At 62.0% G+C, this 56,645-nt stretch carries 52 protein-coding genes and 1 pseudogene (2 of these 53 only partly in view); 44 read left to right on the top strand and 9 right to left on the bottom strand.

What is annotated here, in order from left to right:
- The 3 genes from ACIROW_RS17200 to glpK all read left to right on the top strand — a co-directional run.
- Positions 1-19 carry the final stretch of a DUF2160 domain-containing protein gene (locus tag ACIROW_RS17200; RefSeq protein WP_116436927.1) on the top strand. It extends 263 nt beyond the left edge of the window, so the window shows 19 of its 282 coding nt (coding positions 264-282); the start codon falls outside the window, past its left edge; the stop codon is at positions 17-19.
- Between the two features lie 129 nt (positions 20-148).
- On the top strand, positions 149-1,876 hold the full coding sequence (locus tag ACIROW_RS17195; RefSeq protein WP_402277665.1) for an ABC transporter substrate-binding protein: 1,728 nt from the start codon (positions 149-151) through the stop codon (positions 1,874-1,876).
- 130 nt (positions 1,877-2,006) lie between these two features.
- Entirely contained in the window at positions 2,007-3,488 is a 1,482-nt protein-coding gene (glpK, locus tag ACIROW_RS17190) for a glycerol kinase GlpK (protein ID WP_402277663.1), read from the top strand.
- A gap of 15 nt (positions 3,489-3,503) precedes the next feature.
- On the opposite strand, the gene cyaY is transcribed toward glpK, so the two are convergent.
- Entirely contained in the window at positions 3,504-3,839 is a 336-nt protein-coding gene (gene cyaY, locus ACIROW_RS17185; RefSeq protein ID WP_116436925.1) for an iron donor protein CyaY, read from the bottom strand.
- Positions 3,840-3,879: 40 nt separating this feature from the next.
- Between cyaY and ACIROW_RS17180 the strand changes: the two genes are divergently transcribed.
- The 10 genes and pseudogenes from ACIROW_RS17180 (at position 3,880) to ACIROW_RS17135 (ending at position 14,686) form a co-directional block, all read left to right on the top strand.
- Positions 3,880-4,116 (top strand): lipoprotein, encoded by a 237-nt coding sequence (locus ACIROW_RS17180; protein WP_402277662.1) that lies wholly within the window; start codon positions 3,880-3,882, stop codon positions 4,114-4,116.
- 21 nt (positions 4,117-4,137) lie between these two features.
- Positions 4,138-5,433, top strand: a complete 1,296-nt coding sequence (gene lysA, locus ACIROW_RS17175) for a diaminopimelate decarboxylase (RefSeq protein WP_402277661.1) — start codon at positions 4,138-4,140, stop codon at positions 5,431-5,433.
- Positions 5,434-5,465: 32 nt separating this feature from the next.
- Positions 5,466-6,224 carry a DNA-3-methyladenine glycosylase gene (locus ACIROW_RS17170; RefSeq protein ID WP_402277659.1) on the top strand — a complete coding sequence of 253 codons (759 nt, stop codon included), beginning with the start codon at positions 5,466-5,468 and terminating at the stop codon, positions 6,222-6,224.
- A gap of 226 nt (positions 6,225-6,450) precedes the next feature.
- Positions 6,451-6,612 (top strand): annotated as a pseudogene (locus ACIROW_RS17165) (zinc-ribbon domain-containing protein); the annotation flags it as partial.
- 276 nt (positions 6,613-6,888) lie between these two features.
- Complete coding sequence (locus ACIROW_RS17160; protein WP_402277713.1) at positions 6,889-7,623, top strand: hypothetical protein; 735 nt, start codon at positions 6,889-6,891, stop codon at positions 7,621-7,623.
- Between the two features lie 113 nt (positions 7,624-7,736).
- Entirely contained in the window at positions 7,737-8,915 is a 1,179-nt protein-coding gene (locus ACIROW_RS17155; protein ID WP_402277658.1) for a hypothetical protein, read from the top strand.
- An 11-nt stretch (positions 8,916-8,926) separates the two neighbouring features.
- Positions 8,927-10,084, top strand: a complete 1,158-nt coding sequence (locus tag ACIROW_RS17150) for a zinc-ribbon domain-containing protein (RefSeq protein WP_402277656.1) — start codon at positions 8,927-8,929, stop codon at positions 10,082-10,084.
- Positions 10,085-10,293: 209 nt separating this feature from the next.
- On the top strand, positions 10,294-11,745 hold the full coding sequence (locus tag ACIROW_RS17145) for a sodium:solute symporter family protein (protein ID WP_402277655.1): 1,452 nt from the start codon (positions 10,294-10,296) through the stop codon (positions 11,743-11,745).
- Between the two features lie 222 nt (positions 11,746-11,967).
- Positions 11,968-12,735: a trehalose-phosphatase gene (otsB, locus tag ACIROW_RS17140; RefSeq protein WP_402277654.1), complete on the top strand. Its 768-nt coding sequence runs from the start codon at positions 11,968-11,970 to the stop codon at positions 12,733-12,735.
- Between the two features lie 97 nt (positions 12,736-12,832).
- On the top strand, positions 12,833-14,686 hold the full coding sequence (locus tag ACIROW_RS17135) for a glycoside hydrolase family 15 protein (protein ID WP_402277652.1): 1,854 nt from the start codon (positions 12,833-12,835) through the stop codon (positions 14,684-14,686).
- Positions 14,687-14,695: 9 nt separating this feature from the next.
- Here the strand turns inward: ACIROW_RS17135 and ACIROW_RS17130 are convergent, their stop codons facing one another.
- The gene (locus tag ACIROW_RS17130) at positions 14,696-14,833 is read right to left on the bottom strand and encodes a hypothetical protein (protein ID WP_402277650.1); all 138 of its coding nucleotides are present in this window, start codon (positions 14,831-14,833) and stop codon (positions 14,696-14,698) included.
- Between ACIROW_RS17130 and otsA the strand changes: the two genes are divergently transcribed.
- The 18 genes from otsA to ACIROW_RS17040 all read left to right on the top strand — a co-directional run bounded on the left by otsA (position 14,832) and on the right by ACIROW_RS17040 (position 36,890).
- Positions 14,832-16,208, top strand: coding sequence for an alpha,alpha-trehalose-phosphate synthase (UDP-forming) (gene otsA, locus ACIROW_RS17125; protein WP_402277648.1), 1,377 nt, complete (start codon positions 14,832-14,834; stop codon positions 16,206-16,208). The two genes, ACIROW_RS17130 and otsA, sit on opposite strands and share 2 nt — an antisense overlap.
- Positions 16,209-16,381: 173 nt before the next feature.
- Positions 16,382-16,762 carry an FmdB family zinc ribbon protein gene (locus tag ACIROW_RS17120; protein ID WP_402277647.1) on the top strand — a complete coding sequence of 127 codons (381 nt, stop codon included), beginning with the start codon at positions 16,382-16,384 and terminating at the stop codon, positions 16,760-16,762.
- A 23-nt stretch (positions 16,763-16,785) separates the two neighbouring features.
- Positions 16,786-17,433 carry a DUF502 domain-containing protein gene (locus ACIROW_RS17115; RefSeq protein ID WP_402277646.1) on the top strand — a complete coding sequence of 216 codons (648 nt, stop codon included), beginning with the start codon at positions 16,786-16,788 and terminating at the stop codon, positions 17,431-17,433.
- A gap of 129 nt (positions 17,434-17,562) precedes the next feature.
- Entirely contained in the window at positions 17,563-19,368 is a 1,806-nt protein-coding gene (gene aspS / locus ACIROW_RS17110; protein WP_402277644.1) for an aspartate--tRNA ligase, read from the top strand.
- 257 nt (positions 19,369-19,625) lie between these two features.
- Positions 19,626-20,927 carry an MFS transporter gene (locus tag ACIROW_RS17105; protein ID WP_402277643.1) on the top strand — a complete coding sequence of 434 codons (1,302 nt, stop codon included), beginning with the start codon at positions 19,626-19,628 and terminating at the stop codon, positions 20,925-20,927.
- Positions 20,928-20,967: 40 nt separating this feature from the next.
- Positions 20,968-22,218 carry an amidohydrolase family protein gene (locus tag ACIROW_RS17100; protein ID WP_402277642.1) on the top strand — a complete coding sequence of 417 codons (1,251 nt, stop codon included), beginning with the start codon at positions 20,968-20,970 and terminating at the stop codon, positions 22,216-22,218.
- Between the two features lie 64 nt (positions 22,219-22,282).
- Positions 22,283-23,191, top strand: coding sequence for a LysR substrate-binding domain-containing protein (locus ACIROW_RS17095; RefSeq protein WP_402277640.1), 909 nt, complete (start codon positions 22,283-22,285; stop codon positions 23,189-23,191).
- 60 nt (positions 23,192-23,251) lie between these two features.
- On the top strand, positions 23,252-23,740 hold the full coding sequence (gene nudB, locus ACIROW_RS17090; RefSeq protein ID WP_402277639.1) for a dihydroneopterin triphosphate diphosphatase: 489 nt from the start codon (positions 23,252-23,254) through the stop codon (positions 23,738-23,740).
- Between the two features lie 72 nt (positions 23,741-23,812).
- The gene (locus tag ACIROW_RS17085) at positions 23,813-24,607 is read left to right on the top strand and encodes an endonuclease/exonuclease/phosphatase family protein (protein WP_402277638.1); all 795 of its coding nucleotides are present in this window, start codon (positions 23,813-23,815) and stop codon (positions 24,605-24,607) included.
- 73 nt (positions 24,608-24,680) lie between these two features.
- Positions 24,681-25,841 carry a cardiolipin synthase ClsB gene (gene clsB, locus ACIROW_RS17080; RefSeq protein WP_402277636.1) on the top strand — a complete coding sequence of 387 codons (1,161 nt, stop codon included), beginning with the start codon at positions 24,681-24,683 and terminating at the stop codon, positions 25,839-25,841.
- Positions 25,842-26,071: 230 nt separating this feature from the next.
- On the top strand, positions 26,072-27,520 hold the full coding sequence (locus tag ACIROW_RS17075; protein WP_402277635.1) for a catalase: 1,449 nt from the start codon (positions 26,072-26,074) through the stop codon (positions 27,518-27,520).
- A gap of 231 nt (positions 27,521-27,751) precedes the next feature.
- Entirely contained in the window at positions 27,752-28,927 is a 1,176-nt protein-coding gene (locus ACIROW_RS17070; RefSeq protein ID WP_402277633.1) for an acetyl-CoA C-acetyltransferase, read from the top strand.
- 140 nt (positions 28,928-29,067) lie between these two features.
- Positions 29,068-29,442, top strand: a complete 375-nt coding sequence (locus ACIROW_RS17065; RefSeq protein ID WP_116436906.1) for an RNA-binding S4 domain-containing protein — start codon at positions 29,068-29,070, stop codon at positions 29,440-29,442.
- Positions 29,443-29,683: 241 nt separating this feature from the next.
- Positions 29,684-30,388, top strand: coding sequence for a TetR/AcrR family transcriptional regulator (locus tag ACIROW_RS17060; protein ID WP_402277631.1), 705 nt, complete (start codon positions 29,684-29,686; stop codon positions 30,386-30,388).
- A 52-nt stretch (positions 30,389-30,440) separates the two neighbouring features.
- The gene (locus ACIROW_RS17055) at positions 30,441-32,231 is read left to right on the top strand and encodes an acyl-CoA dehydrogenase C-terminal domain-containing protein (RefSeq protein WP_402277630.1); all 1,791 of its coding nucleotides are present in this window, start codon (positions 30,441-30,443) and stop codon (positions 32,229-32,231) included.
- Between the two features lie 189 nt (positions 32,232-32,420).
- Positions 32,421-34,808, top strand: a complete 2,388-nt coding sequence (locus ACIROW_RS17050; protein ID WP_402277628.1) for a 3-hydroxyacyl-CoA dehydrogenase/enoyl-CoA hydratase family protein — start codon at positions 32,421-32,423, stop codon at positions 34,806-34,808.
- 44 nt (positions 34,809-34,852) lie between these two features.
- Positions 34,853-36,049: an acetyl-CoA C-acyltransferase gene (locus ACIROW_RS17045; RefSeq protein WP_402277626.1), complete on the top strand. Its 1,197-nt coding sequence runs from the start codon at positions 34,853-34,855 to the stop codon at positions 36,047-36,049.
- A gap of 76 nt (positions 36,050-36,125) precedes the next feature.
- Entirely contained in the window at positions 36,126-36,890 is a 765-nt protein-coding gene (locus ACIROW_RS17040; protein WP_402277624.1) for an enoyl-CoA hydratase, read from the top strand.
- A 39-nt stretch (positions 36,891-36,929) separates the two neighbouring features.
- Here the strand turns inward: ACIROW_RS17040 and ACIROW_RS17035 are convergent, their stop codons facing one another.
- Entirely contained in the window at positions 36,930-37,616 is a 687-nt protein-coding gene (locus ACIROW_RS17035; protein WP_402277710.1) for a DJ-1/PfpI family protein, read from the bottom strand.
- Between the two features lie 194 nt (positions 37,617-37,810).
- On the opposite strand from ACIROW_RS17035, the gene ACIROW_RS17030 reads away from it, so the two are divergent.
- The 4 genes from ACIROW_RS17030 (at position 37,811) to ACIROW_RS17015 (ending at position 42,125) form a co-directional block, all read left to right on the top strand.
- Positions 37,811-38,761, top strand: coding sequence for a GlxA family transcriptional regulator (locus ACIROW_RS17030; RefSeq protein ID WP_402277622.1), 951 nt, complete (start codon positions 37,811-37,813; stop codon positions 38,759-38,761).
- Positions 38,762-39,000: 239 nt separating this feature from the next.
- On the top strand, positions 39,001-39,810 hold the full coding sequence (locus tag ACIROW_RS17025) for an IclR family transcriptional regulator (protein ID WP_116434608.1): 810 nt from the start codon (positions 39,001-39,003) through the stop codon (positions 39,808-39,810).
- 244 nt (positions 39,811-40,054) lie between these two features.
- Positions 40,055-41,419 (top strand): MFS transporter, encoded by a 1,365-nt coding sequence (locus ACIROW_RS17020; protein ID WP_402277619.1) that lies wholly within the window; start codon positions 40,055-40,057, stop codon positions 41,417-41,419.
- Positions 41,420-41,450: 31 nt separating this feature from the next.
- Entirely contained in the window at positions 41,451-42,125 is a 675-nt protein-coding gene (locus ACIROW_RS17015; RefSeq protein WP_402277617.1) for a hypothetical protein, read from the top strand.
- Between the two features lie 60 nt (positions 42,126-42,185).
- Here ACIROW_RS17015 and ACIROW_RS17010 read toward each other — a convergent pair whose 3' ends face one another.
- Positions 42,186-43,046, bottom strand: coding sequence for an IclR family transcriptional regulator C-terminal domain-containing protein (locus tag ACIROW_RS17010; protein ID WP_402277615.1), 861 nt, complete (start codon positions 43,044-43,046; stop codon positions 42,186-42,188).
- Positions 43,047-43,224: 178 nt separating this feature from the next.
- On the opposite strand from ACIROW_RS17010, the gene ACIROW_RS17005 reads away from it, so the two are divergent.
- Genes ACIROW_RS17005 through pcaF form a run of 3 tightly spaced genes read left to right on the top strand, consistent with a single transcriptional unit; the run spans position 43,225 to position 45,795 of the window.
- Positions 43,225-43,929, top strand: coding sequence for a 3-oxoacid CoA-transferase subunit A (locus tag ACIROW_RS17005; protein ID WP_402277613.1), 705 nt, complete (start codon positions 43,225-43,227; stop codon positions 43,927-43,929).
- Positions 43,926-44,567, top strand: a complete 642-nt coding sequence (locus tag ACIROW_RS17000; protein ID WP_402277611.1) for a CoA transferase subunit B — start codon at positions 43,926-43,928, stop codon at positions 44,565-44,567. The genes ACIROW_RS17005 and ACIROW_RS17000 overlap by 4 nt, the downstream gene beginning before the upstream one ends.
- 25 nt (positions 44,568-44,592) lie before the next feature.
- Entirely contained in the window at positions 44,593-45,795 is a 1,203-nt protein-coding gene (gene pcaF / locus ACIROW_RS16995; RefSeq protein WP_402277609.1) for a 3-oxoadipyl-CoA thiolase, read from the top strand.
- Between the two features lie 27 nt (positions 45,796-45,822).
- Here pcaF and ACIROW_RS16990 read toward each other — a convergent pair whose 3' ends face one another.
- The gene (locus ACIROW_RS16990) at positions 45,823-46,608 is read right to left on the bottom strand and encodes an IclR family transcriptional regulator (RefSeq protein ID WP_402277607.1); all 786 of its coding nucleotides are present in this window, start codon (positions 46,606-46,608) and stop codon (positions 45,823-45,825) included.
- Between the two features lie 261 nt (positions 46,609-46,869).
- Between ACIROW_RS16990 and ACIROW_RS16985 the strand changes: the two genes are divergently transcribed.
- Together ACIROW_RS16985 and ACIROW_RS16980 are read left to right on the top strand one after the other, a co-directional pair.
- The gene (locus tag ACIROW_RS16985) at positions 46,870-48,255 is read left to right on the top strand and encodes an MFS transporter (RefSeq protein WP_402277605.1); all 1,386 of its coding nucleotides are present in this window, start codon (positions 46,870-46,872) and stop codon (positions 48,253-48,255) included.
- Positions 48,256-48,281: 26 nt separating this feature from the next.
- Positions 48,282-48,722, top strand: a complete 441-nt coding sequence (locus ACIROW_RS16980) for a type II 3-dehydroquinate dehydratase (RefSeq protein WP_402277604.1) — start codon at positions 48,282-48,284, stop codon at positions 48,720-48,722.
- 79 nt (positions 48,723-48,801) lie between these two features.
- Here the strand turns inward: ACIROW_RS16980 and pcaD are convergent, their stop codons facing one another.
- The 4 genes from pcaD to pcaH are packed head-to-tail and all read right to left on the bottom strand — an operon-like array spanning position 48,802 to position 52,716.
- The gene (gene pcaD, locus ACIROW_RS16975; protein ID WP_402277602.1) at positions 48,802-50,070 is read right to left on the bottom strand and encodes a 3-oxoadipate enol-lactonase; all 1,269 of its coding nucleotides are present in this window, start codon (positions 50,068-50,070) and stop codon (positions 48,802-48,804) included.
- 20 nt (positions 50,071-50,090) lie between these two features.
- Complete coding sequence (locus tag ACIROW_RS16970) at positions 50,091-51,470, bottom strand: lyase family protein (protein WP_402277600.1); 1,380 nt, start codon at positions 51,468-51,470, stop codon at positions 50,091-50,093.
- A gap of 18 nt (positions 51,471-51,488) precedes the next feature.
- On the bottom strand, positions 51,489-52,007 hold the full coding sequence (locus ACIROW_RS16965; RefSeq protein ID WP_402277598.1) for a protocatechuate 3,4-dioxygenase: 519 nt from the start codon (positions 52,005-52,007) through the stop codon (positions 51,489-51,491).
- A 16-nt stretch (positions 52,008-52,023) separates the two neighbouring features.
- Positions 52,024-52,716 (bottom strand): protocatechuate 3,4-dioxygenase subunit beta, encoded by a 693-nt coding sequence (gene pcaH, locus ACIROW_RS16960; protein WP_402277596.1) that lies wholly within the window; start codon positions 52,714-52,716, stop codon positions 52,024-52,026.
- Between the two features lie 203 nt (positions 52,717-52,919).
- Here pcaH and ACIROW_RS16955 point away from each other — a divergent pair, with 203 nt between their 5' ends.
- From ACIROW_RS16955 to ACIROW_RS16940, 4 genes are all read left to right on the top strand, one after another.
- Positions 52,920-53,738 carry an IclR family transcriptional regulator C-terminal domain-containing protein gene (locus ACIROW_RS16955; RefSeq protein WP_402277594.1) on the top strand — a complete coding sequence of 273 codons (819 nt, stop codon included), beginning with the start codon at positions 52,920-52,922 and terminating at the stop codon, positions 53,736-53,738.
- 251 nt (positions 53,739-53,989) lie between these two features.
- Positions 53,990-54,781: a MetQ/NlpA family ABC transporter substrate-binding protein gene (locus tag ACIROW_RS16950; RefSeq protein ID WP_402277592.1), complete on the top strand. Its 792-nt coding sequence runs from the start codon at positions 53,990-53,992 to the stop codon at positions 54,779-54,781.
- Positions 54,782-54,814: 33 nt separating this feature from the next.
- Positions 54,815-56,116 carry an LLM class flavin-dependent oxidoreductase gene (locus ACIROW_RS16945; protein WP_402277590.1) on the top strand — a complete coding sequence of 434 codons (1,302 nt, stop codon included), beginning with the start codon at positions 54,815-54,817 and terminating at the stop codon, positions 56,114-56,116.
- Between the two features lie 356 nt (positions 56,117-56,472).
- Positions 56,473-56,645, top strand: partial view of a PDZ domain-containing protein gene (locus ACIROW_RS16940; RefSeq protein ID WP_402277588.1) — the start only. It continues 1,306 nt past the right edge of the window; only the first 173 of its 1,479 coding nucleotides appear in the window; the start codon lies at positions 56,473-56,475; its stop codon lies off the right edge, out of view.

Below are 56,645 nucleotides of genomic sequence, written 5' to 3'. Positions count from 1 at the left end.
CGTCATGCGCAAGGGCTGATTTTATGCATGGCCAGGATTCAATTTCCGGTTTGCTCAGAATAAAAAAAACTGGAATGAAATGACGCGTTCGGGGAATGTCCTTCCCTCTCCGGCGCGACCATCTTTGGGAAGGTGACGAGGAGACGTGATGCAAAAATTCAAACTTACCGTGCTGGCCGCTGCGATTGCAGTGGCTGGCAATGTCTGGGCCGACACCAAGTCGGCCGAGAAGTGGATCGACAGCGAATTCAAGCCGAGCACGCTGTCGCGCCAGCAACAGCTGAGCGAAATGCAATGGTTCATCGATGCCGCCGCCAAACTGAAAGCCAAGGGCGTCAAGGAAATCCACGTGGTGTCGGAAACCCTGGACACCCACGCCTATGAATCGAAAACCCTGGCCAAGGCCTTCGAGGAAATCACCGGCATCAAGGTCAAGCACGACGTGATCCAGGAAGGCGACGTGGTCGAAAAGATGCAGACTTCGCTGCAATCGGGCAAGTCGATCTATGACGGCTGGGTCAATGACTCCGACCTGATCGGCACCCATTACCGCAACGGCCAGACCGTGGTGCTGTCCGACTACATGGTCGGCCCCGGCAAGGAATACACCAATCCCGGTCTCGACCTGAAGGACTTCATCGGCACCAGCTTCACGACCGCGCCGGACGGCAAGCTGTACCAGCTCCCCGACCAGCAGTTCGCCAACCTGTACTGGTTCCGCGCCGACTGGTTCGCACGCAAGGATCTGCAGGACAAGTTCAAGGCCAAGTACGGCTATGAGCTGGGCGTGCCGCAAAACTGGTCGGCCTACGAAGACATCGCCGCCTTCTTCACCAACGACGTCAAGGAACTGGATGGCAAGAAGATCTTCGGACACATGGACTATGGCAAGAAGGATCCGTCGCTGGGCTGGCGCTTCACCGATGCCTGGCTGTCGATGGCCGGCGCCGCCGACAAGGGTCTGCCGAACGGCTTGCCGGTCGACGAGTGGGGCATCCGCGTGGCGGCCGACAAGTGCACGCCGGTAGGCGCGTCAATGTCGCGCGGCGGCGCCACCAACTCGCCGGCGGCGGTCTATGCGCTGACCAAGTACCTCGACTGGATGAAGAAATACGCACCGCCGGAAGCGCTCGGCATGACCTTCTCCGAAGCCGGTCCGGTTCCCGCCCAAGGCCATATCGCGCAGCAGGTGTTCTGGTACAGCGCCTTTACCGCAGGCATGACCAAGCAGGGTCTGCCGGTGGTCAACACCGACGGCTCGCCGAAGTGGCGCATGGCGCCGGGACCGCACGGCCCGTACTGGAAGGAAGGCATGCAGAACGGTTATCAGGACGTCGGTTCCTGGACCTTCCTCAAGAGCACGCCGCCTGACCAGATGGCCGCCGCCTGGCTGTACGGCCAGTTCGTGACCTCCAAGACCGTGTCGCTCAAGAAATCGATCGTCGGCCTGACCTTCATCCGCGATTCCGACATCCGTTCGGAATACTTCACCAAGAACGCGGCCAAGTACGGCGGCCTGATCGAGTTCTACCGCAGCCCGGCACGTGTGGCGTGGACACCGACCGGCAACAACGTGCCCGACTATCCGAAGATGGCGCAACTGTGGTGGAAGAATATCTCCACCGCCATTTCCGGCGAAAAGACACCGCAAGGCGCGATGGACAACCTGGCCGAAGAAATGGACGGCATCATGGCCCGGCTGCAGCGCGCCGGCATGAAGAACTGCGCCCCCAAGCTCAACGACAAGAAGGATCCTGCGAGCTGGATGTCCGACAAGGGCGCGCCATGGACCAAGCTGGCCAACGAAAAGCCGAAGGGTGAAACCATCCCTTACGACAAACTGCTGCAAGCATGGAAAGATGGAAAAGTCCGTTAGGATGATTTGAAGGTCTCGCAATCCTGAACGTCATTCCGGCAACTGCCGGGATGACGTTTTTCCTTCCGGCCCGGCGCAATCATTGTTACGCTGTGATCTTCACAGCGACGTATTTTGTAAGGCAAATGTCATGGCATATCTGCTCGCCCTCGACCAGGGCACCTCCAGCTCACGCAGCATCATCTTCGACGAGACCGGCGCCATCGTCGCCACCGCGCAGCAAGAGTTTCGTCAGATCTTTCCGCAGCCCGGCTGGGTTGAACACGATCCCCTGGATCTCTGGAACAGTCAGCTGCAGACTTGCCGCCAGGTGCTGGCGCAGGCCGGCATCAAGGCCGCCGACCTGGCCGGGCTGGGCATCACCAACCAGCGCGAGACCACCGTCGTGTGGGACCGCGCCACCGGCAAGCCGGTGCACAACGCCATTGTCTGGCAAGACCGCCGCACCGAATCCATCTGCGCCGACTTGCGCGAGCGCGGCCTGACCGATCCCATCCAGGCCAAGACCGGCCTGGTGCTCGATCCGTATTTCTCCGGCACCAAGCTGCACTGGATACTCGATACCGTGCCCGGCCTGCGCGAGCGCGCACGGCGCGGCGAGCTGGCGTTCGGCACCGTCGACGCCTGGCTGATCTGGAACCTGACGGCCGGGCGCCTGCACATGACCGACGTGTCCAACGCCTCGCGCACGATGCTGTGGAACATCCATACCGGCAGCTGGGACGATGAACTATTGGAATGGCTGGACGTGCCGCGTTCGATGCTGCCGGAAGTGCATCCCTCGTCACATCTGTACGGCCGCACCGACGCCGGGCACCTGGGTGCGACGGTGATGATCGGCGGCATCGCCGGCGACCAGCAGTCGGCCTTGTTCGGCCAGGCCTGCTTCCAGCCGGGCATGGCCAAGAATACCTACGGCACCGGCTGCTTCATGCTGCTGCATACCGGCGACCAGTGCGCGCAGTCGCGTAACGGCCTGATCAGCACTGCGGCGTGCCAGGTCGGCGAGCGCAAGCAATACGCGCTGGAAGGCAGCGTCTTCATCGGCGGCGCGGTGGTGCAGTGGCTGCGCGACGGCCTCAAGGCGATCAAGAATTCAACGGATGTGGAAGAACTGGCGGCCTCGGCGCCGGACTCCGGCGGGGTGGTATTCGTGCCGTCGTTTACCGGCCTCGGCGCGCCGTACTGGAACCCTTCGGCCAAGGGCGCGATTGTCGGCCTCAGCCGCGGCAGCACGGTGGCGCACATTGCGCGTGCCGCGCTGGAATCGATTGCCTTCCAGAGCACCGCCTTGCTGACGGCGATGGTGCGCGACGCAGTCTCGCCGATCACTGAACTGCGCGTTGACGGCGGCGCCTCGGCCAATAATCTGCTGCTGCAATTCCAGGCCGACTTGCTCGGCATTCCGGTGATCCGTCCGCAGGTCACGGAGACCACCGCGCTGGGCGCCGCCAGCCTGGCGGGCCTGGCCACCGGTGTCTATCGCGACATGGCGGAGTTGTCGCAGCATTGGCGCATGGAACGCACCTTCCTGCCGACCATGAGTCGCGACGAAGCGCTGACCAAAATCCAGACCTGGGAGCGCGCCATCAAACAGGTGAGTGCGGGTTGACGCTGTTGCGTCTGATCAGGGCGCGCTCAGTGTCACGGCCACGCCGGCCTGTTCGGTGACCGATGCCGACAGCGTTGCGTACAGCTCGTTGCCGTCGCGTGCGCTCAGCCATTGTTTGCCGTCGTATTTGAAGTGATAGCCACCCGATTTGGAGGCAAGCCACAACTCCTGCATCGGCGCCTGGCTGTTGACGATGATTTTGGAGCCGTTATCGATGCATTCGATTTCAAGGACATTGCCGCTGCGGCTGCATTCGACGTCGAGGTCGGTGTCGTCGGTAGCCTGCTCCAGCGCGGCTTCGATCGCGTTCAGCGCGGAATCCGCGAGGGCCAGGAATTCTGATTCTGTCATGCTACACTCCGAGACATTGATGTAAACCCGTGATTCTATCGTGAAGTCTCCATTTCATTTTTCTCCCGTCCGTCCGCTGCTCGGCGCCGCCATGTTTGCCCTGCTGTTGGCAGGTTGCGGCCAGAAGGGCCCGCTCTACATCGGCAAACCGCCGGCGGAGCGCGTGCGCACTGCGCCCGCCGACAACATGAGCAAACCGGCCGTGCCCGATGATGCCGGCGTGCCGGCGATTTCCTTGCCTGCACCGGCCGCAGCACCCTCCAGCAGTTCCAAATAATTTCTCGCCGTACCTTATCTCATGTCCCATTTTTCTTACCGCGACGGCGTGCTGCATGCCGAAAATCTGCCTCTGAACGCGCTGGTCAAGCAGTTCGGCTCGCCGCTGTACGTCTATTCCAAGGCAGCGCTGACCGCCAATTATTCCGCTTACGCCGACGCCTGCAAGAAAGCCGGCCGCACTGAAAATGCGGATAATGGCGGCGCGCTGGTCTGCTATTCGGTCAAGTCCAACTCCAACCTTGCCGTCCTCAACGTGCTGGGCAAGCTTGGTTCCGGCTTCGACATCGTCTCGGGCGGCGAGCTGCTGCGCGTGATTGCCGCCGGCGGTGATCCGCGCAAGGTGATCTTCTCGGGCGTGGGCAAGGGCCGCGACGAAATGCGCCTGGCGTTGCAACACGACATCCTGTGCTTCAACGTCGAATCGATTCCCGAAGTGCATCGTCTCAACGAAGTCGCGGGCGAAGCCGGCAAGCGCGCGCGCATTTCGCTGCGCGTCAATCCGAATGTCGACGCCAAGACCCATCCGTACATCTCCACCGGCCTCAAGGAAAACAAGTTCGGCGTCGCCTACGAAGACGCGCTGGCCTGCTATCGCGACGCCGCTGCACTGCCGAACATTGAAGTGGTCGGCATCGACTGCCACATCGGTTCGCAATTGCTCGACGACGCGCCGCTGCTGGAAGCGCTCGACAAGGTGATCGAACTGATCGACCAGCTCGAATCCGAAGGCATCGCCATCCACCACCTCGACATCGGCGGCGGCATCGGCATTACTTACGACGACGAACAACCGGTCCCGGTCGGCGACTACCTGGGCCGTCTGTTCGCCCGCGTCGACGCCTGGCGCAAGGAAAAATACGCCGGTCGCGCAATCAAGGTCATGTTCGAACCGGGCCGTTCCATCGTCGGCAACGCCGGCGTGCTGGTGACCGAAGTGCAATACCTGAAGCACGGCGAGAGCAAGAATTTCGCCGTGGTCGACGCCGCCATGAACGACCTGATGCGTCCGGCCCTGTACGAAGCCTGGCACGGCGTGCAAGTGGTGCAACAGCGCCAGGACGCCGCCAAGACCTATGATGTCGTCGGTCCGGTGTGCGAATCCGGCGATTGGCTGGCGCGCAACCGCGAACTGGCGATCGCGCCCGGCGACTTGCTGGCGCTGATGTCGGCCGGCGCCTACGGCATGACCATGGCCTCCAACTACAACACGCGCGGCCGCGCCGCCGAAGTATTGGTCGATGGCGACCAGGTGCACCTGATCCGCAAGCGTGAAAACCCGGCCGACCTGTTCGCGCTGGAATCCATCGCTGGCTGATAGCGGCATCGCCGGGCAAGCGCATGGGTCGCATGACTACGACTGACGCGGCCCGGTTCACCATGCTGGATGCGGCGTTCTTCGACCAGGATAGTCCCGCCCTGGCGCGCGCCCTGATCGGCAAGGTCTTGCGGCGCCGCTGGAAAAACCAGTGGCTGTCCGCCCGCATCATCGAGACCGAAGCCTATTGTCTGGACGAGCGCGGCAGCCATGCCTCGCTGGGTTACACCCACAAACGCCGCGCCCTGTTCATGGAGGGCGGCACCATCTACATGTACTACGCGCGCGGCGGCGATTCGCTCAATGTCAGCGCCGCCGGTCCGGGCAATGCTGTCTTGATCAAATCGGCCTATCCCTGGATCGACCCGATCGCCGGTCCCGCCGCGCTGGCGGTGATGCAGGCGGAAAATCCCGACGCGCAGGGCGGCGCGCGTCCCCTGAGCCGGCTCTGTGCCGGCCAGACCCTGTTGTGCAAATCGCTGGCCTTGCGCGTGCCCGACTGGGACGCCGGCGCGTTTGATCCTGCTGAATTTTTTGTCGACGATGTCGGCGAAGCGCCGCAGACGCTGATCGAAACCACGCGGCTGGGCATCCCGGCCGGGCGCGACGAGCACCTCCCTTACCGTTTCGTCGATCCTGCTTACGCCCGCCATTGCACGCGCAATCCTCTGCGCAAGGGGCAGAGTGCGCCGGCGGACTATCGCTGGGTTGATCGCGACGGCAAGCCGGCGGCCGTGCAGGAATTCCCCCGTGGCGTCATTCCTGTCACCAGCGACCCACGCTCTTCCTGACGCGGATACCCCCGCCGAACTGTTGGCGTGACGATCGAGCTTCAGCCAGGTTTTATTACGGCAGCGTGACAGCCATCGGCTGTTTTACATCCTGCTGCGTATTCTTGGCGCAAGAAGGGTGGTTTTTGTTTTCTTTTGAGAAACGATACGTCAGAATGGCGGCGGCAAGAAGAATAGCTTCACATCACATCATTGCCGTCATCAATAAAAACAAGGGGAAAGCAATATGCAGTGTCTGCACTGTGGCGCCGAAAACAGGGATTCGGCGAAATTCTGTCTGTCTTGCGGGACCTCGTTCGCCGCATCTTCCGCACCACCGCCACCGCCGGTCGATACCATCGCTTGCCCGACCTGCCTGCACGCCAACAAACCGTCTGCCAAGTTTTGCGCCAAGTGCGGCACACAGATGCATGCCGCCAAAGTTGCTGTCGCAGCTGCCGTGCCTCCCGTGGCGTCGCCCCCGCCGGCAATTGCTTCGGCGCCGCTACCTGAATCTTTGCCGGATGCATTGCCGGAATCGTCCCCGCTTCCTGCCGCACCTGAACCCGTGCAAGTGATCGCGGCTCCCGAAGTCCGCTCTGAACCGTTGATTGAACCTGCTTCCAAAGCGACTCCTGAGCCTGTGCCGTCACCTGCCCCGAAGCCTGAGTTCACGCCGGCTCCGTTGTCAACGCCAACGCCTCCAGCATCGATCGCCGCGCCGCACGAGCAGGCGCCCACTACCGCAGCAACAACGCCTGATCCGATCCGCAGCGCCAAGCCCGGCTCGCGCCGGCCGTTGATCGCCGCGATCGGCGTTATGGCGATTGCGATTGCAGCGGGCGGTGTGTGGTGGTATTCCCATGTCGGCACTGCCGGTACTGCCAGTTCCGCAGCGGTAGCGGCCGCAGCTACACCAGCTGCCATCGCCCCCGTGGAGCCGGTCGTCGCAGTGGAAACCAAACCGGCTACGGAACTGGCTGCAGCCCCGTCTGCAGCTCCGGCCGCAGAACCCCAAGTACCCGTCGCCGCAGCGGTAGCGACCCCAGCTGCCATCGCTGCGACACCGGAAATCAAGCAGCCTTCGCCTGAAGAACTTGCCGCCCAGAAGGCGCAGTTGCAAGCCAAAAAACTTGCCGCAGAAGAAGCGCGCAAGAAAAAGGCGGAGGCGTTGCAGGCTGAACGGGATCAACGCAGTGCCCGTCTGGCCGAAGCGCAAGCGCAGGCGCGCGCCAATGCAGCGCAGGCGGCCAATGCCGCACCTGGTCCGACCAAGGTATTTACGCCAGGTGCATCGCCGACCGCAGAACGGGTCGCCGAATGCCAGCGCCAGTCTTTCTTCGTGCGCGAAAAATGCATGTGGGAAGTCTGCAACGGCAAATGGGGCAAAGACGGCTGCCCGTCCTACGACCGCAACTGAGCGTCACCCGGAAGTCCGGCCATCGGCCGGACATTCTCTCTGCAAGTCATCGGAAAGTCGGTTCGACCAGGCTTCCCGTTGCGCATCGAATCAAATAACCAAGGGGAAATTGCATGACCGACACGACCACTGCCGCACCGGCATCCGCGCCGCTGAAGTCCACATTCGATTCACTGCTTCAGGCGGCGACTGCGTTCAAGAATTTTCGCGCGCTCAGCCTGCTCGGACTGACCTTTCTGGCGGTTGTTCTGACCGGCGGGCTGCTTTCTTATCTGGCCAGCGTGACCGGCATCTACTTTCTGTTTTTCCTCGCGACCCTGCTGAGCATCGTGGTGCTGTTCTATGGCAGTAACGCCGTCGGCATCCTGCTGATGAACGACGCCCAGGGTCATCCCGACAGCCACGGTATCGTGGATGCCGTCCTGCTGTCGCTGTACACCAGCCATCGGCTGCTGGGCGTCATTTTCCTGCAGTTGCTGATCGTGCTGGCGGTGGTCATCGTCGTGGCGATCGCTTTGGCGATCTGCAAGATTCCGGTGCTGGGGCCGTTTCTCTACACGTTTGTTTTCCCGATCTCTGCGGTGGTGCTGGGCACACTGGTGTTCGCGCTGTACTTCGTGATGCTGCCGCTGGCGGCGCCTGCAGTCTGGAACGGCAGCAGCGTTTTCCAGGTCATCGCCCAACTCAACACGGTCGTGCGCAAGCAGCTGATCATGGTGTTGTTGTCGGAGTTCATCCTGTTGCTCATCACCGGCTTTGTCGCGTTCATCATTTCCATGGTGATCATTTCGGGATCGGCGATCACGTCGAGCATGTCGCTGGGCATCATCGGTTTCGGCAGCAGCGGCGGCTTGCTGGGGCTGGCCTCGGGCTTCGGCTTCGGCGGCATGGGCAGCAGCAACGGCCACGTGGTGGCCGGCATGATCGGCGGCGGCTTGCTATTCGCGGTCGGTGCGCTGATTCCCAGCCTGATCTGGACCAAGGGCATTTGCCTGGTTTATCTCAACAGCACGCGCGACCTGGATTTCTCCAAGGCGGAAGAACAGCTCAACAGCAAGCTGGACACGGTGCGCAAGAAAGCCGAAGAAGCGCGTGAACGCGCCCGCGATCTCGCTGCCCAGCAAAAGCAGAAGTCAGCAACGGAGTTTGCCGCGCCCGCTCCTGTGATCGTCGCCGGCGCAGTCGCCGATGTAGCTGCTCCGGCAGCAGTAGCACCGGCTTGCCCGGCCTGCCACGCAAGCATTGCCCCCGATGACGTCTTCTGCGGCAATTGCGGAAACAAACTGAAATAAGAGGAAACGACATGGCACGCTTTTGTACGCAATGCGGCGTTTCCAATGTGGACGCTGCGCGTTTTTGCGAAGAGTGCGGCACGCCTCTCAAGCAGACGGTGTCCGCCGCTTCTCCTGTGTTCGTCGCGCAGGAAGCCGGCGCAGCGGTCAACGCAAGCGCTGCTGCGCCCGGCGTCGGCATCAGCAAGCGCAAGCTGGCAATCGTCGCCGGCATCGCCGCTACGCTGCTCATCGCGGGCGGCGGCCTGGCCGTCTGGCTGGCGCCGGAAAGTCCTTCGGAAGCCAGTTTCAAGCGGGCGATGGAACGCTATCTGGCCGACAATGCCGACGCGCGCGACAAGCTGCTCTGTGTCGCCAACATGCGCTATCAGGGCGATGCGATCCGTGTCGCCGAATATGATGCGTTCACTCGCAACTGGATGGACGCGCTGGCACAGAGCGGCGTCTACGCGCCGGCGCAAGTGGTGCGCAGCAATTCCGGATTTCTGACGCAGACGCAATATGTCTACGCCTTGACCGAAGCGGGCAAGCCATGGATCAGGAACAACCGCCTCTGCCTTGGCGACGACGTGCGTGTGACGACCGTGTCGGGATTCGACCAGGTGCAAAAAAACGGTGAACAGAGTCTGGCTCTGGCCCGCGCGCAGCTGGAGATCAGCGGGGAAGCGCCTTGGCTGAAGCAATCGCCGCAGCGCGACAACATCCTGCAGAAGACCGGCAAGACCAGCATCCAGCTGAACATGCCGGTGACGCTGGTCGATGGGAAATGGAAGGTCGTTCAGGATGCGGCATTGCTGAGGCGGGCAGGATCCGAAAGTCCGTTCAACCTGTTCGGCCGCGACAACGCGCGCGCCGGCAGGGACGCAGCGGTGGCGTCCGGTGACGGTTTCTTGACCAAAATCAAACGCTGGTTCTCGTTCGGCGGCCATCCGCTGGTCGGCAAATGGCGTGAGCAAAGCGGTTTGCTCAACTTCGAGTTCACCAACGATCAGATGATTGAAGGCGGAAGCGCCGTCAAGGCGCGTTTCGAAACCGACGGAGACACCGTCAAAATATGGCCGGAGCAGGGCAGCGGCCTGGCGCAGGGGCTGGTTGTCACGATGCAGGGACAAGATACGGCGATCATCGACATGGGGCTCATCAAGGTCAGGTTGCTGCGCGTCAAGTGATGCATGGGTGACGCATGAGGGCGGCGCCGGGCTGGGCGCTGGGGATCATTGAGAAAACAGGCGCGGAATTTGCATCAGGCCGGGAGGTGCCTCCGCGTGGCTTCCAGCCGCGCTTTTACGGCGTGTATGCGGCTATAATGCGCGTTTTCGCACTTTAGCCCGCTCGCTTTTTAAGCCTTTTCCAGCCCCCCTTTGCGTAAGGAACATGCATGAATGCCCTGATCTGGTTCGTCATACTTTATTGGGTGATTTCAGTCGGTATCGGTCTTTACGCAACCAAGTTCGTCAAGAGCGGCAAGGACTTTGCGATTGCCGGCCGGGCCTTGCCGATGTCGGTGGTGACGGCGACGGTGTTCGCCACCTGGTTCGGCTCGGAGGCGGTGCTGGGCGTGTCATCGACTTTCCTCAAGGAAGGTTTGGGCGGCATCGTGGCCGATCCCTTCGGTTCGTCGCTGTGCCTGATCCTGGTGGGCGTGTTCTTCGCCCGGCCGCTGTATCGCATGAACCTGCTGACCATCGGCGACTACTACAAAAAACGTTTTGGCCGCGCCGCTGAGATGCTGGTGACGATCTGCATCGTGATCTCTTATCTCGGCTGGGTGGCGGCGCAGATCAAGGCGCTCGGCCTGGTCTTCAACGTCGTCTCGGGCGGCTACATCACGATGCAGGCGGGCATGATCATCGGCGCCGCCAGCGTGCTGGTCTATACGCTGATGGGCGGCATGTGGGCGGTGGCGATCACCGACTTCCTGCAAATGATCATCGTGGTGGTCGGCATGCTGTACATCGGCTGGGAAGTGTCCGGCATGGTGGGCGGCCCCGGCGTGGTGATCCAGCATGCGGCCGATGCCGGCAAATTCAATTTCTGGCCCTCGCCCTCGCTCAGGGAGGTGATGTGGTTCTTTGCCGCGTGGATCACCATGATGCTGGGCTCGATCCCGCAGCAGGACGTGTTCCAGCGCGTGATGTCGTCCAAGAGCGAGAAGATCGCGCGCAACGCCTCCATCCTCGGCGGCGTGATCTATTTCGGTTTTGTGTTCATCCCGATCTTCCTGGCGTACTCGGCCACGCTGATTGATCCGGCCATGGTGGCGCGCTTGCTGGAGACCGATTCGCAACTGGTGCTGCCGACGCTGATCATGGAAAAAATGCCGGTGTTCGCCCAGGTGATGTTCTTCGGCGCGCTGCTGTCGGCGATCAAGAGCTGCGCCAGCGCGACGCTGCTGGCGCCGTCGGTGACCTTCACCGAAAACGTCATCAAGGAAATCCGTCCGTGGAAGAGCGACAAGGAGTTCCTGTTCTCGATGCGCGTGGTGGTGCTGTTGTTCACCGTCGCGGTGACCTCGCTGGCCTTGAACAGCCAGTCGAGCATTTACCAGATGGTCGAAAACGCCTACAAGGTGACACTGGTCGCCGCCTTCGTGCCGCTGGCCTTCGGCGTGTACTGGAAGCGCGCCACCCGTCAGGGTGCGCTGGCTGCCATGATCCTCGGCCTGACGACCTGGATCACGCTCGAATACGTCGCGCCGGAAGGTCTGTGGCCGCCGCAGCTGGCCGGCCTGCTGATGAGCGTGGGCGGCATGGTGTTCGGTTCGCTGCTGCCGCAACTGGTGGCGCCGATTCCGCAGGCGCCGGCTGCGGGCGCATTGAGCGCCGACTGATCTCTTCCTGATTTTCTTCCCTGCGCGATTCGCATTTTCTGCGAATCGCGCAGGCGACGCAGTTCCTTCCTGGTTGTCTTGCCCTCCTGTTTTGCAATGGTCATCACGACCGTTCACCTCGCATTTCTTCCTTGCTGAATTTGGCCGTTTTCTTGTGCCCGCGGAAAGTTGTTGTCGAAAAACCAATTGGAACTAATCAGTATTAAATCGACCTCATTGAGCATGTCTCTGCAAACTCATGAATACGATTTTTCTGCTGATGCACTGTTTCTCGACTTCGACGGCACCTTGGTGAATCTGGCTCCTGAGCCTGAAAGTGTTGTACCCGCGCCGGACCTGATCGAGATGCTGCAGCAGCTGCAAACACGCGCGAACGGCGCGCTGGCGGTTGTCAGCGGCCGTCCGGTGGCGCAGCTCGACCATTACCTGGCGCCGCTGCGCTTGCCTGCCGCCGGCGTGCACGGCCTTGAACGCCGCGATGCCTCCGGGCGGCTGGTGCAACTTGCCGCGCCCTCCACCGATGAACTGATGGAGCGGCTCGCGCCGTTCGTCGCACGTCATCCCGGCTTGCTGCTGGAGCCCAAGCGCGGCGCGCTGGCGCTGCATTACCGCAAGGCGCCGCATCTGGAACAGGCCTGTATCGAAGCGATGAATTACGCGGTCTCCAAAGCGGATTCGAACGCGAATTCGCATGCACCGGGCTTCAACGTCCTGCGCGGCAAGATGGTGGTCGAAGCCAAGGCGGCGCTGGCCGACAAGGGCGACGCCATCGCCTCGTTCATGCGCGAAGCGCCATTTGCCGGACGCCGGCCGGTGTTCGTCGGCGACGACGTCACCGATGAAGCCGGTTTCAACTGGGTGCAGACCCTGGGCGGCGGACTCGGCGTCAAGATCGGCGAAGGCGAGAGCCGGGCGCAGATGCGCCTGGACAATCCGGCGGCCTTGCATCAATGGCTGGAGCAGGCGCTGCGGGTCGCACCGCGCATCTGACATCCGCGAAATTTTTCAGACGGACGTCCCTACGTAAAACAGCAGGCAAGTTCACCGCTCCGGCGACAACAAAAAAAGTAAAGAGAGGAAAGGCAGCATGAGCACGTCATCCATCGATACCCCCAGCAACGACACCTCCACCGGCGTCAGCAACGACGGCGACCGGCCTTCCACTTCTTCCCTCGATCTCGGCGTGATCGGCAACTGTTCCTACAGCGCGCTGATCGACAAGCTCGGCCGCGTGGTGTGGTGTTGCCTGCCACGCTTCGACGGCGATCCGGTATTCAACGCCTTGCTTGATCCGGGCGAGAGCGGCAGCCTCTGGAGTTTCGAGCTTGAGAATTTTTCGCACAGCGAGCAGTGGTACGAACCGAACACAGCGGTGCTGAAAACGCGCCTTTACGACACGCTTGGACAGGGTGTTGAGATCACCGACTTCGCACCGCGCTTCCCGAGTCGCGGCCGCTTCTTCCGGCCGCAGACGCTGGTGCGCCGCGTGTTGCCGCTTCATGGCGCGCCGCGCTTGCGCGTGCTGTTGCGACCGCGTTTCGACTGGGGCCGCGAAGTGCCCGAGATCACGCGCGGCAGCAATCACGTGCGCTACGTCGGCTCCGAGATGACGCTGCGCCTGAACACCGATGCGCCGATCAGCTACCTGCTCGACGAGACTGCCTTCGTGATCAGCCGGCCCTTCAACTTCCTGCTCGGTCCCGACGAAACGCTGACCGGCGGCATCGGCGACACCGCACGCAGCTTCGAACAGGAAACCGTCACCTACTGGCGCAACTGGAGCCGCAGCCTGGCCACGCCGCTGGAGTGGCAGGCCGCCGTGATCCGCGCCGCCATCACGCTCAAGATGTCGGTGTATGAAGACACCGGCGCCATCATCGCCGCCATGACCACCAGCGTGCCGGAAGCGCCGGGCAGCGCGCGCAACTGGGACTATCGCTACTGCTGGCTGCGCGACGCCTTCTTCGTAGTGCGTGCGTTGAACAGCATTTCCGAACTCGGCACCATGGAAGACTACCTGCGCTGGCTTACCAACGTGGTGGTGCGTTCGGCCGGCGGCCACGTCCAGCCGCTGTACGGCATCGGCCTCGAAGAGGCGCTGCCGGAGCAGATCCTCGACCACCTGCCGGGCTATCGCCATCACGCACCGGTGCGCGTCGGCAACCAGGCCTACGAGCATTTCCAGCACGACGTCTACGGCAACATCATCCTCGGTGCGGCGCAGGCTTTCCACGATGCGCGCCTGCATCATCGTGCCGGCGCCGAGCAGTTCAAGCATCTGGAAGCAGTGGGCGAACGCGCCTTTGAAATGTACGACCGCCCTGATGCCGGCATGTGGGAGCTGCGCACGCGTTCGCGCATCCATACCTCGTCGGCGCTGATGAGCTGGGCCGCCTGCGACCGCCTCGGCAAGATCGCCTCGCGGCTTGAACTCGATGAACGCGCACGCTACTGGCACGAGCGCGCCGAGATGATCGGCAAGCGCATCCTGACCGAAGCCTGGAACGAGGAGCGCCAGACCTACGCCGAAAGTTTCGGCGGCCGCGACCTCGACGCCAGCGTCTTGCTGATGGTCGAAGTCGGCCTGATCGCGCCGACCGACAAGCGCTTCATCGCCACCGTCGACGCGCTGGAAAAATACCTGTGCGACGGCCCCTACATGCGTCGCTACGAAGCGCCGGACGATTTCGGCCGGCCCGAAACCGCCTTCAACATCTGCACCTTCTGGCGCATCGACGCGCTCGCGCGCATCGGCCGCAAGGAGCAGGCGCGCGAGATTTTCGAAGCCATGCTGGCGGCGCGCAACCACGTCGGCCTGCTGTCGGAAGACACGCATCCGGTCACCGGCCAGATGTGGGGAAACTTCCCGCAGACCTATTCGATGGTCGGGATCATCAACTGCGCGATGCGACTGTCCGCATCATGGGAGAGCGTCATTTAAACGCTCGCTTCAGCCACGCTCAGCAACATCAGCAACATTAGCAACATCAGCAACATCAGCAACATCAGCAACATCAGCAACATCAGCAACATCAGCAACATCAGAACTGCAATTTTCACTTACACAACAACAAAGGAGTTTCACCATGTCCCGCCTCGTCGTAGTTTCCAATCGTCTCGCAGATCCGCGCAAGCCGGCGGCCGGGGGACTGGCGGTGGCGCTGGGCGAAACCCTCAAACGCACCGGCGGCCTGTGGTTCGGCTGGAGCGGCAAGGTCGTCGAAGACGGCACTCCCGGCGAGGGTGCACTGCACGTCAATCAGGCCGGGCCGGTGACGCTGGCCGAGCTCGATCTGTGCGCCGAAGACCATGACGCTTACTATCGCGGCTACGCCAACGGCGTGCTGTGGCCGGTGTTCCATTATCGCCTCGACCTGGCGCATTTCGAATCGGGGCATCTGGGCGGCTATCGCCGCGTCAACCAACTGTTCGCGCGCAAGCTGATGCCGCTGCTCAAGCCGGACGACCTGATCTGGATCCACGACTACCACCTGATTCCGCTGGCCGCCGAATTGCGCGCCATGGGCTGCGGCAACCGCATCGGTTTCTTCCTGCACATCCCGCTGCCGCCCCCGCAAATCCTGGCGGCGATTCCTTCGCATGAATGGCTGATGCGCGCCTTGTTTGCCTATGACCTGGTGGGCTTTCAGACGGAAGCGGATCTGCAGCATTTTTCGAACTACGTCAAAGCGGAGGCCACCGCCGAGACTGTGGGTGCGAGCCAGTTCCGTGCCTTCAACAGCACGGTGCAGGCCAAGGCCTTCCCGATCGGCATTGACGTCGACGATTTCCAGCGCCTCGGCCGGGCACGGGAGGCGCGCGAGACCTTCGAGAACACGCGCAAGGAATATTCGCGGCGACGCCTGCTGATCGGCGTCGACCGGCTCGATTACTCCAAGGGCTTGCCACATCGCATCCGCGCCTTCCGCGAGCTGTTGCAGCACTATCCGGAAAACCGCCACAGCGCCACGCTGTTGCAGGTGGCCTCGCCGAGCCGTGAAGACGTTGATGCCTACGCCGACATCCAGCGCGAGCTGGAAAGCCTGTGCGGCGCGATCAACGGCGACTATGGCGACTTCGAATGGATGCCGATCCGCTACATGCATCGCACAGTCGCGCGCAAACGCTTGCCGGGTTTGTATCGCGCCTGCGCGGTGGCGCTGGTGACGCCGCTACGCGACGGCATGAACCTGGTGGCCAAGGAATTCGTCGCGGCGCAGGACGAGGAGGATCCCGGTGTGCTGGTGCTGTCGCGTTTCGCCGGTGCCGCCGAGCAGATGAAGGAAGCCTTGCTGGTCAACCCCTATGACACGCATGGCACCGCCGAGGCCATCCAGCACGCCTTGCAGATGCCGCTGGAAGAACGCAAGCAACGTCACGCCGCCTTGCTGGCGACGATACGCAAGTACGACGTGCACTGGTGGTGCAACAGTTTCCTCGACACATTGGAACAATCCCGTTGAAAATTCTTCTTTGTAGCGAATACGGCAAATAATCGAGCGGTTTTGTTGCTCCCCGGCAGTCCGCCGCGGGCTTGTGAGGTCTGCGTTGCACCGCCCGCACGCAGCGGACTCGTAAAAACGGCTGAAAAACCTTTATAATTCAGGGTTTTGGACGATTTTTGCTGGAGTAATTCATGCCGATTTACGCGTATCGCTGCGAAGCGTGTGGTTTTGCCAAAGATGTGCTGCAGAAGATGTCTGACGACGCGTTGACCGTCTGTCCGTCCTGCGGCAAGGACAGCTTCCGCAAACAACTGACCGCCGCCGGATTCCAGCTCAAGGGCTCGGGCTGGTATGTGACCGATTTCCGCGGCAATAGCGGAAGCGTCGCCAACAGCTCAGGCGCCACCGGCACGGCGCTGCCTGCGACCGAAGCGCCGGCGTCCGGCGACGCCGGTGCCGCTTCTGCTGCTTCTGCTGCTCCTGCTGCATCGGCTCCTGCCGCCCCGGCGGCGGCACCAGCTGCCGCAGCCCCGAGTGCTCCCAAGCCACCCAGCACCCCAAGCGCTTCCTGAGCGCCACCGCGAAAAGCCATCCCATGCGCAAATACTTCATCACCGGCCTGCTGATTCTGGTCCCCCTGGCAATCACGCTGTGGGTGCTCAACCTGATCATCGGCACCATGGATCAGTCGCTGCTGCTGCTGCCTGTCAGCTGGCGGCCGGAAGCGCTGGTCGGCTTCCGCATTCCCGGCCTGGGCACCATCCTCACGCTGCTGATCATCTTCCTCACCGGCCTGGCCACGCGCAATTTCATCGGTCGCCAGGTGGTGTCGCTGTGGGAAGGTTTGCTGACCCGCATCCCGGTGGTCAAGTCGATCTACTCCAGCGTCAAGCAAGTGTCCGACACGCTGTTCTCGTCGTCCGGCAACGCCTTCCGCAAGGCGGTGCTGGTGCAGTATCCGCGCCAAGGCTCGTGGACCATCGCGTTCCTGACCGGCATCCCCGGCGGCGAAGTGAAGAACCACCTGCAAGGCGCCGACTACGTCAGCCTGTACGTGCCGACCACGCCGAATCCGACCTCGGGATTTTTCCTGATGGTGCCGCGCGCCGACACCATCGAGCTGGACATGAGCGTGGACGAAGCGCTCAAGTACATCGTCTCGATGGGCGTGGTGGCGCCGGAAATGCAGGCCGACAAGAAGATCATCACCGACATCGCCGCCGACGCGGCCAATCATAATTGAAGGGGCGTTCAGCGCTCTTCAAGATCGACCGCGCTGTTCTGCCCCGCCTTCGCCCTGCCAGCAGCACCGAACACAAGAAGCAAAAAACTGAATTAAACGAAACTGAAAACGGAATAACGGAACCTGAATATGTCCATGCGAACTCAATACTGCGGCCTCACCACTGAGGCACTGCTCGGCCAAACCGTCAGCCTGTGCGGCTGGGTGCATCGTCGTCGCGACCACGGCGGCGTGATCTTCATCGACCTGCGCGACCGCGAAGGCCTGGTGCAAGTCGTCTGCGATCCTGATCGCGTCGACGTGTTCAAGAATGCCGAAGCCGTGCGCAATGAATTCTGCCTGCGCATCACCGGCATCGTGCGCAACCGTCCTGACGGCACCGGTAACGCCAACCTGAAGTCGGGCAAGATCGAAGTGCTGGCGCACCAACTGGAAGTGCTGAACCCATCGGTCACGCCGCCGTTCCAGCTGGACGACGACAACCTGTCGGAAACCACCCGCCTGACGCACCGCGTTCTGGACCTGCGCCGTCCGCAAATGCAAAACAACTTGCGCCTGCGTTACAAGGTGGCGATGGAAGTGCGCAAGTTCCTCGATGCGCAAGGCTTCATCGACATCGAAACGCCGATGCTGACCAAGTCGACCCCGGAAGGCGCACGCGACTACCTGGTGCCGTCGCGCGTGAACGCCGGTGAATTCTTCGCGTTGCCGCAATCGCCGCAACTGTTCAAGCAGCTGCTGATGGTCGCCAACTTCGACCGTTACTACCAGATCACCAAGTGCTTCCGCGATGAAGACCTGCGCGCCGATCGCCAGCCTGAATTCACCCAGATCGACTGCGAAACCTCGTTCATGAACGAACAGGAAATCCGCGACCTGTTCGAAGGCATGATCCGCCTGGTCTTCAAGAACGTGCTCGATATCGACCTGCCTGATCCGTTCCCGGTCATGGACTTCGCCACCGCGATGGGCATGTACGGTTCGGACAAGCCGGACATGCGCGTCAAGCTGGAATTCACCGAACTGACCGACGTCATGAAGGATGTCGACTTCAAGGTCTTCGCCGGTGCAGCCAACAGCGAAGGCGGCCGCGTGGTCGGCCTGCGCGTGCCGGGCGGCGCCGAAATGCCGCGTTCGGAAATCGACGCCTACACCCAGTTCGTCGCCATCTACGGCGCCAAGGGCCTGGCTTACATCAAGGTCAATGAAAAGGCCAAGGGCCGCGACGGCCTGCAATCGCCGATCGTCAAGAACCTGCATGACGCCGCCCTGGCCGCCATCGTCGAGAAGACCGGTGCGCAAGACGGCGACCTGATTTTCTTCGGCGCCGACAAGGCCAAGGTCGTCAACGACGCCATCGGCGCGCTGCGCGTGAAGATCGGTCACAGCGATTTCGGCAAGAAGAACGGTCTGTTCGACGACGTTTGGCGTCCGCTGTGGGTGGTTGACTTCCCGATGTTCGAATACGACGAAGACAACCAGCGCTGGGTCGCCCTGCATCACCCGTTCACCTCGCCGAAAGATGGTCACGAAGATTTCATCTCGACCAATCCGGCAGCCGCCATTGCCAAGGCCTATGACCTGGTGTTGAACGGTTGGGAAATGGGCGGCGGTTCGGTCCGTATCCACCGCGCCGACGTGCAGAGCAAGGTGTTCCGCGCGCTGAAGATCAACGACGACGAAGCACGCCTGAAGTTCGGCTTCCTGCTGGATGCGCTGCAATACGGCGCGCCTCCGCACGGCGGCATCGCCTTTGGCCTGGATCGTCTGGTCACCATGATGGCCGGCGCCGAGTCGATCCGCGACGTCATCGCTTTCCCGAAGACCCAGCGCGCGCAAGATTTGTTGACGCAAGCACCGTCGGCGGTCGACGAGAAGCAACTGCGCGAGCTGCACATCCGTCTGCGCAATGCGGAGCCGGCGATCAAGGCGTAAGCGTAGCAAGCAACATGGCCATACCGTCCGCGCCTGATCCGCGCGGACGGGCAAGTCGAAAGAAGGCGCGTGCAGCAATGCATTGCGCCTTTTTTCATGGGCGCGCGGTTTTCCTCCATTCCTTGTTGCGGCGTGCCTCCGGTATAAATCTTTTCCGCATGCATGCGCTGCAAGCATGGCGACATGCGCAGATATCATTTCCGGCTTGCTTCTTGCTCGTCCTATCATCGGATGCATATCCATCAAGGGGAGAGACCATGCAAACCAACACCGCCTACGCCGCGCCGCCGGTTGTCGTCAGCAACGACCAGCGCCGCCGCGCCATCATCGCCACCGTGATCGGCAACGGCCTTGAATGGTTCGACTTCACCGTCTACAGTTTTTTCGCCGTCATCATCGCCAAATTGTTTTTCCCCACCGGTAACGAACTGACCTCGCTGCTGCTGGCGGTAGCCACCTTTGGCGTCGGCTTCTTCATGCGCCCGGTCGGTGGCATTTTGCTCGGCATCTACGCCGACCGCGTCGGCCGCAAGGCGGCGCTGTCGCTGACCATCCTGCTGATGGCGGCCGGCACCACGCTGATCGGCATCGCACCGACGTATGAACAGATCGGCCTGTTCGCGCCGCTGATCATCGTGGTGGCGCGCCTGCTGCAAGGCTTCTCGGCCGGCGGCGAAATGGGCAGCGCCACCGCCTTCCTGACCGAATATGCACCGGTCAAGGAACGCGCTTTCTATTCCAGCTGGATCCAGGCCAGCATCGGTGTGGCCGTGTTGCTGGGCGCTGCGGTCGGCACCTACGTCACCAGCAGCCTGAGTCCGGAAGCGTTGGCGAGCTGGGGCTGGCGCCTGCCGTTCCTGCTGGGCATCATCATCGGCCCGGTCGGCTACTACATCCGCCATCACCTTGATGAAACACCTGCCTTCCTCGAGGCCAAGGACAAGACCGATTCGCCGCTCAAGGAAATCATTCGCAACTATCCGCGTGAAACCACCGCGAGTTTTTCCATGGTGATCCTGTGGACGGTCTGTACTTACGTGCTGCTGTTCTACATGCCGACGTATTCGATCAAGGTGCTCAAGCTGCCGCAATCGACCGGCTTCATCGCCGGCATGGTGGGTGGTCTGTGCATCATGGTGTTCGCACCGGTGGTTGGCCGCATCGCCGATCGCTATGGTCGCCGCGGCTTGCTGTCGGGCGCCGCGCTGCTGATCCTGCTGCTGGCGTATCCGATGTTTGCTTACATCAACCATGCGCCCGGCCTCGGCTCGCTGCTGGTGTTCCAGCTGGTGTTCGGCATCCTGATCGCGACTTATACCGGTCCGATTCTGGCGGCGTTCTCCGAGCTGTTCCCGGCCAAGGTGTTGTCGACCGGTTTGTCGGTGGCCTACAACCTGGCGGTGACGATTTTCGGCGGCTTCGCTTCGTTCATCATCACCGGCCTGATCGCCGCCACCGGCAGCACCATGGCGCCGGCGTTCTACGTGATGATCGCCGCCGCCATCAGCCTGGTTGGCACCCGCTTCGTGCGCGAACCTGCGTATCTGCAACGCGCTTAGTTTCAGTTTTTGCTTTCAATTTTCAAGATTCGATTTTTCCATGACCAAGATTCTCCTGCAGGGCGGCAACGTCCTCGACCCGGCGCACGGCAGCCTGCTGCTTCGCCACGATGTCCTGATTGAAGACGACCGCATCATCGACGTCTCTGCGACGCCTATCGATGCGCCGAATGCCTCCGATATGCAACGTATCGACGTGACCGGCAAGACCGTCATGCCCGGCCTGATCGATTGTCACGTGCACGTGCTGGCCTCGCTGGCGAACCTGGGTGCGAACGCCTTGCAACCCGGTTCGCTGACGTCGATCCGCGCGTTGCCGATTGTCGAAGCCATGCTCAACCGCGGCTTCACCACCGTGCGCGACGCCGGCGGCGCCGACTGGGGGCTGGCGCAAGCCATCGCCATCGGGCTGGTGCCGGGGCCGCGGATCTTCCCGTCCGGCAAGGCCTTGTCGCAGACTGGCGGACATGGAGACTTCCGCCCGCGTTCGGATGTGCTGGAGCCATGCTCCTGCGCCTTCCGCGCCGGCGCGATTGCGCGTGTGGCCGACGGCGTCGACGCCGTGCGGCTGGCTGCCCGCGAAGAAATTCAGAAGGGTGCGACGCAGATCAAGATCATGGCCTCCGGCGGTGTCGCCTCGCCGACCGATCCGATCGGCAACACGCAGTACAGCGAAGACGAAATCCGCGCCATCGTGGCCGAAGCGGAAGCGGCGCAGACTTACGTCATGGCGCATGCCTACACCGGCCGTGCCATTTCACGCGCCGTGCGTTGCGGCGTGCGCACCATCGAGCACGGCAACCTGGTGGATGCCGATGCTGCGCGCGTGATGCGCGAATATGGCGCTTTCGTGGTGCCGACGCTGGTGACTTACGACTCGCTGGCGCGGGATGGGGCACGCCTCGGCTTGCCGGCCGATTCGGTCGCCAAGATCGAATCGGTGCGCCAGGCCGGCCGCGACTCGCTGAAAATTTACGCAGAGCATGGCGTGCAGATGGGCTTCGGCTCCGACCTGCTGGGCGAGATGCACCAGGACCAGTCGCAGGAATTCGTCATCCGCGCCGAGATCCTCGGCAACCTGGAAGCGATCCGCTCGGCTACCTCGATTGCCGCCGCCATCCTGCAGCGCGACGGCGAACTCGGCACTGTGCGCGCCGGCGCGCGCGCCGACCTGATCGTGGTCGACGGCAATCCGCTCGATGACATCCAGTTGCTGGCGGGGCAGGGCGAGCACCTGTCGCTGGTGATGCAGGGTGGTTTCGTGCATCGCAATACTTGCAGCACGCGTTGAATCCGGGCGGGCATGTTTTTCGCTCTATGATGGAGCTCTGAGTTGTTCAACACGGGCTGCCATCATGCGTATTTCTCCACTTCCTCCTCTGCCGTCGCTGATCGCGTTTGAAGCTGCCATGCGGCACAGCAGCTTCACGCGCGCTGCGGCGGAACTCCATCTGACGCAAAGCGCCATCAGCCGCCAGATCGCGCAGCTGGAGCGTTTCCTCGGCAAGAAGCTGTTCATCCGCGAGCCGCGCGCGCTGCGCCTGACCGTCAGCGGGCAACGCTACGCCGAAGAGGTGCAGCGCCTGCTGGTCGGCTGCGCCGAAGTCACCGAAGACATCATGAAGCGCAAGGGCCACAGCGAACTGACGGTGGCCTGTTCGTCCGGCGTCGCGGTGCTGTGGCTGACGCCGCGGCTGGCGCGGTTCCGCGCGCTGCAGCCGGAATGCCATCTGCGCCTGATCGTCAACGACAGCCTCGCCGCCTTGTCGGAAACCGATTTCGACATGGGCATCTACTTCCTGCGCGACGGTCCGCCGTCCGGGCTGGCGGCACGCCGCTTGTATGACGAAGAAGTGTTCCCGGTGTGCTCGCCGGCCTATCTTGCCGGGCGCACACTGGCGCCACGCGACTTGTTGCAGGAAACCCTGCTGATGCAGGAAGACGGCCAGCGCCAGTGGATGTCCTGGCAGAACTGGATGGCGCAGAACGGCCTCGGTGACGCCCGCATCGAACATCAGATCCTGTCCAATCAATATCCGATCCTGCTGCAACTGGCGATGGAAGGCCACGGCATCGTGCTGGCCTGGCGTCACATGATCGACGCCTGCATGCGCGCAGGCTTGCTGGTGCGCGCCTGCGAGGCCAGCGCCAGCCTGGGCGGCGGCTATTATGCGGTGTGGCCGCGCGACCGCATCGAGCACGCGGCGGCGCGCAGTTTCCGCAACTGGCTGGTCGAGGAGAGCGCCGTCGCCGTTGCGGACTGATCGTGCGACGGGCGATGCGGATACAATGGGCGTTGGCAACTTGTCACATGCTCAAGAGAAATGAACCGTCCCTTTAAAATCCCCGAGTCCGTCCTGGTCGTCATCTACACCGCAGCGCTGGACGTGCTGCTGATCGAACGCACCGACAAGGCCGGTTACTGGCAATCGGTCACCGGCTCCAAGGACACGCCCGACGAACCCCTGGTGCTGACCGCACAACGCGAGGTCGAGGAGGAAACCGGGATTGTGATTAGTGACGAAATCAGTGTTTCGCCGACAGCCGCCAATCGCGTTCCGTGCGATCATCTCAGCGACTGGAAGTTGTCGAACGACTACGAAATCTACCCGGTCTGGCGTCACCGTTATGCACCCGGCGTCACGCGCAACCTCGAGCACGTGTTCGGCTTGCTGGTGCCGCAAGGGATTCCGGTGACCCTGGCGCCGCGCGAGCATACGCGCTACCAGTGGTTGCCGTACCGCGCTGCGGCCGACCTGTGTTTCTCGCCGTCGAACGCCGAAGCGATCCTGCAGTTGCCACAGTACATTTAGGTTGTTGACATACATTCGTAACGTCGACGACCGCAGTCTTATTTGAATTTACCAAGAGGTTTTGCCGATCGTATGAAGTTACGCATAGCCACTTACAACATCCACAAGGGGGTCACCTCCTTCAGTGGGCGCCCGCGCATCCATGCGCTCAAGCAGGCGCTGGCGCAACTCGACGCCGACCTGGTGTTCCTGCAGGAAGTGCAGGGTCGCCACGATCGCATCGCCCTGCGCCACGCGGCGCTGTGGCCGCAACAGGCACAGCATGAATACCTGGCCGGCGAATCACATCACGCCGCTTACGGCGTCAACGCGGTGTACGACCACGGCCATCACGGCAACGCCTTGCTGTCGCGCTTCGCGATCGCTTCCGCGCGCAACCAGGACGTGTCGGATCACGCCTATGAGTCGCGCGGCATCCTGCATTGCGTGGTGGAGATCGAAGGCGTGCCGGTGCATTGCTATGTGATCCATCTCGGCTTGTTCGCTGGCGGCCGCCGCCGTCAGACCGCGGCGCTGATCGAAGCAGTGCGCGCGTCGTCGCCGCCGGACGCGCCCATCATCATCGCCGGTGACTTCAATGACTGGGGCAACAAGCTCAGCGAATTCCTGCGCATCCGCCTGGGCGTGAGCGAAGTGTTCGAACAGCATGGCTCCGCGCACGGCCTCATGAGCTACCTGCGCAAGCTCGGCGGCATGCGGCCGGCGATCCAGCCGGCGCGCACCTTTCCGGCGTCGATGCCGATGTTGCGGCTGGACCGCATCTACTTGCGCGGCTTCGAAGTCGAATCGGCGGAAGTCATGCGCGGCGGCCTGTGGGCGAACCTGTCGGATCACGCCCCCATAGTCAGCACCTTGCGCTTAAAATGACGGCAGTCCAACTTCCGTCCTCCCTTTCCTTGCCAGCTCTCTTTCTTGACTATCGCCATCGCGCGGGCCTGCCATGCGCGTAATCAGCTATAGCGGCGACAACAATGTGGTGCTGCTGCGCAGCGGCGCCGAATTCTTTCCAGCGCTGATCGCCGCCATCGACGACGCCCACGTCGAGATCTATCTCGAGACCTACATTTTCCGCATTGACGATACCGGCATCCTGGTGCGCGAGGCCCTGGCGCGCGCGGCCAAGCGCGGTGTCATCGTCAGCGTCATCACCGACTGGGTCGGCACGGGCCGCGTCCACAGCAAGCAGGTCAAGGCGACGCTGACCGCCGCCGGCATCCAGCACCGCTCTTTCAATCCCTGGTTCCGGCGCGGCGTTGCGCGCAGCCATCGGAAACTATGCGTGGTGGATCGCAAATGGGCGTTTGTCGGCGGGCTCAATATCAATGACGATTTTATCGACGACGCCAGCCACGAAATATTGCCGGCGCCCCGCTGGGATTTCGCGGTGCAGATCAACGGGCCGCTGGTCGAGGCGATCCATGAGGAAATGCAAAACCAGTGGATACGCACCGGCAAGATGAAGCTGCGCGCGCGCTGGGATAAATTCAAAATGGCGCGCTATACCCAACATGGCACCGAGCCGGGACAAGCGTTGGCCGGGCTGGTGGTGCGCGACAACCTGCGCAATCGCCGCACCATCCAGCGCGCTTATCTGCAAGCGCTCGGCCGTGCCCGCGAAACGGCGTTCCTCGCCAATCCCTATTTTGCGCCCGGCCGCAAGCTGCGCCGCGCGCTGGAAGAAGCCGCCATGCGCGGCGTCAAGGTGACTTTGCTGCTCGGCGTGGGACAGTTTTATATGCAGGATGCGGTGGCGCATTCCTTCTATCCGAAACTGCTCAAGGCCGGCGTGCGCATCGTCGAATACACCAAGACCCAGCTGCACGCCAAGGTCGCGGTGATCGACGACGAATGGGCCACGGTCGGCTCCAGCAACTACGACGGCCTCAGCCTGTTCGTGAACCAGGAGGCCAACGTCGTCGTCAGCGACGTCGACTTTGCCGCCACCCTGCGCAACGAAATCGAAGTCGGCCTGCGCGAGGGCAGGTTGGTGCAGTTGCAGGATTTCCTCCATTCGCCTTGGTACAAGCGCCTCTGGTACGGCACCGCCTTCCTCATGTATCGGGGAATCATCCGCATCATTACCTTGGGACAGGACGCTTAGCGCTCCTGCATGTCATTGCCTTTACACAAGGCTGGGTCATAATGCACTTTCATTTTTGCAGGCGCATGCGAGCAGATGCGCGATGTTGCCGGCCTGAATGGAATGCCTATCCCATCAATAAAGACAATCAATTTCTCAATATCAATAAATTTAATTAAAGTTCATGCAGCACCGCCATCATGCAGGCACAGATGCGGGTCTTCTAACCTAGTTTTTTAAAGGGATGTGACATGAGCAACAAGTTAACCACCTCCGCCGGCGCCCCGGTTGCCGACAACAACAACATCCAAACTGCAGGCCCGCGCGGTCCGGCTCTGCTGCAAGACGTCTGGTTCCTCGAAAAGCTGGCGCATTTCGACCGCGAAGTCATTCCCGAGCGACGCATGCACGCCAAGGGTTCGGCCGCCTACGGTACCTTTACCGTGACGCACGACATCACCAAATACACCAAGGCCAGGATCTTCTCCGAAGTCGGCAAGAAAACCGACCTGTTCCTGCGCTTCTCGACCGTTGCGGGCGAACGCGGCGCGGCCGATGCCGAGCGCGACATCCGCGGCTTCGCCATCAAGTTCTATACCGAGCAAGGCAACTGGGACCTGGTGGGCAACAATACGCCGGTGTTCTTCATGCGCGATCCGCACAAATTCCCGGACCTGAACCGCGCCGTCAAGCGCGACCCCAAAACCAACTTGCGCAGCGCCAACAACAACTGGGATTACTGGACGCTGCTGCCGGAAGCGCTGCACCAGGTCACCATCGTCATGAGCGACCGCGGCCTGCCGCGCTCGTATCGCCACATGCACGGTTTCGGCAGCCACACTTTCAGCTTCATCAACGCCGCCAATGAGCGCTTCTGGGTCAAGTTCGCCTTCAAGACCCAGCAGGGCATCCAAAACCTGACCGACGCCGAAGCCACCGAGCTGGTCGGCCGCGACCGCGAAAGCTCGCAGCGCGACCTGTTCGACGCGATTGAGAACAAGGACTTCCCGCGCTGGAAACTGTTCGTGCAGATCATGCCCGAGAAGGAAGCCGGTTCTTATCACCTCAATCCGTTCGACCTGACCAAGGTGTGGCCGCACAAGGACTATCCTGAAATCGAAGTCGGCGTGCTGGAACTCAACCGCAATCCGGAAAACTACTTCGCCGAAGTCGAGCAGGCTGCTTTCTCGCCGGCCAACGTGGTCCCGGGCGTGGGCTTCTCGCCGGACAAGATGCTGCAAGGCCGCCTGTTCTCGTACGGCGACGCGCACCGTTACCGTCTCGGCGTGAACCATTACCAGATCCCGGTCAATGCGGCGCGTTGCCCGGTCCATACGTCGCACCGCGACGGCGCCATGCGCGTCGACGGCAACCACGGCGCGACCCTGGGCTACGAGCCGAACAGCTACGGCCAATGGCAGGAGCAGCCGGATTTCCGCGAGCCGCCGCTGGCCCTCGAAGGCGCCGCCGATCACTGGAACCATCGCGTCGACGAGGACTACTACTCACAGCCGCGCGCCTTGTTCCAGCTGATGACGCCGGCCCAGCAGCAGGTCCTGTTCGAGAACACCGCACGCGCCATCAACGGCGCCTCGGAGCCGGTCGTGCAACGCCATATCGACAACTGCACCAAGGCCGATCCTGCCTACGGTGCCGGTGTAGCGAAGGCAATTGCGGCGCTCAAGGCCGGCAGCAAGTAAGGCAGGGCATACTCGCCGGAAGGTAGTTCCGGCATCGAAAAACGCCGCTGTTCCGCAAGGACGGCGGCGTTTTTTATAGACAAATAAATTTGAATATTTGCGACGTTCATACCGAAAATCCACCGTATCGCCATTGCCCCTGAAATGGACTAAGATGGACATCCCGGATTTCAACAAGCAAGTCAGTCCACCCCCGGAAAGACTTCGGTAATTCAACAAAAGGAGTGAAACATGGATGACGTCGTTATTGTTGCAGCACAGAGAACAGCGGTCGGTAAATTCGGCGGTTCCTTGTCGAAAATCGCCGCCTCGGATCTCGGCGCGCAAGTCATCAAGGCCTTGCTGGCAAAGACCGGCATCAAGCCGGAAAGCATCAGCGAAGTCATCCTCGGCCAGGTGCTGACAGCCGGCGTCGGCCAAAACCCGGCGCGCCAGGCGGTGATCCGCTCGGGCTTGCCCGACATGGTCCCGGCCTTCGTGGTCGGCAAGGTCTGCGGCAGCGGCCTCAAGGCCGTGCAGCTGGCGGCCCAGGCGATCAAGTGCGGCGACGCGCAGATCGTGATTGCCGGCGGCCAGGAAAACATGAGCGCCTCGCCGCACGTGCTGAACAACTCGCGCGACGGTTTCCGCATGGGCGACGCCAAGCTGACCGACACCATGATCGTCGACGGCCTGTGGGACGTCTACAACCAGTACCACATGGGCATCACCGCTGAAAACGTCGCCAAGAAATACGACATTTCGCGCAAGGAGCAGGACGAGTTCGCCGCCGCTTCGCAGAACAAGGCCGAAGCCGCGCAAAAGGCCGGCAAGTTCAAGGATGAAATCGTCCCGATCGAAATCAAGAACAAGAAGGAAACCATCGTTTTCGACACCGACGAATTCGTCAAGTCGGGCGTCACCGCCGAAGCGCTGGGCGCGCTGCGTCCTGCGTTCGACAAGGAAGGCACCGTCACCGCCGGCAACGCGTCGGGCATCAATGACGGCGCTGCCGCCGTAGTCCTGATGTCGGCCAAACTGGCGGCTGAACTCGGCCTGCCGGTGCTGGCCAAGATCAAGTCGTATTCCTCGGCCGGCCTCGATCCAAGCATCATGGGCATGGGCCCGGTGCCGGCGTCGCAACTGACGCTGAAGAAAGCCGGCTGGAGCCCGCAAGACCTCGACCTGATGGAAATCAACGAAGCCTTCGCGGCACAGGCGATCGCGGTCAACAAGCAAATGGGTTGGGACACCAGCAAGATCAACGTCAACGGCGGCGCGATTGCGATCGGTCACCCGATCGGCGCCTCAGGCTGCCGCGTGCTGGTCACGCTGCTGCACGAAATGATTCGCCGCGACGCCAAGCGCGGCCTGGCCAGCTTGTGTATCGGCGGCGGCATGGGCGTGGCGTTGGCGGTTGAGCGTTGAGGTTGTCTTGCCGGGCTACGACCCGGCGCGCTGAGCAATAACGCAGCAAAAATGCCGGCCTTGCGGAAACTCCCAAGGCCGGCATTTTCATTTTGACCCGAATTGAATCTACATTGAATCTGAGCTGAGTCTGAACCGACATGGACACCACCCGCATCGACAAATGGCTCTGGGCGGCGCGCTTCTTCAAGACGCGTTCGCTGGCCACCGACGCCGTCGAGCGCGGCAAGGTGAAGCTGCGCGGCGAACGCACCAAGCCTTCGCATAACCTCAAGACCGGCGACATGCTGCAGATCGACAATGGCGCCACCGAATGGGAAGTGCAGGTCTGCGGCATCTCCGACAAGCGCGGTTCGGCCGCCGTGGCGCAGGGCCTGTACGGCGAAACCGCCGCCAGCGTCGAAAAGCGCCGACTGCTTGCCGAGCAGCACCATTTCTTCAAGGAACCGACGGCCACGCTCAAAGGCCGCCCGACCAAGCGCGACCGGCGTTTGCTCGATCAGTCCTCGTCCTGAATCCCCTTTTTCTACGCGACGAATCGCGATCTTTCCCTCCCGCAAGCGCTACCGGCGGTGTGGCTTCAATGCCTCCCTCGCCGCAATTTGATGACGCCCTCACTTTTCGTTTGACATTTGTCATGCAATGAATAATAGTACGACCGTTCGCATAAAAAATTCTGCGCTGCCCAGGTAGGCCGAAGACAACAATAAACACCGGTGCAGCAGACCCACACGTGGCGTTTTTCGAGATACAGCAATGATTGAGACATCATCATCCGTGACACGGCCGAAGTTCATGCGCAAGGGCGAGCTCACGCGCGCCGCAATTCTTGACATGGCCTTGGAGTTGTCCAGCCGCGACGGCCTGGAAGGCCTCACCATCGGTTTGCTCGCCGAAAAAATGAAGATGAGCAAATCCGGCGTGTTCGCCCATTTCGGCTCGCGGGAAGACCTGCAGATCGAAGTCGTGCGCCTGTACCACCATCGCTTCGAACAGGAAGTTTTCTATCCCAGCATCAAGGAGCCGCGCGGCCTGCAGCGCCTGCAAGGCATGTTCGCGCGCTGGGTCAAGCTGGTCAGCGTGGAAATCGCGCTCGGTTGCATCTACATCAGCGGCGCGGTCGAATATGACGACCGTCCCGGCGCCATCCGCGACCACCTGGTGGCAATGGTGCAGGCATGGCGCGACGCGCTGCACCGCTGCATCAACCAATCGATGGAAATGGGCCACCTGCGCGACGACATCAACGTCGAGCAAATGGTCTACGAAATCTACGGCCTGATCCTGGCGCTGCATCACGACGCGCGCTTCCTCAAGATCCCGGGCAGCGTCGAACGCGCGCAGGCTGGTTTCGATCGCCTCATCGACAGCTATCGCAACCCGCAAGTGCCGCAGATTTCGGCGTCTGCCAAGACCGCCAGCAGCAAAACCACAAAACCGGCTGCTAAAAAAGCAGCTTGAAGCAGCTTCAATTCAATCAGAATTATTCCAATCAGTTCCGCCGGAGACCACCATGCCCCAATACAACGCCCCCCTTCGTGACATGCAATTCGTTCTGCACGAGTTGCTCAAGGTGGAAGACGTCCTCAAGACCTTGCCGGCGCACGCCGACACCAACCGCGAACTGATCGACCAGGTGCTGGAAGAGGGCGGCAAGTTCACCTCGCAGGTGCTGTTCCCGTTGAACCATTCGGGCGACCGTGAAGGCTGCACCTACAACAAGGACACCAAGACCGTCACCCCGCCCAAGGGTTACAAGGAAGCCTACAAGCAATACGTCGAAGCCGGCTGGGCGGCATTGTCCTGTGATCCCGATTTTGGCGGCCAGGGCCTGCCGCTGGTGATGAACAACTCGTTCTACGAAATGCTGAACTCGTCCAACCAGGCCTGGACCATGTATCCCGGGCTGTCGCACGGCGCGTATGAGTGCATCCACGCGCACGGTTCCGACGAACAAAAAGCGCTGTACCTGCCCAAGCTGATCTCCGGCGAATGGACCGGCACCATGTGCCTGACCGAAGCGCACTGCGGCACCGACCTTGGCATGCTGCGCTCGAAGGCCGAGCCGCAAGCCGACGGTTCCTACAAGATCACCGGCAGCAAAATCTTTATTTCTGCCGGCGAGCACGACATGTCCGACAACATCGTCCATCTGGTGCTGGCTCGCCTGCCGGATGCGCCGCAAGGCTCCAAGGGCATCTCGCTGTTCATCGTGCCGAAATTCATGCCCAACGCCGACGGTTCGCTGGGTTCGCGCAACCCGATCACCTGCGGCGCCATTGAAGAAAAGATGGGCATCCACGGTAATGCCACCTGCCAGATGAACCTGGACGGCGCAGTCGGCTGGCTGATCGGCGGCCCGCACAAGGGTTTGAACGCGATGTTCGTATTCATGAACGCAGCCCGTCTGGGCGTCGGCATGCAAGGCCTCGGCCTGACCGAAGTCGCGTATCAGAACGCGCTGGTCTACGCCAAGGACCGCATCCAGATGCGCAGCCTGTCGGGCGTCAAGGCGCCGGACAAGGCCGCCGATCCGATCATCGTGCACCCCGACGTGCGCCGCATGCTGCTGACCGCCAAGGCCTATGCCGAAGGCGGCCGCGCATTCTGCTCCTATGTCGCGCTGCAACTGGACAAAGAGTTGAATCACCCGGATGAAGAAGTGCGCAAGGAAGCCGCCGACCAGGTCGCGCTGCTGACGCCGATCGTCAAGGCCTTCATCACCGACAACGCCTGGATCGCCACTTCCGAGTGTCTGCAAGTCTACGGCGGCCACGGCTACATCTCCGAATGGGGCATGGAGCAATACGTGCGCGACGCCCGCATCAACATGATCTATGAAGGCACCAACACCATCCAGTCGCTGGATTTGCTGGGCCGCAAGATCCTGATGGACAACGGCGCAAAACTGAAAAAATTCGGCGCGCAAGTGCAGGCTTTCATCGAAGACAACGGCACCGACGAAGCGATGTCCGAGTTCATTTCGCCGCTGGCCGACATCGGCGACAAGGTGTCCAAGCTGACCATGGAAATCGGCATGAAGGCTTTCCAGAATCCGGACGAAGTCGGCGCCGCCGCCGTGCCTTACCTGCGCGTCGTGGGCCACATGGTCTACGCCTACTTCTTCGCGCAAATGGCCAAGATCGCGCTGGAAAAGCAGGATTCCGGCGACAACTTCTACAAGTCCAAACTGGCCACGGCACGCTTCTACTTCGCCCGCCTGCTGCCTGAAACCGCGACCCTGATCCGTCAGGCGCGTTCGGGTTCGTCCAACCTGATGGCGCTGGACGCCGATCTGTTCTAAGCATCTTCATCAGGCTGCAAGCGTGACGGCCGGCAAGTTTTCGAACCTCGCCGTCACGCCAGTGTCATCACAGCACAGCATGCTGTAAAAAATTGCGGGAAGGCGTAGAGTGTCGCAGACCGTCCGGTTTTTGTGACCTGCTTCCTGATCAGCCAGACCTCATTTCTGCATCATTAAAAGGAGACACGCGTGTCCAACTTCATCGTCAAAAAAGTAGCCGTTCTCGGCGCGGGTGTGATGGGCGCCCAGATCGCAGCGCACTGCATCAACGCCAAAGTGCCGGTCGTGCTGTTCGACCTGCCGGCCAAGGAAGGTCCAAAGAACGGCATCGTCCAGCGCGCCATTGAAAACCTGAAGAAACTCAGCCCCGCGCCCTTGGGCAACAAGGAAGACGCATCGCTGATCCAGGTCGCCAACTACGAAGACGACATCGAGCTGCTCAAGGGTTGCGACCTGATCATCGAAGCCATCGCCGAGCGCATGGACTGGAAGCACGACCTGTACAAGAAGGTCGCGCCGCACATCGCGCCGAACGCCATCTTCGCCTCCAACACGTCCGGCCTGTCGATTACTGCGCTGTCGGACGGCTTCGACGCTGAACTGAAAGCGCGCTTCTGCGGCGTGCACTTCTTCAACCCGCCGCGCTACATGCATCTGGTCGAACTGATCCCGACCGCGACCACCAATCCGGAAATCCTCAACCAGCTCGAAGCCTTCCTGACCACCACGCTGGGCAAGGGCGTCGTGCGCGCATTCGATACGCCCAACTTCGTGGCGAACCGCGTCGGCGTGTTCGGCATCCTGGCCACCGCCATCGAAGCGGAAAAATACGGCCTGTCGGTCGACGTCGTCGATGACCTGACCGGCGCCAAGCTGGGCCGCGCCAAGTCGGGCACCTTCCGCACGGCGGACGTGGTCGGTCTGGACACCATGGGTCACGTCATCAAGACCATGCAGGACAATCTGAAGGACGATCCATTCTTCAGCAGCTACGCCACGCCGCCGTTGCTGGCCAAGCTGGTCGAGCAGGGCGCGCTGGGCCAGAAGAGCGGCGCCGGTTTCTACAAGAAGGTCGGCAAGGACATCCTGCGCATCGATCCGGCCAAGGGCGACTACGTCCCGGGCGGCGGCAAGGCCGACGACATCATCGCGCGCATCCTGAAAGAAAAGGATCCGGTCAAGCGCATGAAGGCGCTGCACGATTCGACCAATCCGCAAGGCCAGTTCCTGTGGGCGATCTTCCGCGACGCCTTCCATTACATTGCCGTGCATCTGGAAACCGTCGCCGACAACGCGCGCGACCTCGACTTCGCCATGCGCTGGGGCTTCGGCTGGAGCGTCGGGCCGTTCGAGACATGGCAGGCGTCCGGCTGGCAGCAAGTCGCCACCTGGATCAAGGAAGACATCGAGGCCGGCAAGGCGCTGTCGACAGCACCGCTGCCGGCCTGGGTATTCGACGGCCGTGACGGCGTGCACAGCGCGCAAGGTTCGTACTCGCCATCGAAGAAAGCCAACGTCGCCCGTTCCGAACTGCCGGTGTACCAGCGCCAGGCGTTCCGTGCGCCGCTGGTCGGCGAAGGCGCAGCCGACGGCAAGACCGCCGGCACCACCTTCTTCGAAGACGAATCGGTACGCATCTGGCATCAGAACGACGACGTCCTGATCCTGTCCTTCAAGACCAAGATGCACGTCATCGGCCAGGGCGTCATCGACGGCATGAACAAAGCCATCGACGAAGCCGAGAAAAACTTCAAGGGCCTGGTGATCTGGCACGCGGACGCAGCCGAAGGCGGCGCGTTCTCGGCCGGCGCCGACCTGCAATCGATGCTGCCGCTGTTCATGTCGGGCGGCGTCAAGGCCATCGAGCCGGTCGTGCATCATCTGCAACAGGCACACCAGCGCCTCAAGTACGCCAACGTCCCGGTCATTGCCGCGGTTGCCGGCCTGGCGCTGGGCGGCGGTTGCGAACTGCTGCTGCACACCGCCAAGCGCGTGGCCTCGATCGAGTCCTACATCGGCCTGGTGGAAGTCGGCGTCGGGCTGATCCCGGCCGGCGGTGGTCTGAAAGAAGCGGCCGTGCGCGCCGCCAAGGAAGCCAAGGGCAACGACATCCTGCAATTCCTCAAGGACTACATGCTGGCCGCGGCCACTGCCAACGTCTCCAAGTCGGCGCTGGAAGCACGCAAGCTCGGCTACCTCAAGGCGGATGACGTGATCGTCTTCAACCCTTACGAATTGCTGCACGTCGCCAAGGTCGAAGCGCGCGCGATGTTCGACTCCGGCTATCGTCCGGCGCTGGCGCCGCAAGTGCCGGTGGTCGGTCGCTACGGCGTCGGCACCATCATGGCGCAACTGGTCAACATGCGCGACGGCGGCTTCATCTCCGCCCATGACTTCAAGCTGGGCCAGATGATCGCCGAGATCGTCAGCGGCGGCGAAGTCGAAGAGGGCAGCGTGGTCAACGAGCAATGGTTGCTGGACCTGGAACGCAAGGCGTTCATGGAACTGCTGAACCATCCGAAGACGCAAGAGCGAATCATGGGAATGATGCAAACAGGCAAACCTGTTCGGAATTAATTTTCGTCAATGCATCGAGCCACGTAAAAAATCAGGAGCCATAAATGACCAAACAACTTCAAGACGCCTACATCGTCGCTGCGACGCGCACCCCGATCGGCAAAGCGCCGCGCGGCATGTTCAAGAACGTGCGCCCGGACGACCTGCTGGTGCGCGTGATCCAATCCGCGATCGCGCAAGTCCCGGGCCTGGACCCGAAACTGATCGAAGACGCCATCATCGGCTGTTCCTTCCCTGAAGGCGCGCAAGGCCTCAACATGGCGCGCAACGCCGTGCTGCTGGCCGGCTTGCCGAACACCATCGGCGGCGTCACCATCAACCGTTATTGCGCATCCGGCGTGACCGCGATTGCCATGGCCGCTGACCGCATCCGCGTCGGCCAGGCCGACGTCATGATCGCCGGCGGTGCCGAGTCGATGTCGATGGTGCCGATGATGGGTTTCCATCCCTCGGTCAACATGGGCGCATTCAAGGACGAAAACATCGGCATGGCCTACGGCATGGGCCTGACCGCGGAAAAAGTCGCCCAGCAATGGAAGGTCTCGCGCGAAGCGCAGGACGCCTTCTCGCTGGCTTCGCACCAGAAAGCGATTGCGGCGCAGCTGGCAGGCGAATTCAATGATGAGACCACGTCGGTCGATATCATCGAGCGCTTCCCCAACCTGGCGACCGGTCAAATCGACATCAAGACCCGCACCGTCAACAAGGACGAAGGCGCGCGCGCCGACAGCAGCATCGAAGCGCTGGCAAAACTGAAGCCGGTGTTCGCCGCCAAGGGCAGCGTCACCGCCGGCAACAGCTCGCAGACGTCGGACGGCGCCGGCGCCCTGATCCTGGTCAGCGAAAAGATCCTCAAGCAATTCAACCTGACCCCGCTGGCGCGTTTCGCCTCGTTCGCCGTGCGCGGCGTACCGCCGGAAATCATGGGCATCGGTCCGAAGGAAGCCATCCCCGTCGCCCTGCGTGCGGCCGGCATCACCCAGGACCAGCTGGACTGGATCGAACTGAACGAAGCTTTCGCAGCGCAAGCACTCGCAGTCATTCAGGATCTGGGCCTGGATCCGTCCAAGGTCAACCCGATGGGCGGCGCGATTGCACTCGGCCATCCGCTCGGCGCGACCGGTGCGATCCGTGCGGCGACGACCATCCACGCGATGCGTCGCAAGAACCTGAAGTACGGCATGGTCACCATGTGTGTCGGTACGGGCATGGGTGCCGCCGGCATTTTCGAACGCATGTAAGCCAGAACCAAAACGACAAAGCTTAGGAATCAAGCCGCACAGTCATTGGCCGTGCGGCTTTTTTTATCGGAGACATATGGAAATCGAACTCACCAAAAGCAACGGCGTCCTGACCATCGCCTTCAACCGCGAAGAAAAGAAGAACGCCATTACCGCCGCGATGTACCAGCAGCTGGCCGACGCTCTCAAGGACGCCGAAACCGACAACGCGGTGCGCGCCATCCTGTTCACCGGCAAGCCGCAGATCTTCACCGCCGGCAACGACCTCGAAGACTTCCTCAAGAATCCGCCCAGCAGCAAGGACGCGCCGGTGTTCCAGTTCCTGTGGGAGATCAGCCACGTCGGCAAGCCCATCGTCGCCGCCGTGTCCGGCGCCGCGGTCGGCATCGGCACTACCTTGCTGCTGCATTGCGATCTGGTCTACGCCGCCGACAACGCCAAGTTCTCGATGCCGTTCACGCAACTGGGGTTGTGCCCGGAAGCCGCTTCGTCGCTGCTGCTGCCGCATATCGCCGGCTACCAGCGCGCCGCCGAAAAGCTGCTGCTGGGAGAAGCCTTCGACGCTGCCGAGGCGCACGCCATGGGCATCGTCAATCGCGTGCTGACGGCGGAAGAGTTGCTGCCGTTCGCCCAAAAGCAGGCGGCCAAGCTGGCCGCATTGCCTGCCAGCTCGGTGCGAGTCACCAAACAACTGATGAAGAAGAATCGCGTCGCCGCCACCGAGGCGCAGATGGCGGCGGAGATTGAACACTTCGCAAAAATGCTGACGGCGCCGGAAGCCAAGGAAGCCTTCACGGCATTCTTCGAGAAGCGTCGGCCGGATTTCAGCAAGTTCGCCTGAGTCCGGTCAATGCATGCGGTGAAGGCAAGAACGCCGGCATCAACCACCGGCGCGATTGAGCCTTTGAGCAGCTTCTGCCACCATGGATTCCCGCAGCGCCCGACGTTTGCCCGAGTCCTTGAGCACCGCTGCCACAATCTCCGGCGGCGATGTGTAGGGCGTACCGCCGGCAAACGGCGGCGCCGGATCGTATTCCATCGCCAGCTGGATTTTTTGCGCGGTCTCGAGGCCGGCAATATCGGCCACGACGCGCAGCGCCATGTCGATGCCGGAGGTCACACCGCCGGAGGTGTAAATATTTCCATCGCGCGTCATCCGGTCATTTGAAACTGTGGCGCCGAACTGCGTCAACATGTCGCGTGCTTGCCAGTGGCCGCCGGCGCGTTTTCCTTTCAAAACCCCCGCCGCGCCAAGCAATAAAGAGCCGGTGCAGACGCCGAATACATAGTCGCATCTGGCGCTTTCCCTGCGCACATACGCTACCCATTCCGGGTCCAGCATCGCTGTATCGATGCCGGTGCCACCGGGTATGACCAGGATGTTCGACGGCTTGGCGGTCGCTCGCGTGACGTTGGGCAACAGTCGCAATCCGCGATCCGTGCGTACCGCCTCCGGCGTAGCGGCCACCAGGTCGACGGTCCATCCGGGTGTGCGCGCCAGCACCTCATAGGGGCCGGTGATGTCCAACTGCACCATGTCGGGAACGGCGATGATATTGACGTGCATGGGCCTGTCTTTTGAAGCGCCCTGGGCCAGTGACCTGGTCGCCGCCGATGCCAGCAATACACTGGCTACACCGCTTGCCTGCAAGATCGTTCTGCGTTTTTGATCCATGTTGACCTCCCCGAAATTTGTCGTATACCCTGAGATGGATTATGCGCAATGGAGCAGGGGAATTTATGCCAAATAGCAGTCCAAAAATGCCAGCGCGACAAGTCGTCATTCTCGTTTTCGACGGTGTGCAGCCGATTGATTTTTCCGGCCCGGCGCAGGCGTTGATCACCGCGAATGAAGAGGGCGCATCACCGCAATACCTGGTCAGCGTGCGGTCATTCACTGCCGGAAAAATCCAGACGGCTTCGGGATTCTCGATCAACGCGGAATCGGTCGATCTCGTTGAGAATATCGACACCCTGCTGATCCCCGGCGGCCCGGGCGTGCATGATGCAGTCCAGAAAAATCCGGAATTCAAGAATGCCTTGCGTCGATTGTGCGAGCGCTCCAGGCGGATATGTTCCATTTGCACCGGCGCCTTCTTGTTGGCGCAGACAGGCATGCTGACGAACCGACGTGCTGTCACGCATTGGCGTTCCTGCGATCGTCTGTCCAGCGAGTTTCCCGAGGTGCAGGTGCAGCCCGATTCACTTTTTCTGAAAGACGGGCAAGTCTGGACTTCGGCCGGCGTGACTGCGGGAATCGATCTGACCCTGGCGTTGATCCAGGAAGACCATGACGCCACTCTCGCTGCGAAAGTCGCGCGGCGACTGGTGGTGTATCTGCGCAGGCCGGGCGGGCAGAATCAGTACAGCGAACCCTTGTCTCTGCAGGAAGCATCGGGAACTCCGTATGCCGACTTGCTTCAGCAGATGATCAGCAAGCCGGAATTGGCGTGGACGGTTGAACACATGGCCTCAATCGCAGGTCAGTCTCTGCGTTCGTTTCATCGGCAATTCAAGGAAGGCACAGGAACGACCCCCTCCAAGGCCTTGGAAAAGATCCGTACCGAACTGGCGCGAACTTACCTGCTTACCACCGATATGCGCATGAAGCAGATTGCCGCCAAAGCAGGCTTCGACTCGGAAGATGCGATGCGCGACGCCATTGTTCGCCAGTTCGGACTCTCGCCGAAAGAAATGCGCGAACGATTTTAGCCATGCAGGTGGTGCCGCTGGATAGGCTCATCTTCTTTTCCCCCTGGCGTCTTGACGACTGACCCGGCGCCATGCCGCGGACGTTGTCGCGCATGCCGCTCCTGTTCTCGTCGGACAAATACCACCCAGTTTTAGCAAAATTGGAAAGTGTTTGCAAAATGGAAGAAGTTTCCATAAAATGATTTCCATCCAATAGGCCTCGAATTTTTTGAGGTCGCCATCTTGGTATGGAGACGTCCATGACAGCAGTATTGCAACGCAGTTTCCGGGTCCTTGAGGAACTCGCCATCGCCCCTGAAGGCAGGACCCTTTCCGAACTGGTCAACGAACTGGGATTGCCCCTGAGCGCGACCCATCGCCTGCTCGCGGATCTGATCGAGCAGGGCTATGTGCGCAAGGACGAACGGCGCGGCGAATTCCTGCTGACGATGAAGATGCCTGCGCTCGGCCTGCGCTTTCTGAGTGCGGCCGGCATCGCCGATATCGCCCAGCCCATCCTCGAACGCCTGGCCGGACAATGCGGCGAGCTGGTCCGGCTGGCGCTGGTGGAAGACGATCAGCTGATCTACGTCGCCAAGGCGCAAGGCGCCCGCCAAGGCATCGTGTATGACCCGGAGATGGGGCGTCCGGTGACCTTGTCGGTCAGCGCCGCCGGCATCGTCTGGATGTCGACCAAGACCGAGGAAGAAGCCATGGCGCTGGTGTCGCGGCAGGGCTTCGGTACGCCGGCGGAATTCGGGCCGCGTGCGCCGACCACCTTCAAGGCATTGATGCCGATGGTCGAACTGGCCCGTAGCCGCAAGTTCGCCACCACGCAGGACATGTTCCTGCCCGCGATGAGCTCGATGGCGACGCCGGTCTACGGGCCTGCGCAGGAAGTGCGCGCCGTGCTGATCATTGCCGGACCGATGTCGAGATTGTCGGAAGAAAAGATGGAAGAACTTGCTCCCGTTCTGCAGTCCACTGCACAGGAGTTGTCGGAAGCCAGCAGCGTGTCGCCGATGTTCCGGCGCGCACTGAATTCACGGCAGACCGAGCCTGCCTCATAAGAATTAACACCATCGCCGGCAGGCGAAACTGAACAACTGATTCAACGCCAACCGGCTCGTTGCTGCGCGCCGGCGGGGAAGTGTTTGCGCGCAAAAAAAGCAGCTATCTAAAACCACCAAGAGCGACTAACAAAACGTCGATGGCAGGCGCGCCGACGAAGACAGTACGAAAGTACGGCTAGGAGAAGCAACGCCGCCGGCGGCGTTTTGTTAGTCGCTCATAATAATCAACAAGGAGACTGAGATGAGCAGTTCATCGCATCAACATGACGGCAATGCCATGGCCAATCGGGCGGTAACGGCCGCCACCATGGGCACCGCCCTGGAATGGTTCGACTTCACGCTGTACGGTGCGGTCGCGGCCACCATACTTCCCAAGCTGTTCTTCCCTGCGCTGGAACCGACCTCGGCGTTGCTGGCATCGCTGGCGACCTTCAGCGTCGGCCTCGCGGCGCGTCCCCTGGGCGCGATCATCTGCGGCTACTTCGGCGACAAGATCGGCCGTCGCAATCTGATGCTGGGAACGGTGTCGGCGATGGGCATTACCTCGGTGCTGATGGGCTTGCTGCCGACCTACGCGCAAATCGGCGTCTGGGCGCCGATCCTGCTGGTGATCCTGCGCATCCTGCAAGGCTTCGCGCTCGGTGGCGAATCGACCGGCGGCCAGTTGATGGCGCTGGAACATGCACCGGCCGCACTGCGCGGACGCTACTCGGGCCTGATCGGCATGTGTGCGCCGCTCAGCCAGATATTGGCGAACGGGGTGTTGCTGGGGCTGGCGGGACTGATGAGTGCGGAGGCTTTCGAAAGCTACGGCTGGCGCATTCCGTTTGTCGCCAGCTTTGTCCTGGTGATCGTCGGACTCTACATCCGCCTCAAGGTGAACGAAACGCCGGCCTTCGTCGAGCTGAAGAAATCCGGCGTCTCCACCCAGGGCCGGCCGCTGCGCGACGCCTTCCGCCTGCACTGGAAAACCATCCTGCGCATGATGCTGTTCTTCTGCGGCCCGACCGCGCTGTTCTACCTGGCCGTAGTGTTCACGCTGAGCTACCTGACCAACAACCTGGGCGTGCCCAAGCAGACCGGCTTCAAGCTGCTGATGATCGCCAATGCCTGCGCCATCGTCGGCTCCATCGTGGGCGGCCGCGTCAGCGACAGGATCGGCCGCAAGCGCGCACTGATGATCGCTTCCGCCGCAACCTTCGTCATCATGCTGGCCTATTTCCCGGCGATGGAGACGCGCAACTTCGCCGTGATGGCGATCGCCATGGGTTTGTTCATGTGCTTTACCCAGGTGCAGACAGGCATCCAGCCGGTCGCCTTCGCTGAAGCATTCCCGACCAATGTGCGCTACACCGGTTCGGCGCTGGCCTTCACCGGCGCCAGCCTGTTCGCCGGCGGCCCTGCGCCGGTGGTGGCGACCTGGCTGGTCAAGCTGGGCAACGGTTCGCCGTGGGGCCTGGTGGCGCTGGTGGCGGTGCTCAATATCGTGTCCTTCATCATGATCGCCATCGGTCCCGAGACCGCCGGCAACGACATGAACCGCATCGACTCCGATCTCGGCGGCGTGCAGGCCTATCCCGATGGCGCCAAGCGGGCAACGGTGTAAGGCATTCATCAGCAAGCAACAAGGAATCAGCATGACAATCAAGGGAACCGGCCTGTTGGCCATCTGGAGCACCGTGAATGCGGACTTCGAGACCGACTACCTGCACTGGCTGACGCGTGAGCATGTGTTCGAACGCGTCGCGGTGGCGGGCTTCCGATCCGGCCGGGTGTTTCGCCGCCGCGGCAGCGCGCCTTCGGAGTACATGATCCTGTACGAGCAGGACAACGCGCAGGTCATGAGCAGCGACGCCTATCAGGCGCGCCTGAACCAGCCGACGCCGTGGACCCAGCGAGTGATGCCGAACCTGCAGAAGTTCAGGCGCGGCGGCGGTACGATCGTCAAACAGAGTGGCCACGCCTGTGCGTTTGGCGCGCGCCTGGCGGTGGCGCGCTTTGAAGACGGCTTGCCGGACGCCTTGCTTGGCGACGACTCGACCGCCACGTGGAAGCGCATCTCGGACATCGATCGCGTGGTGAACCTGTATGCGATGGAAGTGGCGGCCGACGGCACGCAGATCGCCACCAAGGAAAAGTCGATGCGGCGCGGCGGCGAGGGAATATTCAAGGGCGTCTTCTTGTTGGAAGCCCTGGATGACGACGCGCTGGAGCGCTCCCTCGATGCTGCGGTTGCGGACCTGGCGATTCCGGCCACGCAATTTGAAACCTACGATCTGGTGTTTGCGTACGCGGATCGACCGGCCGGCTGATCTGTCTGCTGATGGCGGTTGAGAAGAAAAGGGCCGCATCCATGATGCGGCCCTTCTGCATCAAGGCAACAAAATCGACAGTTCTTCCGCGCCTTTTTTCAGCACCGGCAGGAACTGCTCTTCCATCTGTCTGCGACTGACGCGGGTCGCCTGCACGCCCACATTGAGCGCCGCCACCACGTTGCCGCCGGCGCCGCGTACGGGCACGGCGATCGAACGCAAACCGACCTCCAGCTCTTCATCGATCAGGGCATAGCCGTCTTCGCACACGCCGGCCAGGATTTCGCGCAGGCGTTTCTGCGACACCACCGTCTTGTCGGTCATGGCGCGCAGCTTCACCTTGCTGAAGTAAGTCTTGAGCTGGTCTTCCGGCAGATGCGCCAGCATCGCGCGACCCAGCGACGTGCAATACGCCGGCAGCCGGCTGCCGGTGTTGAGCGCGACCGACATGACGCGTGACGCGGCCGAGCGGGCCACATACAACACCTCGGTGTCATCCAGCACGGCCAGTGAGCAGGACTCGCCCAGCGTGCGGCTGATGTTGTTCAGGTAAGGCTGGGAAGAGACCGTCAATGGCGTCGACGAAAGGTAGGAATAGCCCAGCGTCAGGATCTTCGGACCCAACGAAAAGTTATTCACGTCGGCATCCGCATAACCGAGCTGGCGCAGCGTATGCAGGCAGCGGCGCACGGCGGCGCGCGGGATGCCGGTCTTCTGGCTGATCTGGGCAATCGTCAGGCTGCGGCGCGAATCGGCGAAGGCGCGGATGACGGCCAGGCCGCGCGCCAGCGAGGTCATGAAGCTGGGATCGGTGAGGGCGTCGATTTCTTCGGCGATGCTCAGGCTGCGCTCGGCGGCCGGGGCCGTATCGGCGTCGTCAGTGGATTTCGGCGGTGCTTTCTTGTTGGCGTTCCTGGGCATGGTCTCGGGGGGAGGAGGGAAGTAGATTCGTATTCTAAACATTTGTGCGGTGAACGAACACAACCGCTTCCTGCTTATTGACGATGAAACCGCCATTTCTCTACACTGGATGTGCGAAATATGACTATTTGTTCGATTATCGAACATTCCAGATTGGTACACTTCAGAGAGACGCATCGTGATCGATAAAACTTTTGAGTCTTTGGAACAGGCGGTGGAAGGCATCCACGACGGCGCCACCATCATGATCGGCGGCTTCGGCAACGCCGGCATGCCGTCCGCGCTGATCGACGCGCTGATTGCCCAGGGCGCGCGCGAACTCACCATCGTCAACAACAACGCCGGCAACGGCGAAACCGGACTGGCGGCGCTGCTCAAGGCCGGACGGGTGAAGAAGATCATCTGCTCCTTCCCGCGCCAGACTGATTCCCAAGTGTTCGACGCGCTCTACCGCGCCGGCAAGATCGAGCTGGAACTGACGCCGCAAGGCAATCTCGCAGAACGCATCCGCGCCGCCGGCGCCGGCATCGGCGGCTTTTTCAGCCCGACCGGATACGGCACCATGCTGGCCGAAGGCAAGGAAACGCGTCTCATCGATGGCCGCCACTACGTGCTGGAGTCGCCCATCCACGCCGACTTCGCATTGATCAAGGCGTTGCGCGGCGACCGCTGGGGCAACCTGGTCTATCGCAAGACCGCGCGCAACTTCGGCCCCATCATGGCCATGGCCGCCAAATGCACGATCGCGCAAGTCAGCGAAGTCGTGGCGCTGGGAGAGCTCGATCCGGAAGTCATCGTCACGCCGGGCATCTTCGTCCAACGCGTGGTGCAGACCGGCGTGCAAACCAGTATCCCGAGCAATCTGCAGGAGGCCGCACAATGAGCCGCTATACCCGTGAACAAATGGCCGCACGCGTGGCCCGCGACATTCCCGAAGGCGCCTACGTCAACCTCGGCATCGGCCTGCCTACCAAGGTCGCCAACTACCTGCCGGCCGACAAGGAGATCTTCCTGCAAAGCGAAAACGGCCTGCTCGGCATGGGCCCGGCGCCGGCACCAGGCGAAGAAGACGAAGACCTGATCAACGCCGGCAAGCAGCCGGTCACGCTGCTGACCGGCGGCGCCTATTTCCACCACGCCGATTCCTTCGCCATGATGCGCGGCGGCCATCTCGACATCTGCGTGCTGGGCGCCTTCCAGGTATCGGCCGGCGGCGACCTGGCCAACTGGCACACCGGCGCGCCGGATGCGATCCCCGCCGTGGGCGGCGCCATGGACCTGGCCAGCGGCGCCAAGCAGGTGTTCGTGATGATGGAGCATCAGACCAAGAACGGCGAAAGCAAGATCGTCGATCAATGTGCCTATCCGCTCACCGGCATCGGCTGCGTCAATCGCATCTACACCGACTTGGCCGTGATCGACGTGACGCCGCAGGGCCTGCAGGTGCTGGAAATCGTCGAGGGATTGTCCTTCGAAGAATTGCAAAAACTGACCGGCGCAACGCTGCGCGCGGCCGCCTGAGCTACATGACTGCAGTGAGGAAAACATGACAGACGTATTTATCTGCGACGCTGTTCGCACTCCCATCGGCCGTTTCGGCGGCGCGCTCAAGGACGTGCGCGCCGATGACCTCGGCGCCGTTCCGATGCGCGCGCTGATGGAGCGCAATCCTCAGGTGGATTGGAGCACCGTCGACGACGTGATCTACGGCTGCGCCAACCAGGCCGGCGAGGATAACCGCAACGTCGCGCGCATGTCGCTGCTGTTGGCCGGCCTGCCGCAGGACGTGCCGGGCGCGACCATCAATCGCCTGTGCGGATCGGGTATGGATGCGATCGGCATCGCTGCCCGCGCCATCAAGTCCGGCGAGGCGCAACTGATGATCGCCGGCGGCGTGGAATCGATGACGCGTGCACCGTTCGTGATGGGCAAGGCCGACAGCGCTTTCTCGCGCAACGCGGCAATCCATGACACCACCATCGGCTGGCGTTTCATCAATCCGCTGATGAAGGCGCAGTACGGCGTCGACGCCATGCCCGAGACCGGCGAAAACGTCGCCGACGATTTCCGGATCAGCCGCGCCGACCAGGACAAGTTCGCGGTGCACAGCCAGGCCAAGGCGGCCGCGGCGCAGCAGAACGGCATCCTGGCGCAAGAGATCGTGCCGGTGATCATTCCGCAAAAGAAGGGCGAGGCGATTACCGTGACGCAGGACGAGCATCCGCGCGCCACCAGCATGGATGCGCTGGCCAGACTCAAGCCCATCGTCAGGGCTGACGGCAGCGTCACCGCCGGCAACGCCTCCGGCGTCAACGACGGCGCCTGCGCCTTGCTGCTGGCCGGCGCCGACGCGGTGGAAAAATTCGGCCTGAAGCCGCGGGCGCGCATCCTCGGCATGGCCACTGCGGGGGTCGCGCCGCGCATCATGGGCATCGGTCCGGCGCCCGCCAGCAAGAAGCTGTTGGCGCGGCTGGGTCTGGATATCGCACAGATGGATGTGATCGAACTGAACGAAGCCTTCGCTTCGCAGGGATTGGCGGTGCTGCGCGAACTCGGCGTGGCCGATGACGATGCGCGCGTGAATCCCAACGGCGGCGCCATCGCTTTGGGCCATCCGCTCGGCATGAGCGGCGCACGCCTGGTGACCACCGCGACTTACCAATTGGAACGCATTGGCGGCCGTTACGCCTTGTGCACCATGTGCATCGGCGTGGGACAGGGCATTGCGATGGTCATCGAGCGGGTTTAATCGAAGAGGCGTACTCGGCCGACGGTCTTACTCGCGCGACTGATTGAAAATCGGCGAGGACGGACTATTGCCCGCCAGCTCGCGCGCAGCGGCGAGCAGATCGGGGCCGAGGCTCTCCATGCGGCGCATGTCGAGCCGTTGCAGCGGGCCCGCGATACTGATTACGCCGATGGCCGCATAGCCGGTGCGCTGTATCGGCGCCGCCATCGCCGTCATGCCCGGCGCAAATACTTCACTGATGAGCGCATAGCCGCGACGACGGCTTGCCTGGATGAATTCCAGCAAAGCCTGGATCGTCGTCGGCGCGTTGGGACCGTAGTCCTTGGGCTTGCCGAAGCCTTGCCTCGACACCAGTTCCAGCGCACGCTCATCTGACATCGTCAGCATCCACGCGTGGCCGGTGGCGGAGCACGACAGCACCGTGTCCATCCCCATGTCCGGATCGTAGCGCAAGCCCTTCCTGGCGCCTTGCGACTTCGCCACCCACGTCAGCCGGTCGCCGTCGACGATGGCCAGCCGCACCAGTTCCCCCGATATTTCCGCCAGCCGGTCCAGCGTCGCCTGGGCCACGTCGACGATGCCCGACGTCGCCAGATAACTGAGTCCGAGGCCAACCAGTTTGGTCGTCAGCACGTAGTCGCCATGCTCGCGAATCTGACGCACATAGCCGCAGCGCACCAGGTCGGTCAGCAGGCGATGACAGGCGCTGCGCGGGATCTCGAGTTCATCGGCCAGCAGGGTCAGCGGCGTCGCTTCCGCCTGTGCCGCCAGGTACTCCAGTATCCCCAGCGTGCGCTCCAATACGCCATTCATTGCGGTCCGTCTCCATTGTAATTTTCATGATGCGGAATCAAATTCCAGTGTGGAATTATGTTCCAGAAGCGCTGATATTATCCGCTCAGAACACCGAAGTAAATCTGTAAATGTGTCGAATAAATTCAGGTTACATAAGGCTTTCAGACTGGATTTGAAGTTCTCGCAGCGAATTGAAATTTATTTTTCGGCAGTTCTATTAATAAAAATATGTTCGATTATCGAACAATCAGATAAATTAATTTCCAACAGGAGACAAGGATGAGCACGAGCAGTTATCAAGACTCTCAACAGGCCGCGCACGAACGCATGGGAACGCGCGCCGTCACCGCGGCGACCGTCGGCACGGCGCTGGAATGGTTCGACTTCACACTGTACGGCGCGGTCTCCGCGACCGTGCTTCCCAAGCTGTTCTTCCCCTCGATGGATCCGACCAACGCCTTGCTGGCCTCGCTCGGCACCTTCGGCGTCGGCCTGGCGGCGCGTCCTCTCGGCGCCATCATCTGCGGCCATCTGGGCGACAAGATCGGACGCCGCAACCTGATGCTCGGCACCGTCACGATCATGGGTCTGGCGTCGGTGCTGATGGGCCTGTTGCCGACCTACGCCATGATCGGCGTGTGGGCCCCGATCCTGCTGGTGCTGCTGCGCATCATCCAAGGCTTCGCACTCGGCGGAGAATCGACCGGCGCACAACTGATGGCGCTGGAACATGCCTCCCCGGATCGCCGCGGCAAGTATTCGGGTCTGCTGGGTTTGTGCTCACCGCTCAGCCAGATCATGGCCAACGGAGTGCTGCTGCTGATTTCATCGTTGTTGACCAATGACGCCTTTGAAAGCTACGGCTGGCGTATTCCCTTCGTCCTCAGTTTCGTGCTGGTGGTGGTCGGTCTCTACATCCGCCTGAAAGTCGATGAGACGCCCGCCTTTGTGGAACTCAAGAAGACCGCCGCCGCGCGCGTCAGCAGCCCGCTGAAAGACGCCGTGCGTTTCCACTACAAGACGGTGCTGCGCTGGATGTTCTTCTTCTGCGGCCCGGCAGCGCTGTTCTACCTGATCGTGGTGTTCTCGCTGAGCTATGTCACCAAGACGCTGGAAGTGCCAAAGCAAACCGCCTTCCTGCTGCTGATGGGCGCCAACGTCTGCGCCATCGTCGGCGCACTGGCCGGCGGCATGCTGAGCGACAGGATCGGCCGCAAGAAGGCGTTGGCGGTCGGTTCGATTGCCACACTGCTGATCCTGTTCGTGTACTTCCCGATCCTGGAGACCAGGAGCTTCTTCCCGATGCTGGCGATCATGGGCTTGTTCCTCGGCTTCACGCAATTCCAGAGCGGCATCCAGCCGGTGGCGTTTGCCGAGGCGTTCCCGACCAATGTGCGCTACTCGGGATCCGCGCTGGCCTACACCGGCGCCAACCTGCTGACCGGCGGCCCGATGCCGATCGTGGCGGTCTGGCTGCTGAGCAAGTTCAACGGCTCGCCTTGGGCGGTGGTTGGCGTGTGCGTGGTGCTGAACCTGCTGTCATTGCTCATGATCATGTGGGGACCGGAGACGCGCGGCATCGACATGAACCGCGTCGATACATCGCATGACGCGGCTACGCACGACGGCACCGTTGCCGGTGTGCAGACGCGCCGGGCCACCTGAAAACCGATTCAATACTGACTTCATCTATGTCCAAGCTTATCTACGTCCTCAACGGCGCCAACCTGAACATGCTCGGCAAGCGCGAGCCGGAAATCTACGGCACCACCACGCTGGAGGAAATTCGCCTGCGCACGCTGGCCGAGGCCAAAGAGCTGGGGCTGGAGTGCGACTTCCGCCAGACCAATCACGAAGGCGTCATGGTCGACTGGCTGCAGGAAGCCTTCGAGCGCGACGCCGGCGTGATCATCAATCCGGCGGGATTTTCGTTCGCCTCGATTCCGGTGCTGGATGCCGTGAAGCTGATGTCGCAACCGGTGGTCGAACTGCACATCAGCAACATCCATCAGCGCGACGAAGCGCATCGGCATTCGCTGGTGTCGCTCGCGGCCAGGGCAGTGATCTGCGGCCTTGGCGCCGCAGGTTATCCGATCGCGGTACGGGCGATCGCGGCGTTGATGGAAAATTGAAGTTACTCGGGGGAGGGAAAACGGGCTGTCCGGATGGATTCGGACAGCCCGTTTTTTCTTGAAGCGCAGAGAAGGTCTTTTACAGTTGCGCGAGGAAGTCGCCGACCAGCGCGGCAAAGGCTTCGGGCTGCTCAACGGCGCTGATGTGCGAAGCGCCTTCGATCACCTGCAGCTGCGCGCCGGCAATGGCGTCGGCCAGCGCCTGTCCCATCGCTACCGGCGTTCCCTGGTCGAGCGCGCCGGCGATCACCAGCGTCGGTACGGTGATCTTGCCCAGCCGTGCAGTGGTGTCGACCGTGCCGACGGCGTTGCAGCAGCCGACATAGCCTTGCGCGTCGGTGCTGGTCAGGCGCTCGCGGAAGCGGGCAACGGTGGCGCCCTGGTCGGCCCGGAAGTCGTCATGGAAATAACGCCCCATGACGGCGTCGGCGATCGCCTCGATGCCTTGCTCGCGCACCGTGACGATACGTTGCCGCCAGGCTTCGCGTGCGGCCTCCGGATAGGTCGACGTGGTGTTGGCGAGCACCAGCGCGCGCACCAGTCCCGGATGGCGCAGCGCCAGTTCCTGTCCCGCCATGCCGCCCATGGACAGGCCCACCCAGACTACCGGTCCGGTATCGAGTTCGCGCAGCAGGCGCGCGGCGTCGTCGGCCAGGTCGGCCATCGAATACAAGTCCTCACCTTCACCCTTGTCCGAACTGCCGTGGCCGCGATGATCGTAGGCGATCACGCGGCAATCGCTTGCCAGTTGATTGGCCAGGCCGTCCCACATCATCAGGTCGGCGCCGATGGCATGCGACAGCACCACCGTATGGCGTGGTGCCCGACCGTTGCGCGGCTCGCGCACGGTGTAGTGCAGCGCGGGTGAAGAGAGCGTGCGGCCCTGTTTGCCGATGCCCGGATGGCAGGTGTCGGCCGGACGCTGCGGTTCGACCTCGTAGCCGATCTGCTCGCCCACCTCACGCAGGATTTGCTGGGCGTGACTGAACGCGGTGTTGCCCGCCGGGACGCCGGCGTAGATGGCGGACTGGATCAGCACTTCCTTCATTTCATCGGGCGTCAGGCGCGTGGCGGCGTCGCCCAGCAAGCCGGCGCGCACGTGCAGTTCGAATTCTTCCCAGCGGCCCAGCGCAATCGTGATGGCCAGCACGATGATGCGGCGGGTCTTGTGGTCGAGACCGGGACGGCCCCAGATTTCATTCCAGGCGAAGCGCGTGATCAGGTTCTGAAACTCGGCGTTGAAGTTGGTGGCGCCCGCCACCGAACGGTCTACCCAGGCATCGCCGAGGACGCTGCGGCGATTGCGCATGCCGCGCTCGAAATCGTGGTCGAGAGGATCGAAGCTCATGGTGGTCTCAGTCGTTTTTGTCAAGAAAAAGGGGATGACGGGCGGCGCTGCAGCAAGCTCTTCAATTGATGCTCCGCCAGTGTGCGCGCTGCACTCAGCGCCTGAACCGGATCGAACAGATCTTGCACCCGGCGGATGTCGATCTGCTTGCCGAGTTGAGCGTCGTCGTTGATCGCCGCAGTCAGCACATCGGCCAGCTGGCCTTGCGTCGCCACGGTCCGCTGCGTAAGTTTTTCCAGCAAGGCGTGCGCAGCGGGACGGCCGATGGCGCCCGCCAGAAAGATCGATGCCGCTTCGGCAAATACCAGCCCTTGCAGCGCATCGATATTGCGGCGCATGCGGTTGGTGTCGACAACCAGTCCGGCGAAGGCGTCATTCAGTGCGTTGAGAGCGCCGTGCGCGCCGAGGAACAGCGCCGGCCATTCGGCCAGTTCCGCCTGCCAGTTGCCAAGACCGCGTTCATGCTGCTGCGCCATGGCGGACAGCAAGGCGGCCGCGTGATGAGGCGCACGGTTGGCCGCGGCCAGCGCGATCATGGATGACACCGGATTGCGTTTGTGCGGCATGGCCGAGGAGCCGCCGCGGCCGTTGCCGGCGGGTTCGGCCAGCTCGGCGATTTCACCTTGCGCCATCAGGCTGAGGTCGGTCGCCAGCTTGCCGAGGCTGCCGGTGAGCACTGCGACTTCCATGCCGAGCCGGACCCATTCATCGCGCTGGGTGTGCCAGGCGGCGTCCGCCTTTTTCAGCTGCAAGGCGTCGGCCATGCGTTGCGCCACTGCGGGGCCTTTGTCGCCGAGCACGGCCAGCGTGCCGACCGCGCCGCCCAGTTGCAGTTGCAGGGCGCGCGCGGATTGTGCGCGCAGTTGTTCGCGTGCGCGCACCAGCGGCGCGGCCCAGCCGACCAGCTTGAAGCCGAAGCTGGTGACCTGCGCCGGCTGCATCAGCGTGCGCGCCAGCACCGGCGTGGACAGATGTTGCCCGGCCAGCTTCAGCAAGTGTGCGGTCAACTGGTCGAGCTCCACGTCAATCAGTTGCAAGGCCTTGCGCGTGGCCAGCACCATTGCAGTGTCGAGCACGTCCTGGCTGGTGCTGCCCCAATGCACGTGCGCGGCCGCTTCCTGGTTGTCGAGCGCCACGGTCCGGGTCAGCTCCTTGATCAGCGGAATCGCCAGCGCGCCGGCGCGCCGACCGGCTGTGACGATGGCCGCGATGTCGTAGCGATGTACATCGCAGGCATCGCCAATCGCACGTGCTGCGGCTGCGGGGATGACGTCCTCGGCGGCTTCGGCGTTCGCCAGCGCCGCCTCGAAGTCGAGCATCGCCTGGACGATGGCGGCATCGTCGAAGACCGCGATCATCTGCGGCGTGGTCAGAAAACTGTCGAACAGGGAAACGCTCATGGGGAATTCCTCAGCTTCTTATGTGTAGTCGAAGAATACGGTTTCCTGCGCGCCCTGCATATGGATGTTCCACAGATAGGAGCCGTCCGCCTGCTTCTTCGCAATCAGGGTATCGCGGCGTTGCGCGGGCACCTGAGCCAGCAGCGCCGACTGCGCCAGCCCGGCGTCGTCTTCGAGGAACACGGCAGTGAACTGATGCTTGGTCAGGCCGCGCGCAAACACGGTGATGTACGCCGCCGGCTTTCCGGACGCAGCCGCCGGCGGCTGCGACACCTGCAGCGTGAAGCCGCCTTGTTCGCCGCTCGGTACGCGGCGATAGCCGGGGATGGCGTGCGCGGCTTCCTGCGATGCGCTGGCCGGCATCCAGGCTTCGATCCAGGCGTCATTGATGGCGACGCCGTCGCCGTCGAAGACGGCGCCCGTGATGCGGATGGTCGATGCGCTGCTGTCCACGCCGGCCGTCAGGTCGACGGCCCAGCGCCAGGCTTCATGCGGAAAAGGACCGATGGTCTGCGATGTGGTGATCTTGCTTGTCATGATGTTGTCCAATTGTTCAAAGGCCCATCGGCGTGGCGTCGCGGCCGCGCAGCACGATGTCGAATTCATAGCCGAGCATCTTGTCGTCGACGGTCTGCTCCAGGCTGAAGCGCGAGATCAGGCGCTGGCGCGCCGCCGCATCCGGAATACTCTGGAAGATCGGGTCGTACTCGAACAGCGGATCGCTGGGGAAGTACATCTGCGTCACCAGGCGTTGCGCATACACGTTGCCGAACATCGAGAAATGGATGTGCGCCGGACGCCAGGCCTTGTGATGGTTGCCCCAGGGATAAGGGCCCGGCTTGATGGTGACGAAGCGATAGCGGCCGTCGTCGTCGGTCAGCATCTTGCCGAGGCCGGTGAAGTTGGGATCGAGCGGGGCGTCGTGCTGATCCTTCTTGTGCCAGTAGCGGCCGGCGGCGTTGCATTGCCAGACTTCCAGCAGCGAATTGCGCACCGGCTTGCCGTCCTCATCGAGCACGCGGCCGGTGACTACGATCTTTTCCCCCAACGGTTCGCCCTTGCCCTGGGCGGTCAGGTCCATGTCGTGCGGCAGGATCAGTTTCGGCGAGGCGAACAGATTGGTGGTCGTGGCCTGCTCGTCGCGCACCCGCAACGGCGCCAGCGTCGGGCCGCGTTTGAGGGTGGATTTGTAGGCGGGATGGATCAGTTCCGGATAGACACCGGGTTCGATGGCGTCGAATTGCATGGGCTCTCCTCAATGGGCTGTCGGCTGGCCCGCAACGGCATGGGGATGTCTCCTGCACGTTCCGCGGGCGGTGGGCAAATCATAGGGAAAACGCCCTTGCGCCCACAAGCGCGGAGCAGCGCACAACATTCGCCATTCGCCCTATTTGTGCGAGAATCGCACAAATAGGGTCTTTTCCGCATTTGCCATTCGCCGAGGAAATCATGGTTCCCATCACACCAGAACTGCAACGCCAGACAAGGGCAGAAGAGGATGCCGGCCTCGGGCAACCGCTCAAGCGCGATATCGTCGCCGGTCTGGAGAAAGGCCTGCAAGTGATCGAGGCCTTCGACCAGGAACGCACGCGCCTCACCATTGCTGAAGTCGCGCAACGCACCGGGCTGACACGCGCCGCCGCGCGCCGCTACCTGATCACGCTGACCCACCTCGGCTACATGCGGCACGACAACAAGACCTTTTCGCTGACGCCGACCGTGTTGCGCCTCGGCCAGTCCTACCTCCATTCGGCGCGCCTGCCCCGCATCGTCCAACCGTTGCTGTATCGGTTGGCGTATTCGCTGGGCGAGGCGGCGTCCTGCGGCGTGCTCGATCACGATCAACTGGTGTGTGTTGCGGCGGTCAGCGCCGGCCAACTGGTGTCGACCACGCTGCAACCGGGTACGCGCGTGCCGGCGTATTGCACCGCCAACGGCCGCATCCTGCTGGCCAATCTTCCGCATCAGCGCATGGCGCAGATGCTGGACAAGCTGGACGTCGAGCAGATCACCTCGCACACGATTACCGACAAAGTGCTGCTCGGACAGGAGATCGTCCGCACGCGCGAGCAGGGCTATGCGCTGGTCGATCAGGAGCTGGAACTGGGCCTGCGCACCATGGCCGTGCCGCTGCGCAATTTCCGCGGCGATGTGGTCGCAGCGATGAACATCAGCGTGCACGCCGCCCGCATGAAACTGGAAGACATGGTTGAACGCTGCCTGCCTGCGCTGCTGAAAATACAAGTCGAAGCAGGTGCCTTGCTGTAGCCTGATTTACCCCTTCGCCGCAGTCATCGTCTCCTTCGCGATGGCCATCGACGTCCGCAAAAAGCGAGCTCGTTCAATCTCGCTGTTGCCGCTCTCCAACTGCAATGAAAACCGCATAACCTAGCGCGGTTTTCTACGTTGGTGCAGCCGGCGCCGGGACCTACACTAGGCCCGGATTCAATTTCAAACCTACGCATCCGGATTCGGGCAAGACGCCCGGCGGGCGCGCACTCAGCTCATAGAAAACCGCCATGATTTTTTCCAAGAAACTGCAGCGCCTGGCGCTGGCCGTCGCCATGTTCTCCGCCGCCGTGTCGGCGCACGCCAATGACACCATCCGCATCGGCCTCAACCCCGGCGTGACCATCGACGTCGTCCAGTTCGTCAAGCAGCAAGCGGCGGCGCAAGGGCTGGACGTGCAGATCGTTGAAATCAGCGACTGGATTTCGCCCAACATCGCGCTCAACGACGGCAACCTGGACGTCAACTTTTATCAGAACACCGCCTTCCTCAACACTCAGCTCAAGCAACGCAAACTGAAGCTGGTGCCGGTGGCGTCGATCTGGAGCATCCAGTCCGGCCTGTTCTCGCGCAAGCTCAAGAAGATCGACGACCTGCCGGTCGGCGCCTCGGTTGCGATCGCCAGCGATCCGCTCAACGGCGCGCGCGGTTTGCTGCTGCTGGAAAAAGCCGGCGTCATTAAATTGAAGGACGGCGTCGGCATCGAAGCCACACGTTTCGACATCGTCTCCAATCCGAAGAAAGTAAAGATCGTCGAGCTCGAAGGACCGCAACTGGCGCGCGCGCTGGATGACGTCTACCTGTCGGCGATCTCGCCTTACGTTTATCTGCCGGCCGGCATCGATCCATCGACCGCCTTCGTCACGGAAGACCTGCGCGATCCGCTGTTCCACCAGGTCGTGGTGGCGCGCGAGAACAACAAGGATGATCCCAAGGTGCAGAAGTTCGTCGCCATCTTCCGCAGCCCGGCCGTCAAGGATTACATCCAGAAAAAATATCCCGCCTTCAAGGTGCTCTGGTAACTTTGGCAATCACGGCCCTACGGCTGCAATGACATGACACAAAAGAATCTGATCTTGAGCCTGTTCCTCGACAAGGCCGGGCATGACTTCGCCGGCTGGCGCCATCCCGACGCCGACAGCGACAATCTCTTCACGCTCGACTACAGCATCAATCTGGCGAAAGCGGCCGAGGCGGCCAAATTCGACATGGTGTTCCTGGCGGACGCGCTGACGCTGCTGCCGGAGAACAACACGGCGTACACCACCACCTTCCAGCTCGAGCCGATCGTGCTGCTGTCGGCCATCATGGCCCACACCACGCACATCGGCCTGACCGCCACCGTCTCCACCACCTACACCGATCCGTATCACGTCGCGCGCAAGTTCGCGACGCTGAACCTGCTCAGCCGTGGTCGCGCCGCCTGGAATATCGTTACCTCCATGCGCGAGTCCGAGGCGCGCAATTTCAATCTCGAAAAAGCCCTATCGCATGAGGCGCGCTACGAACGGGCGGATGAATTCGTCGACGTCGTCAAAAAGCTGTGGCGCAGCTGGGAGCCGGACGCACTGGTGCTCGACCGCGCCTCGGGGCAGTTCGCCGACGACGCCAAGGTGCGGGCGATTCATCATCGCGGCAAGCATTTCTCGGTGGAAGGCGCGCTCAACGTGCCGTCATCCGCCTACGGTGAACCGGTGCTGGTGCAGGCCGGCGCATCGGGCGTGGGCCGTGAATTCGCGGCGCGCACCGCCGACGTGATCTTTGCCTCGGTGGTCAATCGCGCAGCGGGCCAGGCTTTCTACGCCGACATCAAGCAGACGGCCGCGAAGTTCGGACGCAATTCCGATCACATCAAGATACTTCCCGGCTTCATCCCGGTGATCGGCGACACGTTTGCCGAAGCCAAAGAGAAGAAGGCCTTCCTCGAGAGCCAGGTGTTGTCCGTCGCCGCGATCAGGTATTTGTCGCAATGGCTGGAGACCGATCTCTCCGCGTTCGACCCGGACGCGCCGTTGCCGGACATCTTCGACATCGACAAGATCAAGGGACAGAAAGGGCGCTTCCAGAACATCATGAAGATCGCCAACGACGACAAGCTGAACCTCGGACAACTGGCCGCGCGGGTGGCGGCAACGCGCACGCACCATTCGATGGTTGGCACGCCGGATTTCATCGCCGACGAAATGGCGAACTGGTTGCAGACGAATGCCTGTGACGGCTTTAACGTCCTGCCCACGCATTTCCCCGGCGGGCTGAATGAGTTCACCGAAGCCGTGGTGCCGCGGCTGCAAAGCAAGGGCGTGTTCCGCACCGAGTATGCACAATCGACGCTGCGCGGGCATCTGGGAATTGCCTGACGGCGAGCGCGACGCCGACAATCGATGATGCCGCCTTCGGGCGGCATTTTTTTGCGAGGCGTGGCAAGTCCGCCACGAATTGCATCGCGTTGAAGCAGTGATAGGCACTGGATTTTTCCGATGTTAAGATCGCCGGCAAGCAAAAAATAACAGCAGAGGGTGCGTGCAAAGCGCAAGACCAAGCACAGTGCGCGGCGCTTTGATGCATGGGGGAAATCTTTCGTTTCTTGATGGAAACGCAGAATTGGAAATGTGCTGCAAGCCAATATTTCCATGGGCAAAATTCTCCCGTCTTCCTGATCCCGGATGCGCCTCATCCTGCTGTTATTTTTATTCAAAATCAAATAACGACGGGGATGGACATGATCAATGTGTTGAAGGGGAAGACTTGCGCGGCTTGTGTGGTGGCGGCGTCCTTGCTGGCAGGCTGTGGCGCGCTGGATCCGGTCAACATGATTCTGTCGGCGCGGGCATCGTCCTACGACATGGTTGCAGAGATGACTTCCCCCGAAATGCGCAACATCACGCT

This window comes from Herbaspirillum sp. NPDC101397, assembly GCF_044767325.1.
Classification (GTDB): domain Bacteria; phylum Pseudomonadota; class Gammaproteobacteria; order Burkholderiales; family Burkholderiaceae_D; genus Herbaspirillum.
This window is presented reverse-complemented; position numbering and strand designations above follow the sequence as displayed.

What these genes read in the sequence shown, in the direction of transcription:
- ACIROW_RS17195 (WP_402277665.1), top strand. Translation starts at nt 149, where the DNA reads ATGCAAAAATTCAAACTTACCGTGCTGGCCGCTGCGATTGCAGTGGCT.
- glpK (WP_402277663.1), top strand. Translation starts at nt 2,007, where the DNA reads ATGGCATATCTGCTCGCCCTCGACCAGGGCACCTCCAGCTCACGCAGC.
- cyaY (WP_116436925.1), bottom strand. Translation starts at nt 3,839, where the DNA reads ATGACAGAATCAGAATTCCTGGCCCTCGCGGATTCCGCGCTGAACGCG.
- lysA (WP_402277661.1), top strand. Translation starts at nt 4,138, where the DNA reads ATGTCCCATTTTTCTTACCGCGACGGCGTGCTGCATGCCGAAAATCTG.
- ACIROW_RS17170 (WP_402277659.1), top strand. Translation starts at nt 5,466, where the DNA reads ATGACTACGACTGACGCGGCCCGGTTCACCATGCTGGATGCGGCGTTC.
- ACIROW_RS17155 (WP_402277658.1), top strand. Translation starts at nt 7,737, where the DNA reads ATGACCGACACGACCACTGCCGCACCGGCATCCGCGCCGCTGAAGTCC.
- ACIROW_RS17150 (WP_402277656.1), top strand. Translation starts at nt 8,927, where the DNA reads ATGGCACGCTTTTGTACGCAATGCGGCGTTTCCAATGTGGACGCTGCG.
- ACIROW_RS17145 (WP_402277655.1), top strand. Translation starts at nt 10,294, where the DNA reads ATGAATGCCCTGATCTGGTTCGTCATACTTTATTGGGTGATTTCAGTC.
- otsB (WP_402277654.1), top strand. Translation starts at nt 11,968, where the DNA reads ATGTCTCTGCAAACTCATGAATACGATTTTTCTGCTGATGCACTGTTT.
- ACIROW_RS17135 (WP_402277652.1), top strand. Translation starts at nt 12,833, where the DNA reads ATGAGCACGTCATCCATCGATACCCCCAGCAACGACACCTCCACCGGC.
- otsA (WP_402277648.1), top strand. Translation starts at nt 14,832, where the DNA reads ATGTCCCGCCTCGTCGTAGTTTCCAATCGTCTCGCAGATCCGCGCAAG.
- ACIROW_RS17130 (WP_402277650.1), bottom strand. Translation starts at nt 14,833, where the DNA reads ATGGTGAAACTCCTTTGTTGTTGTGTAAGTGAAAATTGCAGTTCTGAT.
- ACIROW_RS17120 (WP_402277647.1), top strand. Translation starts at nt 16,382, where the DNA reads ATGCCGATTTACGCGTATCGCTGCGAAGCGTGTGGTTTTGCCAAAGAT.
- ACIROW_RS17115 (WP_402277646.1), top strand. Translation starts at nt 16,786, where the DNA reads ATGCGCAAATACTTCATCACCGGCCTGCTGATTCTGGTCCCCCTGGCA.
- aspS (WP_402277644.1), top strand. Translation starts at nt 17,563, where the DNA reads ATGTCCATGCGAACTCAATACTGCGGCCTCACCACTGAGGCACTGCTC.
- ACIROW_RS17105 (WP_402277643.1), top strand. Translation starts at nt 19,626, where the DNA reads ATGCAAACCAACACCGCCTACGCCGCGCCGCCGGTTGTCGTCAGCAAC.
- ACIROW_RS17100 (WP_402277642.1), top strand. Translation starts at nt 20,968, where the DNA reads ATGACCAAGATTCTCCTGCAGGGCGGCAACGTCCTCGACCCGGCGCAC.
- ACIROW_RS17095 (WP_402277640.1), top strand. Translation starts at nt 22,283, where the DNA reads ATGCGTATTTCTCCACTTCCTCCTCTGCCGTCGCTGATCGCGTTTGAA.
- nudB (WP_402277639.1), top strand. Translation starts at nt 23,252, where the DNA reads ATGAACCGTCCCTTTAAAATCCCCGAGTCCGTCCTGGTCGTCATCTAC.
- ACIROW_RS17085 (WP_402277638.1), top strand. Translation starts at nt 23,813, where the DNA reads ATGAAGTTACGCATAGCCACTTACAACATCCACAAGGGGGTCACCTCC.
- clsB (WP_402277636.1), top strand. Translation starts at nt 24,681, where the DNA reads ATGCGCGTAATCAGCTATAGCGGCGACAACAATGTGGTGCTGCTGCGC.
- ACIROW_RS17075 (WP_402277635.1), top strand. Translation starts at nt 26,072, where the DNA reads ATGAGCAACAAGTTAACCACCTCCGCCGGCGCCCCGGTTGCCGACAAC.
- ACIROW_RS17070 (WP_402277633.1), top strand. Translation starts at nt 27,752, where the DNA reads ATGGATGACGTCGTTATTGTTGCAGCACAGAGAACAGCGGTCGGTAAA.
- ACIROW_RS17065 (WP_116436906.1), top strand. Translation starts at nt 29,068, where the DNA reads ATGGACACCACCCGCATCGACAAATGGCTCTGGGCGGCGCGCTTCTTC.
- ACIROW_RS17060 (WP_402277631.1), top strand. Translation starts at nt 29,684, where the DNA reads ATGATTGAGACATCATCATCCGTGACACGGCCGAAGTTCATGCGCAAG.
- ACIROW_RS17055 (WP_402277630.1), top strand. Translation starts at nt 30,441, where the DNA reads ATGCCCCAATACAACGCCCCCCTTCGTGACATGCAATTCGTTCTGCAC.
- ACIROW_RS17045 (WP_402277626.1), top strand. Translation starts at nt 34,853, where the DNA reads ATGACCAAACAACTTCAAGACGCCTACATCGTCGCTGCGACGCGCACC.
- ACIROW_RS17040 (WP_402277624.1), top strand. Translation starts at nt 36,126, where the DNA reads ATGGAAATCGAACTCACCAAAAGCAACGGCGTCCTGACCATCGCCTTC.
- ACIROW_RS17035 (WP_402277710.1), bottom strand. Translation starts at nt 37,616, where the DNA reads ATGCACGTCAATATCATCGCCGTTCCCGACATGGTGCAGTTGGACATC.
- ACIROW_RS17030 (WP_402277622.1), top strand. Translation starts at nt 37,811, where the DNA reads ATGCCAGCGCGACAAGTCGTCATTCTCGTTTTCGACGGTGTGCAGCCG.
- ACIROW_RS17025 (WP_116434608.1), top strand. Translation starts at nt 39,001, where the DNA reads ATGACAGCAGTATTGCAACGCAGTTTCCGGGTCCTTGAGGAACTCGCC.
- ACIROW_RS17020 (WP_402277619.1), top strand. Translation starts at nt 40,055, where the DNA reads ATGAGCAGTTCATCGCATCAACATGACGGCAATGCCATGGCCAATCGG.
- ACIROW_RS17015 (WP_402277617.1), top strand. Translation starts at nt 41,451, where the DNA reads ATGACAATCAAGGGAACCGGCCTGTTGGCCATCTGGAGCACCGTGAAT.
- ACIROW_RS17010 (WP_402277615.1), bottom strand. Translation starts at nt 43,046, where the DNA reads ATGCCCAGGAACGCCAACAAGAAAGCACCGCCGAAATCCACTGACGAC.
- ACIROW_RS17000 (WP_402277611.1), top strand. Translation starts at nt 43,926, where the DNA reads ATGAGCCGCTATACCCGTGAACAAATGGCCGCACGCGTGGCCCGCGAC.
- pcaF (WP_402277609.1), top strand. Translation starts at nt 44,593, where the DNA reads ATGACAGACGTATTTATCTGCGACGCTGTTCGCACTCCCATCGGCCGT.
- ACIROW_RS16990 (WP_402277607.1), bottom strand. Translation starts at nt 46,608, where the DNA reads ATGAATGGCGTATTGGAGCGCACGCTGGGGATACTGGAGTACCTGGCG.
- ACIROW_RS16985 (WP_402277605.1), top strand. Translation starts at nt 46,870, where the DNA reads ATGAGCACGAGCAGTTATCAAGACTCTCAACAGGCCGCGCACGAACGC.
- ACIROW_RS16980 (WP_402277604.1), top strand. Translation starts at nt 48,282, where the DNA reads ATGTCCAAGCTTATCTACGTCCTCAACGGCGCCAACCTGAACATGCTC.
- pcaD (WP_402277602.1), bottom strand. Translation starts at nt 50,070, where the DNA reads ATGAGCTTCGATCCTCTCGACCACGATTTCGAGCGCGGCATGCGCAAT.
- ACIROW_RS16970 (WP_402277600.1), bottom strand. Translation starts at nt 51,470, where the DNA reads ATGAGCGTTTCCCTGTTCGACAGTTTTCTGACCACGCCGCAGATGATC.
- ACIROW_RS16965 (WP_402277598.1), bottom strand. Translation starts at nt 52,007, where the DNA reads ATGACAAGCAAGATCACCACATCGCAGACCATCGGTCCTTTTCCGCAT.
- pcaH (WP_402277596.1), bottom strand. Translation starts at nt 52,716, where the DNA reads ATGCAATTCGACGCCATCGAACCCGGTGTCTATCCGGAACTGATCCAT.
- ACIROW_RS16955 (WP_402277594.1), top strand. Translation starts at nt 52,920, where the DNA reads ATGGTTCCCATCACACCAGAACTGCAACGCCAGACAAGGGCAGAAGAG.
- ACIROW_RS16950 (WP_402277592.1), top strand. Translation starts at nt 53,990, where the DNA reads ATGATTTTTTCCAAGAAACTGCAGCGCCTGGCGCTGGCCGTCGCCATG.
- ACIROW_RS16945 (WP_402277590.1), top strand. Translation starts at nt 54,815, where the DNA reads ATGACACAAAAGAATCTGATCTTGAGCCTGTTCCTCGACAAGGCCGGG.